A 57,671-nucleotide genomic window follows, 5' to 3' on the forward strand; every position below is an offset into this window, starting at 1 on the left:
AGGACCTATGTCATCTGCAATTATTAATGTGTCTTCTTTTAGTTTAAGAAACTTTCCATTAACTAATGCTATGTATTCGTTTTTTTTTGCCATACGAACTGTTATTTTTCCTTGAATATTCTTTAAATCATAACAATGAATAGGTTGGCCAACCTCTAACATAACATAATTGATAAGATCAACAATAAAGTCTACAGAATCAACACCGCTCATCTGAAGCCGTTCATATATCCACCAAGGTGTTTGTGTATTTACATTAATAGCTTCAATTACTCTACTACATAGTTTTGGACAAAATTTTGGTACTGAATTCGTAATTGAATAATAAAATTTCCTTGTGTGTTTTTTTTTGACTTGACCTGTATTTATTATATGACTCTCAGTTAAGTTATTAATTACACTTAATTCTCTTGCTATACCTCTTATACTAAAACAATCACTACGATTAGGTAAAGTTTCTATATCAATTACATTGTTTAACTTTCCGACATCAAAACCTATTGGAGCATCATTTGGAAAAAAAATAATAGCTTTATCAATATTGTTTTTGTTTGCTACACCTATCAACTTTATTTCTGAATATTTACAAACTATTCCCCAAGATTCTATACCATAAAAATCTTTATTTAAAATCTTTACATTGTTAGGTAATAATGTTCCTATTTTAGCAAAAGCTATTTTTTGATTTACTGAAACATCCTTGTCCTTTGTGCTACATATTGCTTGCCAAAATTGTTTCCCATCTTCAATAATACACAAATTTAACGTATCTGTATAATTAATAATTTTTTTTATACAAGATATAACCACACCATTAACTTCTTTATTAACTATATATGATGATTTTAAACCCAACATAGTTATTTGATCTGCAACAAACTTAGAACTATTTTTTAATGTAACCCATTCCTGTATCCACTTTTCAGAAACTTTCATAATCTTTTAACTTAAATTTGACGTAAAATCCTGATATCATTATTAAACAATGTACGTAAATCTTTTATTCCATAGCGTATCATAGTTAATCTTTCTGCTCCTATACCAAAAGCAAAACCCGTATATTTAGGATTTATTTTTAAACGTTTTAAAATGTTAGGCTTCATCATACCACATCCTACAACTTCCAACCAATCATTCGAAGATTTTATACGAACATCTATCTCTGCCGAAGGCTCTGTAAAAGGAAAATATGAAGGTCTAAATCTTACTTCTATTTTTTGTCCTTCAAAAAACACTTTTATTAAAATCTCAATAGTTCGTTTAAGATCAGAAAAACTAACAACTTCGTCAACTACTAACCCTTCAATTTGATTAAACATAGGGCTATGATTCAAATCTGAATCACAACGATAAACTTTTCCTGCACTTATTACTTTAAAAGGAGGATTGTGTTTTTCAATAGTTCTTATTAACATAGAAGAGGTGTGACTGCGTAACATATACTTATCGTTAAAATAAAAAGTATCATGCATTGCTCTAGCAGGGTGATTTATAGGCATATTTAAGGCTTCAAAATTATGGAACTCATCTTCTATTTCTGGCCCATTCACAATAGTATAACCAATATTACTAAATATTTTTTTTATTTTATATAATGTATGTGTTATAGGATGCAACTTTCCAATATGTTCCCCGAATCGACCTGGTAATGTAACATCAATCTTTTCTTTTGCTATTTTATTTTTTATTGTTTTTTTATTAAATAATGCATTATGTTGTTTTAACTTTTTATATAAAGCTTTTTTAGTTTTATTAATTGCGTCTCCAATTACTGGTTTGTCATATGAATTTAATTGCTTAATATATTTTAATTGTATTGTTAACTTACCTTTCTTACCAAAATATCTTATACGAATTTCCTCTAGTTTTTTTATATTCTTAGCTGCTTTAATTTTTTTTTCTGCTTCTTCTACTAATTTTATGATCGTATAATACATTTTTATTCCATGTTTTCTTTTATTATATTATAAATACATTTGTTGTTTCTTATTGCAAAATCAGCTAGTATTTTTCGATTTATCTTGATCTTATATTTCTTCATTACAAAAATTAACTTACTATACTTCATACCAGAACTTCTAGCCGCCGCATTTATGCGCATAATCCATAAACTTCTAAATTGCCGTTTACGTTGACGCCTATCTCTATAAGCATATTGTTTTGCTTTTATTACTGCTTGTTTAGCAACTCTGTATACTCTAGACCTTGCTCCATAATATCCTTTAGCCTGCTTAATAATTTTTTTATGATGTTTGTTTGCAACAACACCACGCTTTACACGAGCCATTATTTTTTTTCTCCAATCTTTTACTTAAACTGGTAACATACTTTTTATTCTTTTTATATTACACACTTTTACCATGCATATTTTACGTAGTTTTCGTTTCCGTTTTGATGACTTTTTTGTTAATATATGATTACGAAAAGAATGACGATATTTTATTTTGTTATAACATTTACGGAACCGTTTAGAGGCTCCACTATTATTTTTTAATTTATACATATTTAAACCTAATTGTGTTTTTTTGGTGTAATCATCATTGTCATTTGTTTACCTTCCATTTTTTGTTTAGATTCTACCATTATTAAATCTTTTAAATCGATTAAAATACGTTCCATTAATTTTTTTCCTAATTCTTTATGTGCGATTTCTCGTCCTCTAAAACGTATTGTAACTTTACTACGATCTCCTTCCTCTATAAACCGCATTAAACTTTTTATTTTTACTTTATAATCACTTTCAGACGTGACCGGTCTAAATTTTATTTCTTTAACATTATTTTTTTTTTGTGCAGATCTTTGTTTTTTTTTTTCAAATACAAATTTTCCATAATCCATAATTTTACATACTATGTAATCAGAACTCTTATAAATTTGCACTAAATCTAAACCTGATTCTTCTGCTTTGTTTCTAGCTTCATTTATAGATACTATACCTAATTGTTCACCTTCTTTACCAATCAAACGTACTTTAGTAGCACTTATATTTCTATTTATAGGGGCTTCTTTTAATCGATTAGTTTTATTTATTTTACGTCTCCGTAGATTATATTTAATTTTTATATTTAAATTATAACAAAGTTTGTTATAAAAGATATATTAACTTATATTATAAATAGTACAATTTAATTTGTTATGAAAAACATACCTAATTTAGATAAAAACTTTATACATAGAGCTTGGGCATTAATTAAGCCTTATTGGTGTTCTGATGAACGTTGGATTGCTTTGAGCTTACTTTCAATTTTAAGTGTTATTGGCAGTATATGGTTTAATAGTTTGAATAATGATTTAAATCATGCACTTCAAAAATTTGAAAAACAAAGAGTTTTGGCATTTAAACATGCAATTTGTTTTTATTGCTTCATTTATGCTTCTTTTATCTATTTATAGGTATTATTTTACTAACTTATTAACATTAAGATGGAGAATATGGTTAACGAAGCTTAACTTAAATTTATGGATATCATCTAAGACGGTTTATAAGTTAGACCTAAATAATAATACTGATAAACGTATTACTGAAGATATTGATAGATAAACTAGTGCTACTTTAAAATTATTAATTAGTTTACTTACCTCATGAATTACACTTCTTAGTTTTATAAGTATTTTATGTTACGTATCAGGGATAATAAACATTGTAATTAATATACAGGCACGTGCATATTTTGTATGGATTGCAATATTATATTCTGTTATAAGTCAGTTTTTTTTTCAGTTTATTGGACAAAAAATAAGAAAAATTAATATTATACAACCTTTATTAGAAGCAAATATGCGTTATGAAATGACTAGAATAAGAGAAAACAGTTAAAGTATTAATTTATTAAAAAATAATATTAGGGATATGAAACAAAAAAAGATCAAAATTTTTAAATAATTGTTTTTAAATAATTCGTAAACAAAAACGCTTAATATGTTAAAAGTCTGGCTTAAATCAACTTTCAATAATATTTCATATGCTAACTGCTGCTCAAGTTTATTTTAAATATAGTAATAACATTGGAACATTCATTCAAATATCAAATGCTTTTAGTCAAGTACAAGGAGCTTTAATTTTGTTTACTAATAGTTAGTTTGAACTTACGAAATGGAAAACCGTAATTGATAGATTGACTTGATTTATAATTGAAATTAATAATATAAGAAATACTTCAAATATTCACCGTAAACTTATATTATCTGAAAATACAGATGTTTATATAAAAACCGCTAAAATTAAATTACCTAAAGGAAAAAAAAAATATATATTTCTAATTTTGTTATAAGAAAAGGAGAACATACATTAATAACAGCACATTTAGGTGTTGGAACAAGTATTTTTTTTATACTTTATCTGGTGTTGTTGGTTGTTGGTTGTTGGTGTTTTGTGGCAGTGAATTATTAATATGCCAACTTCTACTTTATTTTTAATAGAAAAACCGTATTTAGCTATTGATTCTTTAAGACAAGTTATAGCATATCCAAATAAGGTAAAATATTCTTCTCAAAAAAACATGGAATTAATATTTAAATTATGTAAAATGGATACATTAATCAATGAACTTGATTGTGTTTGTAATTGGGCACAAATATTTTCTGGAAGAGAGCAACAAATAATTTATTTTGCAAGAGCTTTAATTAGTAAACCAAAATTGAAATTTTTTGATAGAGCCAGTTCATTTTTAGATATAGAAATTGAACAATATCTTTATGATGTATTAATCAATTATTTACCTACTACTACTTTAGTTATTTTTTCTCACAAACGTAGTGATTATAAATTTCATGTAAGGATTGTAGATTTAAGAACTTTAAACCAATATGCGCGCTAGTAATTTATTGATTTTAACATCAAAAGAAATACCATCAAAAGCTGAATTTATTAGTCATAAATTAATGCTACGTTCAGGTATGATTAGAAGTTTAGCTTCTGGAATTTATACTTGGTTACCTATTGGCATAAGAGTTTTAAAAAATTTTAAGAAGCTAGTACGCAAGGAAATGGACTTTATTTGTGCTAATGAAGTACTTATGTCGTCTATACAACCTATAGAGTTATGGAAAGAATCTAACAGGTATAAACAATATGGCCCTGAACTATTAAGATTTAAAGATCGTAAGAAACGAGAATTCTGTTTATGTCCAACTAATGAAGAAGTTATTACTGATTTAATACGTCGTGAAATTCTTTCTTATAAGCACTTACCTTTAATATTATATCAAATTACAACTAAATTTCGTGATGAACTTAGACCTCGTTTTGGTTTAATTAGGGCGCGTGAATTCATTATGAAAGATGCTTATTCATTCCATATTAATAATTCATGTTTAGATAATACATATAACATTATGTATGATGCTTATAATCGGATTTTAAACAGTTGTTGTGTTGATTATCGGTCAGTCATTGCAGAAAATGGTACAATAGGTGGTTTTTGTTCTCATGAATTTCATATTTTAGCATCGTCAGGAGAAGATAAATTAGTTCTTTCTAATAACTCTAAATATGCTGCAAATAATGTAATAGCTGAAGCTTTATCAAGAAATAAAAAAAATTATATTACTAAATCATCCTTAACCATAATTGATTTAAAACGGTTTAACAAGTTTTATATAAAAACTAAAGTAAAAATGTTAATTGTAAGTTGTAAAAGAAATAAGTTACTAGCTTTATTACTAGTTAATAATCATAAACTTAATAACATTAAATTTGAGAAACATTTTGAACTATCTAAACCTTTAAAGCTATTAACAAATGAAGACATATTAAATGTAATAGGAGAGCACATAAACTTTTTAGGACCTATTGGTTTAAATTTACCTATTGTTGTTGATAAATGTGTATCTCTTATCTGTGATTTTACTGCAGGTGCTAATCAAAATAATAAAGTATATGTAGGAATAAATTGGAATAATGATTTACCTTTACCAAATATTGTTGACCTTAGACATGTTTTGGCTGGAGAATATTCCCCAGATTGCGTTGGAAAGTTATTAATAAAACGAAGTATCGAAGTTGGCCATATTTTTAAATTAGGTACAAAATATTCTAATGTAATGAATGCAAAATTTATGAGTTCAATAGGTATAAACAAACCGTTCGTTATGGGATGTTATGGAATTGGTTTAACAAGAATAATCGCTGCTACAATTGAAAATAATAATGATAAATATGGTATTGTTTGGCCAGAAAAATTAGCGCCTTTTGAAATCGTTTTAATTCCAATTAATTCACATAAAACTAAAGAAGTAATTGATCTTTCAGAAAAACTTTATACATGTTTAATTAAAGCTCAGTTTGATGTATTATTAGATGATAGAGATATTAGATTAGGCCATAAACTTACAGAATGGGAACTTATTGGAATACCTCATCGTATTTTTATAAGTGAACGTAATAAACCTAAAATAGAATATAATAATCGTAAAAATAAAAAATCGATTTTTATAAATCCAGATGATTTAATACACTTTTTAACTTCAAAAAACATTTTTAATTTCTTTTAACTTTCAACGACTTTTTTTTTTTATGTTTATATTTAAACTCGCTAATTTATACTTTTTTACTTACCTGTTCCTTCTTTTCTGTTCTTTCTTTTTTTTTATACATCTACTAATAACAACCTGACTATATTGCACTTATATAACATATTTCTATGTATAATTTTGTTTTTTATGATTTTAATAACTTATTAAGAAATGTTTTAAATCTATTTTGTTATGCTATATTTCTTATACTATAAAATTAGATGTTGTATTATATTAGATCTTCTTTTATATATTTTGGTGGTTAGTAGTTATTGTTTTATGCCTTATGTTTATGCTTTATATTAAATTATCTGCCTTATGTTAGTTATTGTTTTATGTTCTGTGCGGTTATGTTTAAAACTTTTTTATGCTTTTGGTACTTTTTTGCTGTGTGTTATTTTTATTTGTGTTTTATTTGTAATATTTCTTTTTTTTTACTCTTTTAATTTGTTGTATTTAGTGTCCTGTTTTATTTTGTGTGTTTTAAATGTTTTATGATTTTTGTGCATTTTTTCTAGTTACTTTTATTTTTATTTGTAATTTTTTTGTTAACTTTTTTACTATTAGTTTTTATGTTTTTAACTAAATTCTGTTTTTGTTATGCTTTTTAAACTTAAATTTTGTTATAGTATAGTTGTTTTGGATGATGTTAATGTACTTTATATATATTTATTTTGTTGTGTATTGTTTTGTATTTATTTTCTTTGTGATATCTTTTGTTTTGTAGTTTTAAATTAATATTAAATTTTTAGCTATTGTGATATACTTTTTATCAACTTTTTATGTGAATTATATATGATGTATTTTTCATTTGTTTTTAGTGTTGTATTATACTCAATATTTAGGTTTAACATGGATTATGTGTTATGTGATTATTTGTTGAGTATTGTTATTTGTTAATATAGTAAATAAATTACAGCTGTTTTGTGTTATAAGTATTGTGTAAAATAGATATTATGTTATTGGGTAAATGTAAGCGTAATTTGTGTAAATAGTGTTGTGTGGATATGTGTAATTTGTTTAGTAAAGTGTTAAAGGAGTTGTGATTAGAGTTTGTTGTTAGGGGTAGTATATCTTGTATTATATCTATTGTATGTTGTAGGATAAATGGTTAGAGAAAGTGGTAAATTAGTAGGTTTGTGTAAGCAGTTTGTGTTGGAGCTTAAAAAGAATAAAAATGTTTGTTAATAATGTTTGATATAAAAAAAAAGCAAAAGGCATAAATAAAATTACGATTTAATCAAATAGTTTAATGCAGAAATATAACCATAAACACCCAGGCCAGATATAATTGCATTAGCTCGTTTAGAAATAAAAGAAGTATGACGAAAAACTTCACGATTATAAATGTTAGAAATATGAACTTCTATTATTAAACCATTAAAAAGCGTTAATGCATCTAATATAGGAATACTAGTATGAGAATATGCCCCTGCATTTATAATAATAGAATTACAATTAATATAGTAAGCTCTGTGAACAATGTCGATTATATACCCCTCATGATTAGATTGATAACATTCTAAGTTTACGTTAAATCTTTTTGCTTTTTTTATCATAAATCTTTCTATATCTTGTAATGTATTATATCCGTATATATTAGTTTGTCTTTTTCCTAAATAATTTAAGTTAGGTCCGTTTATTAAAAATATTTTCATAACTTTTTTATACCTTATACTTTTTTATGTTTATAATAACGTAAACCTTTGCTTGTATCATATTGATTTTCCCATTTTGAAACAATCAGAACAGCCAAAGCATTACCAACAACATTTAAAACAGTTCTAGCCATATCTAATATTCGATCTACACCTGCTATAAAAGCTATGCCTTCTATTGGGATGCCTATACTTCCCAATGTAGCTAATAAAACTACAAACGATACCCCTGGTATTCCAGCGATGCCTTTAGATGTTATCATTAATGTTAAAATTAATGTAAGTTGTGTAAATAAAGTTAGCTTAATTCCATAAAGCTGTGCTATAAACAACGCAGCAATACTTTGATACAACGTTGAACCATCCAAGTTAAATGAATATCCAGTAGGAATAACAAAGTTACAAATAGTTTTTGGTGCACCATAATTTTCCATTTTAGCCATTAAATTCAACAATACTGATTCAGAACTTGACGTAGTAAAGGCTAACAATATTTCATCTTTAAGAATGTGTAACAAGATAAGTATATTAAATCCAAAAAACCAAGCAATACTGCCCAAAATTATAAATATAAAAAATATTATTGTAAAATATACTAAAACAACTAACTTTATTAATGGTATTAAAGATAAAACGCCAAAATTTGCAACAGTATTAGATATTAAAGAAAAAACACCAATAGGTGAAAACCGCATAATAATACTTGTAACATTAAACATAGTCTCAGAAATTGTTTTTATTATATTTATAAATAAATTTTTATTTTTAAAAGGAAGACCTGACAAACCTAAACTAAAAATTACAGAAAAAAATATAATAGATAAAATATTTCCAGTTACAAACGATTGAAATATATTTGAGGGTATTAACTCAACTATAATATTCAAAATATTTGTGTGTTCTTTCTTCTGAATGCTATTTGAAAAATCTTTATATTGTGACAGATCAATATTATTACTTAAACTAGACATATTTATTCCATAGCCCGGTTTAAATATATTCGCTGATATTAAGCCAACCAATATTGCTAATGTTGTAACAAGTTCAAAATACAAAATTGTTTTAAGTCCAATTCTACTTAGATTTTTTGTATTATCAATTCCAGAAATACCAATTATTAATGAAGTAAGAATTATTGGAACTACTATCATTTTAATTAACCTAATAAAAATTTCTCCTAATGGTTGTAAAACGTTTATAAGTACCCAAGATTTAATATAGTTGTTTTGATGTAATATTAAACCTGTAATTATTCCAAAACATAAACCTATTATTATTTTTAATGCCAAATTTTTTGATTGAATTATTTTCATTTTTTTCTAATTCTTTTTTTTTTATATTATGCTTTTAAGAGTATTATACACAAAAACAAATCATATTTTAATAATTCCGCTAATAAAGTTTTTTTTGTATTGTCTTTTAAATAATTATACAGATTGTAGTTAGAATTTAAACTAACTAGGGTCTGATTTGTATTTATTCATTAAGTTGTAAAATTTTATTGTATTTATTACTTTTAATTTATAAGTGTTGATCGTTACTGTGTTTTTTACTTCCTTTTTATAGTTTTATTTTTGTTTTGCTCTATGTTTTTTATTGCTGTTATTTTGTTGTTATTTCTGCTTCTTTTGTTTATCTTTTTATTTGTTATATTTATATTGTTATTGTTATTGTATTTGTAGTTGTAGTTGTAGTATCCGTTTGTTAGTATTTGTTTCATGTTATTATCTTGTTGATGTTATTAGTTAGGTTCTTGGCTTTTTATTAGTTGTTGATATTTTAAAAGTTTTTAGTATTTGTTTAGTTCAATTGATTAAAATATTTGTTGTTTTGTTTAATTGATGTTTATAGTATTTTGTTTATAGGTGTTAGTTAAAGTTAAGATTAAAGTTTATATTAGTTTTTTTTGTTTTAAAACCTGTACAGTTATACAGTATTATAAAGAATTTAAAAGTTTTTATTTTTAGCTGGTAGTTTATTTGTTATTAGTTTGTTATAAGAGGTTTTGTTATTAGTTTGTTTTATATTATTTAAAGATTAAAGATGTTTTGTTATTAGTTTAAAAGTTTTTAGATGTTTAATCTATATGTTATATAGTAAAAAAAATGTAGTTATTTTGTTGTTCTGTTATTAAATTTTAGAAGTTAGTAGTAGTAGTTATGTTGTTAGATATATGTAGTTATTTAAAAACTATTGTTGTTAAATATTAATTTGTATTAAGTTTATGTTATTTATTTATTTTTGTTTGTTTTATTATTCTGTTATTTGTTACTTAGTAGATAGTTGTAGTTATTTGTTTATTTGTAGTTAAAGGTTTAATGAACTATTGGTAGTTAGTTGTGTTTTTTTTTTTTTTTTTAAGACTTTGTTAAACAAAAAGACGCTAATATTTGTATTGTATAGACTAATGTATTTTGTTGTTGTTTGCTGTTGGCTGTTGATTATTTATTTAATATGTGATGTGTAGTTTTTTATTGTTAGGTGGTTAAACTTATTTGTGCTAGTTGTTTATCTGTTGAATATTGATATGCATTTTTTTTTGTTTGTTTTGTAAACTGTTTACTGTTATTCTTGATATGTAATTGGTTTTATCTTTTGTAAGGTCTATTATGTATTTTTATATGTTTTTTAAAAAACAAATAATTTATTGTTTGCTGTTGATTTTAATATATTTATTGTAAGGTTTTAGGTGTAGTGATATGCCTTTGTTTTTTTTTTTAGGTGTTGCTTTTTATGTGATGTTGTAAATTGTGTAATAAGTGAGATACTTTATCATATGCAATAATTTTGTATATTGTTATAATTTGTTAAAAAGATTTGTTGGGAGAGTTGAGATGGAAGATGCTTAGTTAAAAGTTGTAAATTTGAATGTTGTAAGATACTGTGTTAAAAGTTTAATAATATTTTATATAAAGTGTAAGTTGTTTTGTTGTGAGCTGTGAGCGTTTAGTTGTTAATTTTTTAGAGTTTAGAGTTTTGTGTTGTTGTGGTTATTTGTTAGAGTTTTAAATCGTTGATTTTATCTGTTAGTTATTGTTTAGAGATTTTGGGTTTTGAGGTTTCTTTTAAGATTTAAGCGGTTGCTTTTTTGAGTTTTTTTTTGTTAGTTATAGGTTATAATTGTTATTTAAATCTGTTAGTTATTGTTTGTTATAGGTTATTTTTTAGTAATTAGAGTTTGCTTTAAAGTTTAAAGATTAAAGATTTTTGTTTTTTATCTGTTAGAGGTTTTTTTTAGATTTTAGATATTATCTGCTTGCGGTTATAGTTTTAATTTTAGATATTTAGTTATTAGAGGTTATCTGTTGATGTTAGAGGTTATGTTTTGTGGTTAGATTATTAGATATTTTTTGTTTGTATGTTTTTTACTATTTACTTTGTAAATATTTTTGTTATATATTTAACAATATGTTGTATTTTTGAGTTTATATGTAGTATAGTAGTGTGTTGTATAAATAAGAAATAGTTTATTAGAGGTTTGTTTGTTAGATATTAGAAGTTAGAGTTTTTGTTTTTTAGAGGTTAGCTTAAAGAGTTTTGAGTTTTGATGTTTGTTGTTTAGATAAAAGATGTGTTTTTAATTAGATGTTAGATGTGATTTGTTTTTTATTAGATGTTTAATTATTAGAACTTTGTTTCTTGATTCTTGATTTTAGAATTTAGAATTTAGAGGTTAGAGTTGTTAGGTTAGAGGTTTGTTTTTTAGATGTTTATTTAAAGATGTTAGTGGTTATGTTTTGTGGTTAGAGTTTTTTATAGTTGCTTGTTTTTTAGATTTTAGATTTTAGAGCTTAGTTATTAGATGTTGCTTAAATTAGATGTTAGATGAGATTGTTAGATGTGATTTTTAGATGTTATATATTTGAATTGTTTTATTGTTTTATTATTTGAGTTTTTAAGTTAATATCTTAAGCACTTAAGAGTTTAAGATAAGAGTTGAATGTAAGGGTTTAATTTTTTAACATTGTAAAATAAAAAGCAGTCGTTAATACATAACAATATACTCCTCTAATATCAACAACCTACAACCTACAACCTACAACCACAAACCACAAACCATCAAATAAACATCTAACCATCTTATTTAATCATATAACATAACATAACATAACATAATATAACTTATACAAAATCTAATTTACTTTCTTTTGTACAACTTATAACAACAAAAAGCCTTAAACATCTAACATAAAATAAAAGAAACATCTAATAACTAAGCTCTAAACAACAAAAAACAAATTTAAATAAGAAACAAACAACATAAAAACTCAAACTCTAAAACATAAAAACTACAAACTACAAACTCTAAACTCTAAACTCTAAAAAATAAACATCTAATAAACAACATAAAATAGTATAGAGCATACAAAAGTATACCTATAAAAAAAGCAACCTCTAATAAATAATAAACAACCAAGAATAAATAATAAAAGCAAACATTTAACTTCTAAAAAACAAAAACTCTAACATCCAATAAATAAACCTCTTAAAATTAAACCTACAACATCTACTTTAAAACACATCTTTTATCTTAATTTAATAACATATAACAATTACATCTAAATAACTAATAAAAGAAACATCTAATAACTAACATCTAAAATCTAAAAAAACACCTCTAATAACTAACAGCTTTAATCTTTAAATCAACCTAAAACCTCTAACAAACAAATAACAGTTTTAAGCAACAAAACTCTAACAACATAAAAAAAACATCTAACAGATAAAAAATTAAAAACACCAAACATTAAACATTAAAACAACAAATAACCACAAAACATTAAACAAAACTCGATCCTCGAAAAAAAATTAAAACTAACAGCAAAAACTCTAAAAGAAAACTAAATTGTAACAAACAATAACTAACAGATTAAAGCAAACACCAAACAAAGCTCTAAACAAAACAACATCCAACAGATAAAAAAAAATAACAACAAAAACACAAAATCAGAAAACATAACAACAGAACAGCTAATACATAAAAATAACAAAAAATACAAGAATAAAAAAAAAACAATAAAAACTAAAAGAATAATAAAAAGAAGAAAAAGATGAAAAAAAATGAAGTAGAAATAAGTTTCGAGATGTTTCCACAAAAAGAGCATTATAAAACAAAAGTTTTTATAAAAAAAATAAAACAGTTATATAAAAAAAAAGATATAAAATTTTGTTCAATTACATATGGAGCTGGAGGATCAAACAAAAAAAATACGCTTGAGATTATAAAAAATATAAAAAAACAAAAAATAGAATGCGTACCACATTTAGCTTGTATTACAACGAAAGAAAAAGACTTAATAAAAACTTTAAAAAGTTATAAAAAAATAGGGATAAAAAAAATATTAGCACTAAGAGGTGACATCAAAACAAACACAAAAACAAAGTTTATAAATTCACTAGATCTATTAACATTAATAAAGAAAAATTTTTATAAAAACTTTGAAGTGATAGTAACAGCTTATCCAGAAATGCACCCCAACACTATAAGTTTTGAAAAAGAAGTTTGCTTTGTTATAAAAAAATTCATGTTTGGAGCCAATAAAGCAATTACACAATATTTTTATGATCCAGATTCATATTTTTATTTTGTAGAGAAAGTTAGAAAATATGGTGTTGAAAAGCATATAATTCCAGGCATAATGCCTATAAGTAATGTAAACAACTTAATAAATTTTTCAAAAAAATGTGGTGCTAATATTCCAAAATGGATATATAAAAAATTAGAATTTTGTAAAACTGACAATGACATAGAACATATCGGTAACGATATTGTTATTAAATTATGTGAAACATTAATAAAAGGTGGTGCCCCAGGTTTACATTTTTATACACTAAATAAATTAGAACCAACATTAAATATTTTAAATTCATTAATAACATAAATTATTTGCCTAAATAACGTAAAGCTTTTCCATTCATTATTTTTTTTTCTATTTGCTCCAATGAAATACCTTTTGTTTCTGGTATTACAAATATAGTAAAAAAGATAAAAGCTATATTAGCTAATGCTAATAAACTAAAAGTAAGTGGTCCACCAATTTAACTTAGTATAGTTAAAAAGAACGTTCCAAGTAACATATTAGCTAACCAATTGTCAATTGGCTATTGGCTATTGGCTATTGTTGAACAACTTATTCCAAATTATCGTCCATACAATTGTTGTATTTCTGCACATAAAATCCAAATTATAGGGCCAGCTGACATAGCAAAACCAGCAACAAAGATTAATAACGAAAATATAGATAAAAATTGTATAAAGTGTAATGTGCGTGTGTATAAAATTAAACTTAATAATGCAATTCCTATAGCCATAATAGTAAAACAAAAATATAAAATGGGTTTTATACCTACTTTATCTACTAATATAATAGCGACTATTGTTGATAAAACGTTAACTAAACCAACAGTTAAAGTACTTAACAATTGCGGTTTAGTTCCTGTAAAACCATAAAATTCAAAAATTTTAGGAGAAAAGTATATCAAAACGTTCATGCCTGTCAATTGCTGTATAAATTGTAAAAAAATGCCTTTAAGTACAGATCTACGAAAGTTAATATTTTTTTTAAAAGAAATTAAATCCAAAGCTTTTATTTTAAAAATTGATGCTGTTAAAATTTTCGTTAAGTTCATTATTAACTTCAAACTTAGATGCTCTTAAATTGTGTAAAAGTTTTATGGCTTCACGGTTTTTATTTGTAGAAGCTAGCCATCTAGGGCTAGCAGGAATTAATAATATGCAAAAAAATAAAAGTATTGAAGGAACAATTAAGAGTTCTAACATACTTCTCCAATTTTGTAAATAACTTTAAATAAGTTTTGATATTAAAGCCAAAAGTGTTCACATCGTAACCATAAATTGATATAAGGATATTGTCATTCCTCTAATACTTTTTTGAGTTATTTCTGCTAAATATAAAGGAGCAGTAAATGATGCCGAGCCCACAGATTAACCAATTATTATACGAGCGATAATTGATATTTTTGTAGAATTTGCAAATACTGTTAGTACCGCACCTACAACATAATATGTTGAACTAAGTAATAATGATCTTTTTATACCAGTTGTTTGTGATACAATACAATACAATACAATACAAGTATATAATGCGCAAATATAAGCTCCCCAAATCATAGAGCCTACTATACAACCCGCAATGTTAGTAGATAAATTTAATACGTTTGTAAAAAAAGGTAAAGAACCTGAAATAACACCTATATCAATTCAAAAAAAATACATAATAAAAAATATACAACAAAAAAGAAAGAACAAAAGGTACGATTTTAGTAAAGTTGTTTGAAAAATTGGTTTAATGAGAAAAAAAAATGTAAATTAGTAGTGGAAAAGAAATGGTTGTATAAAAAAGTGAAAGTAAGGAGAGAAAGGTTAAGTTCATTGCTGTAATAGTAGAAGAAAAGAAGGTTGACAGTTTAGTTTTTAAAAGGTATAAGTTTTGTTACGGTAGTATGGTAGATATTATAGATTTTGTTTTCTATTTTAGTTTTAGCAATTATGTTGATTTTGTTTTTGTTAATGATTAATAGTTTCTGTTGTGGTTTAGTGGATTGCTCATTATGTCTTTTTGTGGACTTTTTGTTTTGTGGTTTATGTGTGAAAAAGTTTAACATAGAACTAATCTCCATAATCTTTATTATTTTAGATAATTATAATATAATAATATTTATTTTTTTTAGGAGATGATGTTTATGAAAATAATTGTAAAGAATATAACAAGTTTAAGTTTAATCATGTTTGGGGCATTAGGAGATTTAGCATTAAGAAAATTATATAATTCACTATTTATATTATATAAAAAGAATATAATAAATAAAAAAATTAATATTTTATGTTTAGCACGAAAAGTTGAAACATTAAACACATTTAGATATACCATTTATAAAAGATTAATCAAAGCTAACTATATTAACAATAAAAGAGATTTAGTAAAACTTATTAACTTTATAAACTGTTTATATTATTTAAACATAGATTTTACTACTCTAACACATTTTAAATTCATAAAGAACCAGAACCAGAACCAGAACCTAAAAAATAACTTATCAAAATTAGTTTACTTTGCAGTATCTAGCAACATATTTAAAATAATATGTAAATATCTGAATTTAAATAAACAGTTAACAAAAACAGCTAAAATCATATTAGAAAAACCCATCGGCTGTAATTTAAAAAGTTCAATAAATATAAATAATTATATTAACAATATTTATTTTGAAAGATCTATTTTTCGTATAGATCATTATTTAGGAAAAAGACAAGTAAAAAATTTATTGTCTTTAAGATTTTTAAATCCTGTTTTTTATATGTTATGGAAGAAAAAATACATTACACATATTGTTATCAATTTAGCAGAACATTTAGGTATTGAAGACAGGTGGGGATATTTTGATAAAACAGGCCAATTACGAGATATGGTACAAAATCATTTAATACAATTATTATCGATGATAACTATTTGCATACCAAAAACAAAACAAATTAGTGTAAAAAATATATATAAAGAAAAAATTAAAATATTAAAAGATTTAAATAATAGTTTTTTAACGGTTGATATAAAGTATGGGCAATACATTTCAAACAAATTTAAAAACAAAATTTTTAATGGATATCTTGAAGAAAAAAATTCAAATAAAAATTCATCAACGGAAACATTTATTTATATAAAAACAAAAATAAATAATTTTCATTGGTATGGTATTCCTTTTTTTTTAATGTCAGGAAAAAGGTTAAAACAAAAATTATCACAAATAAAAATATATTTAAAAAAAAATAGTTTGAATAATGACTTAAATAATAAATTGATTATTAATTTACAACCCAAAGAAGATATAAATTTAAATAAGTTCAAAATAAAGCAAATGTCTTTAAATAAGAATAACTACTTAGATTCATATGATTTTTTAATTTTAGAGGTTATAAAAGGAAAACAAGATTGGTTTGTTAGCAAAGAAGAAATAGATTATTCATGGAGGTGGATAGATAAAGTTATACATATTTGGAAACAAAAAAATATTCCTATATTTTATTATAAATCTTTTACATGGGGTCCTATTGGTTAAAGTTTGTTATTAAACAAAGCATCAGCTGACCCTAATAAACCTATCCATTTAGATTTAACTAACCAAGTTGAAATTTCTTTATTATAAAAACTCATTCTTCCTTTATTGTCAAAAGAATTACGAAAATCACTATTATCTAAGATTTTTATGATTCTAGGTAATATTCCTCCACATAAATACACTCCTCCTTTAGCTCCTAAAGTTAACGCCATATCACCTGTTACATGACCTAATAGTTTACAAAACATCAAAATAGTTTTATATGCTAAAGGATCGTTTTTTTTTAAAGCTGCTTTTGTAATGGCATCAGGCGTTGTTAAAACATTATAAGAGTGGTTAATATAATAATTAACATGTGCATAATATAAATCTACTATTCCTTGTCCACAAAGTATGCGTTCAATAGAAACACGCTTATAATTATTTTGAAACCAATTTAAAATATATACTTCAAAGTTATCAATTGGCGCAAAACTGATATGACCCCCTTCCCCAGAAAATGGGATCCATGAATTTTTAGTATGAATTAAACCGGCAATTCCTAATCCAGTTCCAGGTCCTATTAAAATTTTATTACTATTATTATTAGTTTTTCCGTATCCAAGTTTATACAAATCTTTTGCTTGAATATGAGTCAACCCTAAGGCTATCGCAGTAAAATCGTTGATTATTTTTAACTTTTGTAAGTTCAGTTTATGTTTTAATTCATATTTTGCTATTGTCCAAGAATTATTTGTCATTTTTATAAAATTAGAGTAAACAGGACAAGCAAACGCTAAACAAGCTTGTTTAGGATAATCACAACCAACTAAAGAAATATATTGTTTTATAACTTCATAAACATTTAGATAATTAATACATTTAAATATTTTTATTTTATATAATTTTAATTGATTTGTTGATACTAAAGCTAAAGCTAAACGAACATTCGTTCCGCCTATATCACCTACTAATGCTAAATGATTCATATATGTTATCCTTTTTGTTTGTTTGATAAATTATCTATTAATAACTTACCATTTAAATGATCTATCTCATGTTGTATACATTGTGAAAGTAAACCAGAAGCATTTATAATAAATTTATTACCATTTATATCTATTGCTTTTATAATAATATTAATAGATCTATAAATATATTCAAAATAATTAGGTATAGACAAGCACCCTTCTTTGACTTTTTTATATGTTGTACTTACATAGATATATTTTGGATTAATTATTATTAATGGTTGATTAGAATTTTTACTAATGTCCATAACAAAGATTCTGATATGTTTGTTTATTTGTGTAGCTGCTAATCCAATGCCGTTATGTGCGTACATAGTATTTAGCATTTTAAAGATTAAAGTTCTTATCTTATAATTTATAAGTTTAATTGGTTTGGCTATAAATTTAAGACGTTTATCTGGGTATTTTAAAATATTCATATACTTTGATAGGTTATTAATAAAATGGAAAAAAAAATTAGTTGTGTTTTTGGTAAACCAATAAAACATTCTATGTCTCCTATATTACACAATTCTTTTGGTAAAAAAAACAATATTTGTTTATATTATAAAGCTATAAATATAAGAAATAAAATTTTATTAAAAAAAGAATGGATTAAATTTGTTATCTGTGGTGGTATAGGTGTCAATATTACAATACCATATAAACAATATGCAATTAAACTAGCTAATAAATTGTCTTATAGAGCAAAAATTGCAGGAGCAGTAAATACTTTAATAATAAATAAAAAAAATATATTTGGAGATACAACAGATGGAGTAGGTTTAATAAGAGATTTAAATCGTTTGAACATAAATTTATTAAATAAACGTATTCTTTTATTGGGAGCTGGAGGTGCAGTTAACAGTGTAATACAACAAGTTTTAGATTTAGGTCCAAATAAAATATATTTAGTTAATAGGACATTATTAAAATGTAAAGATATAAGAAATAGATTTAATTTAAAAAATATAATTCAATTTTGTTCGTATGATGAACTAAAAAATAAAAATGCTTTTGATGTTATCATTAATGGTACAAGTCTAAGTATTAAAAAGGATAAAATAAATTTTAATAACAATGCTTTTAAAACTACAATAGCATATGATTTAATGTATTCAAAATATATTACCAAGTTTTTAAAGTTTGCAAAAAATAATAATGCAAAAATATATGATGGTTTAGGTATGTTAATTGAACAAGCTGCTGAAACGTATTTTTTATTAAATAATATACGTCCTAAAATAAAAAACTTACATAAAAAAATAAGAAATTTGTTAAATAATAATGATAAAAAAAAATATTATTGATTATCTTAGTAAAGACAGTAAATTTAGAAGTTTGTTTAAAAAAAACTTTATTACTAGGTTTTCTCCCGAACCCAATGGTTGTTTACATTTGGGTCACGTTAAATCAATATGGGTAAATTGTAGTTTAGCAAAAGTTTTAAATGGAAATTGTTATATTCGCTTTGATGATACGAATCCTATCAAAGAAAATAAAATATATATTACTTCTGTTTTAGAAGATATACATTGGTTAGGATTAAAATTAAAAAATATTAATTATGCTTCTAATTACTTTAATAAATTATTTGAATGGGCGTTATTATTAATTAAACAAGGTAAGGCTTATATTGATGATTTATCTATATCAGAAATAAAACAATATAGAGGTGATTTTAAGTCAGTTGGATATAATAGTCCTTACAGAAAGCGTAATATAAAAGATAATATATTTTTTTTTAAAAAAATGTATAAGGGTTTTGTTAAAGAAGGTAAAAAAGTGTTGCGTGCAAAAATTGATATGAATTCTAAAAATATAAATTTAAGAGACCCTATAATGTATCGGATTATAAACGTTTATCATTATAGAACTGGAAATTATTGGAAAATATATCCATCTTATGACTTTACACATGGTCAATCTGACATGCTAGAAGGCATTACACATTCAATATGTACATTAGAATTTGAAACTAATAGATATTTATATCAATGGTTTCTTAAAAATATTTTTAATGACTATTTTAAATATCCAAAACAAATCGAGTTTTCTAGAATGAATATAAGCTTCTCATTAACTTCTAAAAGAAAAATTAAATTGTTGATAGATAAAAACTTTATTTTTGGATGGGATGATCCTAGATTATCAACTATTTCTGGAATGAGACGTAGAGGCTATACACCGACATCATTAAAGAATTTGTGCAAAATAACTGGAATAACAAGATCAAATAATAACATAGACATTCATTTGCAATATTATGCTATCCGTTCGGATTTAGAAAACAAAGTTATTAGAGTAATGTGTGTAATAAATCCAATAAAATTAATATTAACAAATTTAATTGTAGATTATGAAGAAATAATTACCGTTAAAAATCATCCGTTTATAGAAATGGGTGCTAGAAGTATGTATTTTAATAGAGAAATTTGGATTGATTTAAAAGATTTTAATAATAAACAAAATTTGTTTAGATTATCTAAAGGAAAAAATGTACGTTTGCGGCATTCATATATAATAAAATGTAAAAAATTTGTTTTTTTTAAAAATGAACAGATAAAAGAAATACAGGGTATTGTTTATCTAAATAGTAAACATAAAAACCTTGAAGGAAAAATTTTAAAAGGAGTCATTCATTGGGTAAGTGTTAAACATTCTGTTCCTGTACTAATACGTCTTTATAACACTTTATTACACAAAAATATTGTTAATAACAATTCTTTCTTTTTTACAGATTCTATTGGTGAACCTATTTTTTCTCATATTAAACCTGAAACAAGAGTACAATTCGAACGAATTGGTTTTTTTTGTGCTGATAGATATGATTTTAATAAAACTAATTTTGTTTTTAATGAGATTATAAGTCTTAAAACTTTTATTTAATATTTTTTGTTTTTTTTGCTGTGTTTTCTGCTTTAAAATCTTTTCTTTTTTATTAGAGGTTGCTTTGATTATTTAGAGTTTAGAGGTTTGTTTTTTAGATGTTAGATTAGTAGATAGATGTTTGTTTATTTAGTTTTTAGGTTTTAACTTTATAAAAGTTATGCTAAAGAAATGAAATGATTTAGTAGTTGTTTGTTAGATTTATGCTTTAGTATTTAGTACTTATTTGCTATTTGTTTGATTTGTGGTTTGTCATGGTTATATTAATTGAAAATTTGTTATTTAAAAGCTTTTAAATGTTGTTATATTAATGATTTTGCAGTAAATTCTTTTTTGTTAGAGTTTAGAAAAGTTGTAGTTGTTAGAGATTAGATTTTAAAAATTTTAGTGTTTAGATGTTAGTTTCTTAGAAGTTTGGTATTTAATGATTAATTCTTGCTTAAAAGTTGTTTCTTTTTTATTATTAAGTTGTTGTTTTTTTAAAGTTGTTAGATAATAATAAGTGCTTGTTGTTATTGGTTTACTTATTTTTGGTTATTAGTTTTGTTTATTTTGATTGTTGTTTTTACTAAAACTTTGTTTGTTTAAGTATCGATTGATGTTTAGTTGTTAGCCGTTTAAAACTTGTTGATTTGTAATTTGAGTGTATAATTTTTGATGGTTAGTAGTTGTTTAGTTATTAGAGTTTATATTTTTAGATGTATGTTGTAATATTAAAATGTTGTTAAAGAGGTTTATTGATAGTTGTTTAGTTATTAGAGTTTAGAGTCTTGATATTTGCTGTTAAGTTATTAGTTGTTATTTATTTGAGGTTTGCTGTTAAGTTATTAGTTGTTTTGTTTGTAGATTTTATAAAAATTATTGTTTGGTTGTTATAGATGTTGATGTTTGTTGTAATGTTATTAAAAATGGTTTGTTAGTTGTTAGTTGTTAGAGCATAGATATTTGATTAATGGTTGTTTAGTTGTTGGTTATAAAAAAAAGAAATGTTGTTTATTCGTTGATAGAGGTTTGGTGTAAAATGATGAGTTGTTAATTGATAGAGGATTGTTAGTAGTTGTTATTAGCTGATAGAGTTTTGGGGTTTTGTAGTTTGTAGTTAGAGCTTAGTTATAAGATGGTTGTAAAAGGGGTTATTTAGTTGTTAAATTGTTAGTAGGTTTGTGGTAAGAGGATTATTGTTTTGTTCTTAATAAAATTGTTGTTAAATATAGAAAGAAGAAGAATAGAGTTGTATAGAAGAAATAACCAAGTTAAAAAAAGAAGAAGAAGGATATAAAAAGGTTAGAGGTTGTTTTGTAAGCTTGAAAAAAGAGGTTTGTTGGTTGTTTTGTAAGCTTGAAAAAAGAGGTTTGTTGGTTGTTTTGTAAGCTTGAAAAAAGAGGTTTGTTAGTTGTTTTGTAAGCTTGAAAAAAGAAGTTTGATGGTAGGTGCTATGTGTTTTGTTGTAAAAGGATAAAGGTTAAAGGTTAAAATGGTAATTTGTTAGATGAATTGTGGTTAGTTGGTAAAAGTTTATCTGTTAGTTATTAGAGTTTTGAAAATAGTTGTTAATTGTTTTTTTATCTGTTAGAGGTTTGTTTTATGTTGTTTAAATGGTAGGTGTAAAAAAAGGGTTTGTGTTTTGTTAATAGGAAAATTGTGTATATGTATGTGTTTGGTGTTTTGTTAAAGTTAGTTAAGTAGTTTTATATTGTGGAAAGTTGAAGGAAAGAGTTGATGGTTAAAGGTTTGAAGTTTACAGCTAAAGATAACAGTTGTATAGACGTAAAAAGGGTAAGTTAGGTGTGTGTATTTAAAATAGCATAAGTGAGATTATTAAGTGTTAAAAGAAAAATATGTTGAATTGATAATAATAAGAAAATTGATGAAAGAGTTCTGTTTAAATACAAAGTAATTTATAAAAAAAAATGAACATATAACAGAAAATTGAGTTTGAATTTGTAAGTAGACTTAAAATAGATAGTTAAAAAGAAGGTAAAGGAGGTGTAGACTTGTATATTTATAATACATTAAAGAAAAATAAAGAATTATTAGTACCTATAAACTTAAATAAATTAAAAATATATGTATGTGGCAGTACGGTATATGATTATTGTCATATTGGTCATGGAAGGAATATGTTTATATTTTATTTTTTTTATAAATATTTAAAACATAGAGGCTACATACTAAAGTATATAAGAAATATAACAGATATTGATAAAAAAATTATAAAGAAATCTATTAAAACGAATGAAAATACAAAAAATTTAACACAAAGAATTATTAATTCAATACATAAAGATGAAAAAAAACTAGGGTTATTGGCTCCTGATTGTGAGCCTAAAGTGAGTGATTATAAAAATATAATCATTTATTATATAAATAAATTACTTAAAAATGATTTTGCTTATATAAAAAAAGGTAATGTGTTTTTTAAAATAAAAACACATAAATTATATGGTATGTTAAGTAATCAAACCATAAAAAACTTAAATTTTTTTTTAAGTAAAAAGTTTTCTAGATATAAAAAATATAAATTAGATTTTAGTTTATGGAAAAAATCACAATACAAATTTGGTTGGGCCTCTCCATGGAGTGTTGGTTTTCCAGGATGGCATATTGAATGTTCAGTGCTATCAAAGATATATTTGGGTAATAAGTTTGATATACATGGTGGCGGTTTAGACTTGATTTTTCCCCATCATGAAAATGAAAAAGCTCAAAGTGAATTATTGTTTTGTAAACCCCATGTAAATCTATGGGTACATTCAGGTCATTTAAATGTAAATAACAAAAAAATGTCTAAATCTTTACACAACACTATATTAGTACGTTATATTATAATAAAATATAATAATGAAGTAATTAATTTTTTTTTTCTTATAACTCATTATAGAAAGTCAATAAATTTTACTATTGATCAATTAGATATTGTTTTAAATTTATTAAACCATATTTTATATAAAATAATATGTATAACACCAAAAAGACAAAAATATAATAATGTATTTTACAATCAAATAATTTTAGCGTTAGAAAACGATTTCAATACAGTAAAAGCAATTTCAATACTATTTAACTTATTATATAAAACAAAAAAAGCTTTTAAGTTAGGTAAAATCAAAAAATCTCAAAGTTTGTGTTTTGAATTAATACGTTTAGGTAAAATACTAGGAATTTTAAAGTCATTAAAAAAATTTAAACCACAAATATTATTCAATATTAATAAAGTTGGATCTTTGATTTTAAAACGGAATATTTATAAAAAAGAAACAAACTTCTTACAATCAGATAAGTTACGAATATCTTTAACTGTATTTGATATTTTAATTCAAGATACAATAAAAAGAACTTTTTGGTTAAATCGTTAAAATACGGAGTATAGCGCAGTCTGGTAGCGCACCTGCTTTGGGAGCAGGCTGTCGTGGGTTCAAATCCCTCTACTCCGATACGATACGAGACGAGATATGACTTCTTTTTTTTTTGCTTATGTTTTAGTTTTTTTTTTTATCTGTTAATTTTAGCTTTTTTTTATACTTTATACTTTATGCTTTAGTTTTTAGCATCTTTGCATTTTGTTTTTTGTTATGGTATTTAATTATTTTATTTGGCTTATTCAGTTCTGGTGTTTTATGTGTTTTGCTGTTAATTTTTATGTTTTTTTTGCTTGTGGTTACTAGTTAAAGCTCTGGTATTTTATGTTTTTTTTTATTTGTTATTTGTTTTATGTGTTGCTGTTATTTGTTATGTTAAAAGTAGTTGCTTTATGTCTTTCTGTTATTTTATTTCGGTTTAAATGATTTGCTTTATGTGTTGCTGGTATTTGTTATGTTTTAAGGCTTTGTGTATTGCTGTTAATTCTTATGTTTAAAGTATTTGTGTTATACTAAAAGTAGTTAAACTGTTAATAATGATAATGTTATAAGATTTTTTGTTATGTTTTAAGGCTTTGTGTATTTATAATGTTTTGTGTAAATGTTGTTTGTGTGTTTTTTTCTTTTTGATGCTGTTAATGAGTTATGTTTAAAGGCTTTGTGTGTTGCTGTTTAGTTTATTTCTTTTTGATGTTATATATAATGTTTTTGTATTGCTGTTATGTGCTATATAAATAGAGAATTGTTATATAAAAAGGTAGTATGTGTATGGTGTATAGATGGAAAGGTGTTATGTTAGTTGATGTGGATGGTAATTTGTTATGTAGAAAAAAGTAAGAGTTATATAAAAATGAAAAAGTTAAAGTTGTTTGGTGTGTTGATGGTATGTGGTTTGTAGAAATAGGGGGATTGCAGTTAGGTTATATGTAATGCAGTTAGGTGGTTAGTGCGTTGATGTTGGGTGAAAAAAGTTGTATGTGTGATGATGATAGGTGTAAGGTATTATGCTGTATAAAGTAAGTGTTATATGGATATAAGAGTAGAATTGCTGTTAAGAGTTAGAAGGTAGGAGTAAGGTGTTATGTGGTAGGTTAGATGGTAAGTGTTAAAGGTGTTGTTCGAAAAAGTTAGGTTGGTAAAATGACTATGCTAGTAGAAAAGTTTTATGGTTTTGATGGAATTTATTTATATGTGTATGTATAGTTGTTAAAAGCTCTAATTGGTTTTATAGAAAATGACTATATGCTATATGTTTTGGTGTAAGGTAAATTGGGTTAGTATTTAGTTGATATGGTTTGTGTTTTAGTTTAGTTAACTTTCATGGTTTGAAAAATATTTGTTGTAATTTGTGTAGAATAGGTATTAAAGTACTTGTTATGCAATAAGTAGTTGTGTAAAGTAATTGTTTTATGATTAATTTGTTATGTTATGTTAAAAGATTCGTGGTTAGATGGTTGTTGTTATGTGTTTTGATGAATGGTTAGGTATTGGTTTGGTGTAAAAGGGTAAAGGTGTTATGTAATTGGTTTGGTGTAAAAGGGACCTTATATAAAAAATATTTGGTTGTTCGTTTAAAAGAAAAAAGTTTGTTGTGTGTGGTTTTGCTATGAAAAGTAAAAGAGTTGTATACTAAAAGAAGGAAAGAAATTAGTTTTATGTTTTGTGAATAGCTTGTTTTGTTAAAAAGTTTTTTATATTTTGTTTAACTATTGCTTTTTTTGTATTAGTAAAAAAGATGTAAGATGTTAGATGTTAAGTAAAATAAATGCTTTTATATAAAGACTATGAAACAAAATTTAAATAAACATACAGTATAAACATTAACCACAAAACACTAACCATAAAGCATTTAACATACAATTTCATTTATTATACAGCCTTTAATATTTAAATTTAACCTTACTACTAACTATAAAATCTTTAAAACAAATCTTTTAACACTTACTAATTTAACTTACAAAAACATGTATAATACAGCCTCTTTAATATCAATATATTACACTAAACATTTTACATAACAACATAGAAATATATATATACAACAATAATTTAAGCATAAAAAATAAAAACATACAGCATAAAGTTTCAAAAATGTAAAAAATAAAAAAAAGTAAAGCAGAAAAAAGAAGATAAGAAACAACAAACGGTAAACAAAAAGCATAAACCAGTTTATTAAGGTATATTGGTGTAAGTATACAATAATGTAAGAACTGATTTGTTTCGTATACATAAATTTTGTATATCGTTAACGAATGTAGTATATGTGCAGCACAATTAGTTATATACGTAATATTGTTTGAATAACCGTAACCGTAACCGTTATAGTTATAGTTATAGCGCCCATAGCTCAATAGGAAAGAGCAACGGCCTTCTAAGTCGTAGGTTGCAGGTTCAAGTCCTGCTGGACGCATGGTGGGTGTAGCTCAGTGGTAGAGCACCGGATTGTGGCTCCGGGTGTCGTGGGTTCAAAACCCATCATCCACCATCCACTAACCACTAACCACTAACCACTAAACACCATCCACTAACCACTAATATATTAGTTTTTTTTTACAATTAATAATACAATCTTTAAACAATCTATAAAACTGTTATTACTAATACAACAATTCTTTTTTTGTTAAAATAAATACAAATCAAAACTACACTAACTAACCTTTTAAATAATTTATAATAATACAAACACATTATATTTAGCAAACCACAATAACCTTTCTTAAAATTTAACAACACATAGCGTATAATATAACATAGTTAGCATATCATATATAAACTAAAAGCAAACATATGATAGTAAAACAACATCTTAAATACCCATTTATATTTACTATATATATAATATATTAAAACATAACATATGATTTACAAAAACAAGAAACAAAATTGTTAACAACAACAAACATACCATATACTTTATAAAAACAAATATTAACAACAACAACTTTTAGAACACTTACATCTTAAAAACATCCTCAAATACAATAACAAACTCAACTCTTACATCAACAACATCTAACATCTTTTAAACATCCTCAATAACAACAACAACAACAACAACATCAACAACATCAAACATCAAACATAAAACATCTTACATATTACATATTACAAGAAAACTCAAGAACAACAAGATCTAACATCTAACATCTAACATCTTAAAAACATCCTCAAAAACAATAACATATAAACTCTAAAACAACACATTCTAACAAAGAAATAAAAAACTCTAATAACCCATCACCTATAAACCAATAACATATAAAACAAACAGATAATAAAAGCAACCATTAAATCTCTAAACTCTAAAAAGCAACATCTAGCAGACACTCAAAACTCAAAAAAGAAAACAAAAAACAACACAAACCTCTAAAAACAAATAACTAACAAATCAAAAAAACATCTAAACTCTAAAAACTAATAACAACAAAACATATAACCTAAAAAATAATAATTAACATATAACCGCTTATAAATAAATAAAACAAAAACTAAACTCAAATAAATAAACCTCTAACAAAACAACTAACCTCAAAATAAAAAATCTAGCAAAAAAAGCAAAGGAAGAAAAAAGAACAACTTATAATAAATTAAAACATATAAGCTCTAAAAATAAGTTATATAATGACAGAAAAACATGACAAAAACAAATAGAAACTCTAACAGCATTTAAATAGCAAAAGGATATAAAACAAATATAACAAAAACAGATGTAAAAAAAAGCTTAGAACACAAAACATAAACACAAAATTTAACTAACAAAGAAATAACAAAACACTAAAAAAAAACAACAAACAAAGGAGTAAGGCGTAAAAATGATGAATTATTATAAGTTTATAAAAGACAATTAGGTTCCAATAATTATTGATAATAATATTAGAGGGGATGTGTCGTATGCGGCTTTTAAAAGAACGTATAATTTTTATAGTAGGTAATATTGAAGATAACAAAGCGAATTTAATTGTAGCACAATTATTATCTTTGGAGTATGAGAATCCAAAGAAAGATATTAATTTATATATAAATTCTCCATGTGGTATTGTAACAACAGGGTTGTCGATATATGACACTATGCAATATGTAAAACCTGATGTAGCAACTATTTGTATTTGACAAGCAGCTAGTATGGCGGCAATTATTAAAAGCGGAGGAAATAAAGGAAAACGGTTTTGTTTACAAAATGCAAGAATAATGATACATCAACCAAACGTAAAGAAAAAAGGTCAAGCTAGTGATATAGAAATACATACAAAAGAAATAATATCTATAAAAACAAAACTTAATAAGATTTTATCTCAAAATACAGGTCAAAATATAGAAAAAATAAAGATTGACACAGATCGTAATAACTTTATGGATGCTAAAATGGCTTTAAATTATGGAATAATTGATTATCTAATAACAAATAGATAAAACAGCTTAATTTATTAATTGGTAAAAACATAGTTACAACAAGGTTTAAAATTTATGAAGGTAAAGTATTATGAAATATAAGGATGAAAAAAAATATATTGTTCTTTTTGTGAAAAACCACAAGCAGAAGTTAAGAAATTTATAGCAGGGAAGTCAATATATATTTGTAATGAATGTATAGATTTATGTAATGAAGTTTTTAAGGAAGAAACAAGAAATGTAGAATTTGAATTTGTTTTACCAAAACCGAAAATATTTTATAACTGTTTAGATAAATATATAATAGGTCAAAAAAGAGCAAAATTAGTCTTATCAGTAGCCGTTTAAATTCATCGCTTAAAATATAAGAAACTTAACAAAAAAAAAAGCAATATTTTATTAATAGGACAAACTGGTACAGTAAAAACATTGTTTGCAGAAACGTTAGCTTTATTACTTCTGGTTCATTTCACAATTGCTGATGCAACATCTTTAACAGAAGCATGTTATGTAGGAGACGATGTAGAGATAATAATTCAAAATTTATTGCAAAAATGTGATTATAATATAGATAAAGCCCAAAATTGTATTGTATATATTGATGAAAAAATCATAAAATATGTCTATTACAAGAGATGTAACACAAATAACTGTACAACAAGTTAGACTTAAATAAATAGAAGGAACAATAGCACCCCCTAAGGGATTAACAAAACACCCTCAACAAGCATGTATAAAAGTAAATACAAAAAATATTTTATTTATTGTTGGGGGAGCTTTTTTAGGAATAGAAAAAATCATAAAGAATAAAGAAAATAAAAGAATTGGTTAAAATTCAAAATTTAAAACAAATAAAAATATAGGTGATATTCTTAAATATGTTAATAATGAAGATTTTATAACATTAGGTTTAATTCATGAAAAATTTGGTAAATTACAAAATCTAGTTACTTTAAAGGAATTAAATAAAGTTGATTTATTAATAATTTTAACGAATTCTAAATTTTCATTATTACAGCAATATTCATGCTTGTTTGATCTTGATTGTGTTTATTTGCATTTAAATAATAAAGCACTTAAAGCTATCGTAAACAAAGCTATATTGATAGAAAATGGTGCAAGAGGATTACGTTATATAATATAAACTAGAAACCATGTTAAAACTGCCCTCAAACAACAATGTAATTAAAGTCATTATAAATGAAAAGGTAATATTAGGGAAACAACAACATTTATTATTTTATAAAAAAACTTAACCATAATTTATATGAAATATATAAAAACTTTTTTGAATATAATATTATTTTGTTTTTTACTAAGTTCGATAATAATAGCTTTATTTATGAGTAGAACGCCGCAAAGTGCTATTGCTTGGTTAATATCGTTAATAACTGTTCCGTATTTTTCTATTCCTATGTTTTGGCTATTATCTTGTCCTAATTTTTGTGGATACTTAATAAAAAAAAATAGTTTACATATTAAAAAGTTCAAAAACACTTTCACTATAAATTGTAATGTACAAGTAGTAGAAAAGTTATCAAGTATGCCTTTGACACAATCAAACTTTGTCAAATTATTAATAAATGGGTATATTACATTTAAAAGTATGTTTGATGGTATAAAAAGAGCAAAAAAATATATTTTAATTCAATTTTTTATAATAAAAAATGATAAAATAGGTCAAGAATTAAAAAACAGTTTAATATATAGTGCAAAAAAGGGTGTTAATATTTTTGTTATTTATGATCAAATAGGTAGTCACAATTTATCAAAAAGCTTTATAAAAGAATTTAAAAAAGCAGGAATTAACTTGTTTAAGTTTGGTTTTTGTAAAGGATGGAAAAATCTTTTAAAAATAAATTTTTGTAATCATAGAAAGTTAATTTTAATAGATGGTAAAGAGGCCTGGATAGGTGGATTAAATATTGGTAATGAATATTTAGGTATAAATAAACAAATAGGATATTGGCGAGATACACATCTACATATAATTGGGCCTAGTGTATTATGCTTACAAGAAATTTTTTTAGAAGACTGGTTTTGGAGTACAGATACTAAAATACATAATTTAAATTGGAAACCAATCTTATCAAACATAAAAAAAAAACATATAATTGTTGTACCTAGTGGTCCTATTAATAATAGAAATAATGCCAGCCTATTAATTCAAAATTCAATAAATATAGCAAAACAACGATTTTGGATAACTAGTCCTTATTTTATTCCAGATCAAAGTGTAATAGATTCATTAAAATTAGCAGCACTAAGAGGTGTAGATGTTAAAATAATTATACCGGAACGTACAGATCATTTATTTGTTTATTTATCTACTTTTAGTTATTTTTCTGAATTAATAAGAGTTGGAGTTAAATTTTATAAATATATAAAAGGTTTTTTACATCAAAAAGTTATGTTAATAGATAATCATACAGCTTCAGTAGGAACTATAAACTTAGATAATAGATCTTTTAGATTAAATTTTGAAATAACAGCATATATAATTGATGGTGATTTTGCTAAAGATGTTAAGTACATGTTACAACAAGATTTATTATATTGTAATTTAATACATTTAAATGAAATAAATTGTCGCTCTTTAATAAACAAATTACTCTCAAAATCAGCTTTTTTAGCTTCACCAATACAATAATGCTATAAATACAGTAACTAACTACCAGACTTTTATTTTACATTAAGTATTATTGTCGCTATAGAAAAAAAAATTAAAACGCCTAGTGAATCACATAAAGTAGCAACAAAAGGAGCACTAGCAGCAGCTGGATCAAATCCTAGTCGATTTAAACAAAAAGGTAATGACATGCCGAGTAAACTACCTATTATTACAATAATTATCATACTAATCGCTACAGAATATGCAACTTCTATTCCTCCTCGAATATACCCAATTGGAAATATCACTATGGCCATTGTGATACCTAATATTCCTGAAACTAATAATTCTTTACTCATTAATTTAGCCCAATCTTTTATGTTTATTTCTCCTGTGCCTAAACCTCTTATCATAAGAGTAGATGCTTGTGATCCAGCATTACCCCCACTGCCAATCAATAATGGTAAGAAAAAAACCAAAGATATTTTAGAAGAAATAGTATCTTCATATTTTGCAATTCCAGCTCCAGAAAATAAATTACCAAAAATTAATAAAACTAACCAAAAAATACGCTTACTATATAATGTCAATAAGTTAGTACGAACAATGTTATATTCTAAAGTACCTACACTGCCTGATTTATGAAAATCATCTGTTGTTTCTCTTTCAACAACATCCATAGCATCATCATATGTTATTATACCTACTAATTTATGTTCAGAATTAATTACAGGAATTGCTAAAAAATCATAATGTGAAATCATTTTTGTTACATATTCTTGTTTTGAATTTGTATGAACATATATTACATCTTTTATCATTAAATCTTTTATTAAAGCAATAGGATTAGCTAAAATAATCTGCCGTAATGATAAAGTTCCAGTTAATTTTTGATCCTGATCTAACACATAAATTTGATATATGGTTTCAGCATCAGGTGCTGTTTGTTTAATTTGGTTTAATGCTTGTAAAACAGTTATATTTTCAGGAATTACAACATAATTGGATGTCATAATAGCACCAGCAGTTCCATCTTCATAACTTGACAGCTTTATAAGGTTTTCTCTAACTTTATTTGCCATACTACGTAAAATATTTTCTCTACGTATTGGTTCAAACATGTTAAATACATCAGCACTATCATCAGAATTCATTTTAACAAAAATCTTTATTATCTCTTCATTATTTAGTTCTTTAGTAATTTCAAATTGTTTATCTTTTGGTAAATAAGAAAAAATATCAGCTTTTCTTTTTGAGCTTTGGCTATTTAATATCTGTATTATTAACTTATTTGATGTACGTGAGATCATTTCAGCTATATCAGCTGAACGAAAATATTTTAATAAACTCTTTATTTCTTTATAATTTTTGTTTGATAAAGCTTTCCATAAGTTAGGAATAATATTATTTTTTTTCATTAATATCTCTTGTTTATATTTTTTTTTTTATATATTTTATATATATGTCCATACACTCATTCTATTATATAACATAATATATATTTATGGAAACAAAAAAATGCGTATTAATTATTGTGGTAAAGTCAATCAAACAATTTTAAATTCATATGTCAAGTTATACGGTTGGGTAAATAAAATACGAGATCATGGTGGCATTTTGTTTTTAGATTTACGTGATATGTATGGTAGAACTCAATTAGTGATTGATTCTAAAAAGCTTGATTTTACAAATTTTGTGTTAGCAAAAAAACTCAAATCGGAATATATTATAAAAGTAATAGGTTTAATAAAATTACGACCTGTAAAAGATGGTTTTACAAATAAGATAGATATATTTGTAATAGAATTAAACTTATTAAGTAAATCCATAAAGTTACCTTTTAAGTTATATGCTAAAAAAAAAATTAAAGAAGAAATAAGATTTAAATTTCGTTATATAGATTTGCGGCAAAAGAAATATATAAAAAAAATACTTATTCGCTCTCAAATAATTCATAAAATTAGAAGTTTTTTAGATATTAATAAATTTATTGAAATCGAAACGCCTATATTAAGTAATATTACTGTTGAAGGAGCACGTACTTTTATTATACAAAGCCATAAACAAACTTTTGCTTTGCCTCAATCACCTCAAATATACAAACAAATTTTAATGTGTTCAGGTTTAGATAGATATTATCAAATTGCTAAATGTTTTAGAGATGAAGATTTACGGTCTGATAGACAACCAGAATTTACACAAATTGATATAGAAACTTCGTTTATGAATAAACAAGCAATAATTAATGTAGTTGAAAAAATGATTAAATCATTATTTAAAGAACTTTTACATTTTACGTTCTCATCAGCTTTTAAAATAATCAAGTATACAGATGCTATCAACAAATATGGAACAGATAAACCTGATTTAAGAGTTCCTATTAAAATAACCGATATAGAAGATGTTATTCCTCAAAGTTTAACTTGTATTTTTCTTAATAAATTACAAAAACTAACAAGTCAATGCAATAGAATAGCTGCTATTAAACTCAAAGGTGGTGTTTGTTTATCTCTTAAACAGATTATTAAGTATATTTCTTTTGTTAAATTATATGGTGCAAAAGGGTTAATATGGATTAAGGTTTACAATATTAATTTAGGCTTAAATGGTTTACAATCTCCTATATTAAAACATATAACAGATGAAGTAATACACAACCTAAAAAAAAGATTGCATTTAAAAAATGGAGATCTAGTTTTTTGTTGTGCTGATACAATAAACATTGTAAATACTTCTTTATCCGTGTTAATAACACAGATAGCAAACGATTTAAAACTTTATATCAAAGCTTGGGCTCCTATATGGGTTGTTAATTTTCCTTTGTTTAAACGTGATATTGTAGGAACGTTAACATCTTACCATCATCCATTTACTGCACCTACTTCTACGTTAGACGATATAATATATAATCCAGAAAAAGCTTTTGCTAATTCTTTTGATTTAATAATAAATGGAATTGAATTAGGTGGTGGATCTATTCGTATAAATGATTATAAACTTCAAAAAATAATATTCAAACTATTAGGTTTAACACAGAGAACCCTTAATAATAATTTTGGTTTCTTTTTAAAAGCTTTTAAATTTGGTGTACCTCCGCATGGTGGATTAGCTTTAGGTTTAGATCGTATAGTAATGTTACTTACAAAATCTGATAATATTAGAGATGTTATTGCTTTTCCTAAAACTAATAAGTTTATTTGTCCTTTATCTGTTTAACCTTTTGTTTTTTTTTACAATAATAGGCTTAATCTCACTTTTGCTCAAAATATAACTTGTACCTTTTTTGTTTTCTTTTTTATGCTTATGTGTTAATTGTTCTTTTTATTTTAGCTACTATATGTTTTTTGTTTTTTTTTAATTTGTGTTAGTTGTTTCTAGTTAGTTTAATTTTATGTTTTTCTTTTGTTTTTTCCATTCATTGTTATATTATTTAACTTATTTATTGTATTTGTTTGCTGTTATGTGTTATATGTACTTGCTTATATTTTTATTAGCTGGCATTTTGTTAGTTAAATATTTTTTGTATATAGAATATATATTAGTAGTTTAAAACTGTTTTTGCTGTGTGTTATGTTCTTTTAATTAAAATGGTAAAATGTTTTAGATACTTTTTTGTTTTATGTTTCTTAATTTGGTGTATGTTTTGTTATATAATGTTGAAATAAATTAAAAAGTGTTATAAATGTGTGTGTTGTTTGGATAATAATATGTTGATTGGTTATTATTGTGTGTTTGTAAAAAATACATGAGTTAGGTTTTAGATAGGTTGATTTGGTGTTTGTAAAAGTTGTGTAGTAGGTGGAATGTTATTAAAAAGGTAAAGAGAAGTTGTACTGAAAAAAAATAGTAGTTGTGTATTATATAAAGAAAAATAAAAAAATAGTAGTTGTGTATTATATAAAGAAAAATAAAAAAATAGTATGGAAAAAAAGGTAGTGTGTAATAGAAAAAAAATAGTTGTGTATTATGGAAAAGAAGTTAATGTTATGTAGAATGAGGAGTATAAAAAAGGTTTGCCGTAAATTGTTAATAATAGGTGTAATGAGAAGGAAGTTATATAAAATAAAAATCAGATATGTGTAAGCTGTAGGTCTTATATTGAGTGTTGTGAAGTAAAAAGGATAGAGTGTTTGTTTTGTGTGCTGTGAAGTAAAACGATCTTACCATTAAAATGTATAAAAATTAGATTTAAATAAAGATGTGTGTTGTTAAACTAAAAGACGGTTGAGTTATGTTGTGTTAAAAAAAAGCGAGTATTGTAAGCAGTTGTATATATATGTAGTTAAACGATAGACAATATTTAAAAAGGTTGTTTTGTAATATAAAAGGTAATAGTGCTTGTTGAAAACAACAACTTTGAAATAGCATATACACAGTTGTGTAAAAGAACAAGTAGCCATAGATTAGTAATAAGTCAGTATTTACGATTAAATATCTAAAAATACAATATAAAAACAGTAAAACGAAAATATTGGTACGTTTGTTATTAAAATTAAAATATATAAAATAGATTGTTAAAGAGGTAATATAAAGTACGATTATAGGTTATAAAAACATAAAATATGATAAAAAAATATATGCTTAAAAGGCTAATACTAGCAATTTCTTTATTACTGGTTTTAAAAAATAATAATGTTATTTTAAACGAAATAAAATTAAACAAATTCTTTATTTTTAACAAAGCACCTTTTATTAAAACTATTTATTTTAATTATGATTTGTACTATTTTAGTAATAAGATAAATAATATTTTAAAGCAATATGTTATATATATACGTAACAATCCAAGTAAACAATTACTATTAAAAATCAATACCAATGTTTTAGGAAATATAAAATATAATTTTATTTTAAATAAGTCTAGAATGAGTTTTATTGTAAACAATTTAGTTTTAAACGGAATACATAAAAACAACATTAAATATATTATCTGTGTAAAAAATAAAAAAGTTTATAATGAACTTAATACTCTTAACAACAATAAACTTATTGTTAATATATTGTAATTATACGCTTTTAGTGTTGGAGGGATGGCAGAGAGGTTTATTGCATCGGTTTTGAAAGCCGACAAAAGTTTCTTACTTTTCCAGGGTTCAAATCCCTGTCCCTCCGTTATCTATACACATATTTTTAATAAACACTATATGTAGCCTTGGAAGGCTGGCAGAGGGGTTTATTGCACTTGTTTCGAAAACAAGTAATTTAATACACAAAATTCGTGGGTTCGAACCCCACGCCTTCCAACTTTAATACAAACACGTTTTTCTTTTTATAACTGTGTGTATATTTATTCTTCTTTATGTGGTTTATTATTATATAGTTTCTGATATTTGTGCTTTTTATGTTTTGATTTTATTTTATGATCTTTATCTCTTTTGTATTCTGTTTCTCCTCTCTTTGTATTATTTTATACAACATATACTATTTTTTAACTTATTTATGTGTTATAGTTTATTCTTTTTGTGGTTTTTTGTTATCTGATATGTATTTAGTTACTTAATGTTGTACTAGTTGTTAAAAGATCATAGGTAAGTGTTACTTAAGTTACAAGATAAAAGATCATAGGTAATATTAAAATATATAAAAAAGAACATAATAGGTGTTGTGGTAAATATTTAAATGATTTATGTTGAATGGTTAATAGTTTGATGTTGGTGTTAAATATTAAAAAGTTTGTTTGTAAGGTTGATTTTTTTTGATGGTAGGTTTTTATATAAAAGAAGTTAAGAAGAGATAGTTTGTGTTAAATGGTTCTATTATAGATTGTGATATGTTATGTGTTTCAGTTTGTTTGTATTTACTGTATGTTATTAGTTGATAAATTCGTGTTACCTGTTTAGTATATATATTATGTATTAGCTGTTTAGTAGTTATGTCTTGTGTGTTATGTGTTACTTTATAAGTTCTGTGTTATTTATGCTTTAAGATTTTGCTGTTATGCTTTGTTTAATTTAAATCTTTTTGTATTTTTATGATTAATGTTTGTTTTATGCTTTAAAAGTTGTGTGTTTGTTTTTTAGTGTTTATTTTGTAAATGTATTGTTTTTAAAAATATTTGTATTAGTCTTATGTTATGTTATGTTGTGTGTAGTGGTTGTAGTTAAGTAATTATGTTTTGTAGTTCTGTTTCATGTGTGTTTAGTAGTTTTTTATTGTTAATGTTGTGTATTACTTATATTAGTTGTAATTTATAAAATTTATTGTGATATGTTTTGAGTAAATTGCTCTTAGGTTATGTGGTTTTGTAATACTAGTTATGGGTTGTAGTTTTGAGTTTATGTCTTGTTGTTTGTTAAAAAAAAAAGGGTGTATAACGATAAGTAAATTTTGTATTAAAATTAAAAGTAAGTGTTTAGCTTATGCTATTATATGATTTTGAAATTGTAGTTATGTTTAATAATTAGTGTAAATTAGTTTTTGTTTGTTTTATAGAAAGTAGCTCTAATGCAAAATTTAAGTGTTTGTGGCTTAATTGTTATGCTGTATGAGAAAGTATAGCATTTACATAAATTAGTTGTGTTATAAAAGTAGGATGTATGTTATTAACGATAATGGGTTTATTTTTTAGAGGTTTATAATTTAATTATTTATATTTATTAAAGTTTGTTAAATTGTTGTATGTAGTAGAAAAGTAGCTAAAGTTTGTATGGAATTGGTAAAAAATTTACAGTTCAGTTCAGTTCAGTTAAAAAATAATAAGTTATAGAACACCACCATATATAAGCGTTAGGTTTTAAATTGTAAAAGTTTGTATTTACATATTAAGCTAATACGCCATATTTACAAAGGTTGTTGAAGGTATAGATCATTTATATTTAATAACGACAAATACAAAACTCTATACTAAATAACCGTTATTTTAATTAAAGTGTATTCTACACAAAACTACATTTTATCAACAACAATATAATTTACACCTGATTCTTTGACCAGACAGACAATTAAGATCAACACTACAATCTCAGATAGCAATAAACCTCAAAAATACAATCTCAGCCAGCAAAAAACCTCAAACTTAAAACTCAATACATATATCTTTTTATTTTATCTCACATCAACATATAAGAAAATTTTTATCTCAAATAGTATATTTAATGGATATGTACAACAAATTTTTAAATTATACAGTTAATTTTATATTCATATATAAAAAACTATTTCTTTATAATCATAAAAAGATATAAGTAAAACACAAACCTTTAACAGTTAATATCACATTTTACTACATCACACTTAACCTAAACTCATTCTTTACAACATTTTAACACATAACTCCTAATTATTTATTTTTTTAAAAAAACACACAATTAAAACATAAAAACTAATTTTTTATCACTCTATCATACACCTTCCACCTTTCCTCTTTCACAACTCACAACAAAACATCTAACCAGTCATATATTACACCTTTCTTCTTTTGTCTTATAACCTTTTACATCTCCTTTCTCTTATCTACCTTTTACAACTCACCTAATATCCAATAACTACTAACAAGTAACAAGTAACAAAAACAAATCTCTAAAACCTGCTACCCCCATTACTATCAACTACCTACAACTCACCTATTATCTTTAATACAACTCATCTAGTTTCTAAAATCAATTACTAACAAGTAACAACAACAAACCTCTTCTAACATCTATTCTCTAAAATCAATTACTAACCTCATCTAACAACAATTAACTCATCTATTCTCTAAATAACAACACATCCTTTTTTATAACTATTTTAAATTTTACAAAACTTATCTAACAACTTTTAAATCCTCTATAAATAATAACACATTTTCTTTATTTTCTTTTTCTATAACACATCTTTTAAGCAAACCTCTAATAAATAATTAATAACAAACAATCAACGCAACCATTAACAACTTATCCTCTAACCATTTACACAACTATCCTCTAATTAATAACAACTAATAAAAGCAACCATTATCATCTTTTATATAACACTATTTTATCTAATTTAAGCTACTTCTAAACATTAACAACTTAACCTCTAACAAACTAACCTCTAATAACTAACAGATAACCATTTTATTTATTACACCATCTAACATCTAACATCTAACCTAACACCTAACACCTCTAACAACTAACAAACAACAAACAACAAACTAACCTCTTTAACATCTTTAAAGCAACCTCTAATAACTAAACCTCTTACCATCATCACATAACCTCTTAAAATACAAACTACAACCTTTATCTTCTACCAACATTCCTCTTTTTAACAAACATCCTACAAACTCCAACATCTAATCTCTTAAACCACCAACTATTCCCTTTTCTTCTTTTTTTTTACAACACTAATTATAATTATGTACAACTTCTTTGTTATTAGTAAAATTTAACAACAATACAATTAAGAAACCATTATACAAAAAACAGTATTAATAGACAGAATACAACATCTAAAAAAAAAAATAATACAAATATGTAAAAAAAAAATATCTAACAGATAAAAAAAAAGAACAACAAATATACAACCTCTAACAAAGCAACCTCAAATCAAAGAAATAAAGATCTAAAAAATATAAAAAAATACAACATATAATAAAAATATTTAAAACAAAAAATAAAGAGAATAACAATAATATAACAATTGAATAAAAAAAATAACAACATAACAGATAATGTTAAAACACAAAAAGCAATAACGAAGAAAGCAAAACATAAAAAGAAAAAGTTTTAAAATAAAAAAAAAAAACAACAAGTATCTAAAAACAACATAAAGAAACATTAAACAATAACGATTGTAGTTTAAGTAAAATAATAAAGAAAGAATATTATTCAAACAAAAAGTATTAACAAAACCAATAAATCAAAACGAAACAAGAAATATAAATAAACACATTTTTAATAACTTGTACAACACATTTTAATAAATTACAAATATACATATCAGCAAACAGCTATAAAAAAAAAACATATAAAACATAAAACACAATTTTAAAAAGCATAAAAAATATAAATAAAAAAACAAAGACAAAAATAACAAGAGGTGATTTCCAGTATGAGACATAAACCTAGTTGGATAAAAATACGTGTTCCTCTATATAATGAAATTAATAATATAAAAAACAAAATAAGAAAAACATACTTACATACAGTTTGTGAAGAATCATCTTGCCCTAACATACTAAATTGTTTTAATGAAAAAATTGCAACCATTATGATCTTAGGAAATAAATGTACTAGAAAATGTCCTTTTTGTGATGTGTTGTATGGAAAGACAATTAAGATAAACTATTATGAACCTTTTGATATAATTAAAATACTTATTAAGTTAAAAATAAACTATATAGTTATAACTTCAGTAAATCGCGATGATTTAGAAGATGGAGGTGCTAACCACTTTTCAAAATGTATTGGTGCAATAAACCGTTTATATAAACATATAAAAATAGAAATTTTAATACCTGATTTTAGAGGTAAAAGTGATATTGCAATTAATATTTTAATTAAAAACAAACCTACTGTATTAAATCATAATATAGAGACTATACACAATTTATATTTGCAAGTAAAACCAGGTGCAACTTATGATATTTCACTTAATTTATTAAAACAAATAAAAAAATATTGTCCAAAAATAAAAACTAAATCAGGTTTAATGGTAGGAATTGGAGAAAACGATAAACAACTAATAAATGTTATTAAAGATATAAAAACAAATCAAGTAGATATTATAACTATAGGGCAATATATTGCACCATCGAATTTTCACTTGCCAATTAAAAGATGGGTTCATCCAACAAGTTTTTATTTTTATGCAAAACTATGTTATATTTTAGGTTTTAATTATATTGCTTCAGGTCCGTTGATAAGATCTAGTTATAAAGCAAAAAATCAAAATTATGGAAAAAACATATAAACTTCAAATACTTTCAAAATAACTATAAACTATATATTTGTCATAACTTTATTTATAACAACAAAACCTATAATTTATTTTTACAAGTTTAAAAACTAACAATATATATAAAAACTTTTACAAGTTCCTTTTTTTTTTATAAAATTTAACAAAACAAGTGTATTTTATTATTTGTTATTTGTTCTGATTTAGTAATTTTGGTTATCTTGTTCTGTTCTTTTTTTTTGATGTAGGTTTTTATTGAATTGTTGTTATTAAAAATATATGTTTTTAGCATTATGTTTTTATTGAATTGTTGTTATTTTTAACACTAATGTGTTTTTTTTATTTGAAAACCTAACCTTGCTTACTATATGTTGTGTTCTTTCTTATCTCTCTATTTAACTCTTATTTATTTTTATTTGTTTTATATATAATATAACATCTTCTTTATTTTTATTTTTTTTTGATCTTTTATTTTACTCTTTTTTGTACTTAGAGGATACGTTATTAATACTTGTGTTATGTTTTCTAACTATTTTATGTTTTATCTTTATCTTTATGTTGTATAATTAAAGTTATATAAAATTGTTAAGTTGTTTGATAGTATTCATTAGAGTTTATGCTTTTTTAGTATTTTGTTATCCGAAGTTGATGGCAATCGGCCTTATTATTTGCTTAATTGTTGTTTATTGTGGTTTTAATAACTGGTGTATATTCAGATTTTGTATTTAAGAACAGTATAAAATTGTTTAGATGTATGGTATATGATTAATTTAAAATTGTTATTTCTTTCTGTATTATTTTGGTTAAAAAAATGTTTGCTTCGTTAAAGTTTTGTTGCTGCTTTAGATCTTGATATTTGCTTTATGGTGGATTGTTTTGTGGTTTATGTTTTTAAAAGATGTAGATGCTTAGTTATTGTTATTTGTGTTTTTTGTTTACTGTATATATTGTTAGAATTTGTATCAGTGTTGTTTGTATTAGTGATTTGTTGTTGTTATAACGAAAACAGTTATATAAGATAAAAAAATAGTTGTATTGGTGTATAATTGTTGTAAAGTTAATTACCGTCATATTATATAAGATAAAAAAATGTTGTATTGGTGTGTAATTGTTGTAAAGTTATATCAAAAAGAGTAAAGAATTAGATTAATGGTTTGTTGTTTGTTGTTTGTTAAGGAAGTAAAAGAAATAGATTTGTGGTTTGTGGTTTGTGGTTTGTGGTTTGTTGTTTGTTGTTTGTTAGTTGTTAGTTGTTAGTTGTTAGTTGTTAAGGAAGTAAAAATGGAATTTGTGGTTTGTGGTTTGTGGTTTGTTCTTTGTTGTTTGTTGTTTGTTAGTTGTTAGTTGTTAGTTGTTAAGGAAGTAAAAGGATAAAAAAAAAGAAAGGTGTGTAATGTTGTGAGAAAGGTTATTTGATAAAGTATAAAGGTTATGACAAAGGCTGTTGTGAGAGGTTTGTTAAAAAAAGAAAAGTTAGGTTATAAGGACGGACGGATATAGAATATGAGAAAAATTGTTTTGTTAAGCAAATAGGTTATAAGGTATTATACATGTTGTGAGATACTGGTTGTTAACAAAAAAAAAAAAGTACGTCATATGTTGAATTAGGGTGTTAAGTAAGAATTTGTTATTAATTTATTAATTAAACGTGTTGTAAGAAATATTAAATAAAGTTGTGATTTGTGTTGTAAGATTTTGATTTTATCTTTATCTTTATTGTTATTGTTATTGTTAAGCGGATTTTATGAAATGTTGTTAAGCTATTAAGCTGAATTGTTGTAAATTATTATGTGGTATGATATTGTTAAAGTTTTTATTTTTAGCTGTTAGTTTCTTTGTGGGTAAGTATTTTGTTGTTAACTATTAGTTTTGTTTGTGTTTAATTTAGTTGTTAAATAGTAGTTTTTTTGTGCATTTGAAGTTTGTTGGTAAGTTGTGTGTATTGTTTGAAGTTAAATGTAAATGGAGAGAGAGGGATTCGAACCCACGATAGTATAACTATACTCCTTTAGCAAAGGAGCGCCTTAAACCACTCGGCCACCTCTCCTTATATAAAATCTATTGAACAATGTTATTTAGATTAAAAGTAGTATGCAAGACATGAAGTGCTAAATCCATATAGTCGTCAAAAACAAATATAGATAGTTTAAGCTCTGATGTAGATAAAAAAAGAATAATTATGCCGTGTTTTTCTAAGGTATACACAACGTTATGCAAAATACATTTATGAGAGTAGATCCCAACTCCAACAATAGAAATTATAACAGATTTATTATCGGCTAGAATGTGTCCACAAAAGTAAATACAAATATATTTTTGTATTGTGTGAAATAATAAATTATAATCAGATTTAGATATAGTAAAAGTTATAATAAATTGAGTGGTTAAGTTTTTTATATTTTGAATACAAATATCTATTTTGTGATCTGAAAAACAAATCAAAATGTTATAGCAAACATAAGGAAATACTTCACAAGAAACAATTACAGTAATGTTTTCAATATTACAATTATATGTAACTCCTGAAATTAACGGGTTTTCCATTTTCTTTTCTAAAAATGACCTCTTTTGAATTAGTAATGTACCTGGATTATTATCAAAAATTGATAAAAGTCTAACAGGCATATTAGATTTAACTGCAAACTCAACAGAGCGTATTTGTAATACTTTCGATCCTAAACTAGACAATTCTAACATATCTTCTACAGTAATATATGAAATTAAACTTGAGTTATTACATAGTCTAGGGTCTGTACTGTACACACCAGATACATCTGTATAAATTTGACATTCATCTGCGTTAATAGCAGTAGATATAGCCACAGCGGTAGTATCTGAACCGCCTCTTCCTAATGTTGTTATATTACCATACTTATCTATTCCTTGAAATCCTGCAACTACCACAACAATATTATTATTTATATCCTTATTTATTACTGAAGTATCTATATGTTGTATACGAGCTTTTGTATACACACTATCGGTAAAGATCGATAATTGTGCTCCTGTATAAGATTTTGATTTTACCCCAACAAGATTTAAAGCAATTGATAATAACGACATAGTTACTTGTTCACCTGTTGATAGCAAAACATCTAACTCTCGATGATTATATATATCGTTTATTGTTTTTTTTTTATACATTAGTTTTGCTAAACATAACAATCTATTTGTTTCTCCGCTCATTGCTGAGACTACAACAATAATTTTCTGTTGTTTTTTATAAAAGAAACTTATTTGTTTTGCAATGTTTTTTATATTTTTAATTGATCCCACTGAAGTACCTCCAAACTTTTGTACAATAATTCCCATTATAAACCTCTTTTAAATAAAAAAGTTTTTATATTTGTTTTTAATGTTTTAGTATATAACATATTAAAATTGTTTATACTAGTCTTAAGATATGAAACATTTGTAGTTGCATTATAAAAAATTGTTTTATTTGTTTGTAAAACTTGTTTAAAAAAAACACTATATGGTCTAAATTTTAAACAGTCATTCGTTATTTTAATAAATACGTTTATATTATGTTTATTTAAAACATAAACAATTATTATACTTTTATTTACTAATTTGTTTACGATGCTATGCAGTATTACAAACAAATCTTTTTTGTACTTACTTTTTATTTTGTATATTAAAAATTTATAACCAAAAAAATAAAACATTTTACTAAGTAATTTGTTTATTTGTTTTTGTATAGTTATTTGTTTAAACAAGTTAAACTCATCAAGAAGCACTTTGTTTTTATTTTTAAGATGTTTAATATTTTTTTTAACATTATTTAAACATAGATTGCTAGCAAACGATAAATCTTTTAGAGTTAATTTGTTTTTTAAAATATAACGAACAGCATTTTTATTAGTTACTGCCTCAATACGACGTATACCTTTAGATACACATTGTTCTGACATAATACAAAAACAACCAATATTTTTTGTGGTTTTGATGTGAGTTCCATTACATACGTCTATGGAATAACCTCCCTCTTTTCCAATAACAACTACATTTTTATGTTTTATATTTTTTTTTTGTTTAGATAAAAGTTTAATTAAAATTATATGTTGTTTGGCTATTGCACGATTTATTAACAGTTCAATTATAAATAAAATTTTGTTTGTCAACGGTTTATAAGATTTATATTCAAATATTATTTTATTTTGATTAATAAAAAATCCTTTTTTTATTAGTTTTTTTTTAGCCACTCTTTGTATTGTTACATTTAATAAATGTATAGCTGAATGAGCAACACTTATATTATAACGAATAATTTTGTCTATATAACAATTAACGTGTGTTGTATTTGAAAAATAACCTTTCAATAAAGTTCCTACATGAAAAAACAAAGAATTATGTTTAATCACGTTATATACTTTAAATTTTCCTAATTTATTATAAATATATCCTACGTCACTAATGACTTGCCCACCTTTTTCAAAAATAAAAGATGATATTTTTAAAATAATTGTTCCTTGTGTATTTTCGCTTATAAAGTTTATGTTTTTACCTTCTTTATTTAAGATTTTTTGTATTTTTGTTTTATAAAAATATATATTACTAAAAAAAAAGTTTTGAGTTATTATACTGTCCTTTATTGTATATAAATAAAACGATTAAGTTGTAATAATTCTTTTATCTCTTGCATATTATAAAACAATGTTTACTTTTAAAACACTTAATTTATACTTTCTTTTAACTTTTCGATGTTTATTATTTACTATCAAAATACAACTTTATTTTTTTTTATAACAAACCTTTTTTGCAACTTAAATTGTGTAGATCTTTTTTTTTAAAGCAATACAAAAAATTTTTTTTATTTCTATTAATAATAGCTAGTATATACTAACTTTACCGTTTTCACCCTGTTATATACTAACGTTCTTCTTCAAACTGCTTTACTACTATATAATAAACTATATATTTCAGCTAAGAGCTAAACTTTTTTATCTTTTAGCATATAACAAGTTTTATTTTGTTTGAATAATATATTAACTTTCTTCATTTTTTCTATAACAACTTTTTTATTTTGTTTGAATAATACATTAACTATCTTTATATTTTCTATAACAACTTTTCTAAAACCTGATTAACTATTTTAATCTTTTTATACAACGTATTTTTTTTAACAACTAATTAATGTATTTATTATTACATTAAACAATTTACATTTTTCCTTTAACGCTAATTGAAAACATTTAACAACAACTAGCTTTTAATTTAACCATAAACTTTTTTAAACCACCTAAGACTAAGAACCTAACTGTTTTTTATCTACAACGCATAACCTAAACAACCACAATACACCTACTGATTACAACTTTACACCTCTTATAATACAACATTGAAATATAGTAACTAAATACATAAAAAAATTACTGAATTATATTAAATTAATATAACAAAAAATTGATTTTACGCTAATAATAACACCAAAACAATACATAAAACACAAAAGTAAAGTATTGCTAACATCAAACAACTATTAACAAACACACCTTTTGCTTTTATTTTTATATATGTTTCTTACTATATACTAAATTGATTACAACAAACACACATATTTAGGTTGTTGTTTTATACAACTTTCATAATTTTTACTAAACTGTTAACAACAACTAACAACTAACAACTAACCACTAAACACTAACCACTAACCACTAACCACTAACCAACAACCAACAACCAACAACCAACAACCAACACAAAACTGATAACAACAAACGTATAAAAAATAACAAAACAAAAGTTTGTAAAAAAATAAACATACAGCTAATAAAAACAAAAAAGATATATTCTAAAACATACTACTTTTGTAGTAAACATAAAAAATTAAGTTTAAATTGTGTTATAAGCTAACAACTATATTTATTACTTTTGCATGTACGAAAATAAGTGTATGGATTTCTTTACAGTTCAGATAACCTTTTATAGATATAGAAGATAAAATAGTACTTGCAAACGTTTTTGTATGATAATTTAAAGGCAATTTAATTTCTTTACGTATTTTTCCATTAATCTGTGCTAACACAGTAAACAACTGACCTAACATGCAATGTTTATTATAACTAGGCCATTTTGCATCTATTACAGCATATGAGAACCCCAAAACTTTCCATAAAACATGGGTTATGTGAGGAACAATAGGGGCTAAAATTAGAATTATTGATTTCAAAGCTTCCCTTGTTACTGCCAAGCCGATAATACTACTGTCTATATCTATAAAGTGTAATACTAAGTTAGTTAATTTCATAACAGTTGATATTACAGTATTAAAGACATGTCTTCCAATCATATCTGAAGTAGCTTTTTTTATAGTTTTCTGAAGTTGTCTATATAAATTAAATTGGTCTGGCCTTAATGATGAGAGTTTTATTATGGTATGCTCTGAGCCTGAGATATATATATATGTATGAACTATATTCCATAACCGCTTAATAAACCTGCTGGAACCAATGATGCCAGATTCAGACCATATAAGTACTTGTTCCGTTGGTGCAGAAAACATAACAAACAAACGTAGAGTATCAGCACCAAATCTATTAATTAGAACATTAGGATCAATGCCGTTGTTTTTAGATTTAGACATTTTTTCAATACCGTTTCTTATAACAATTCCACCATCTCTTTTAACCGTTGGTATTATATTTCCGTTTTTTTTATCTTTTAACAAACAAACATCTAAAGGATTAAACCACTCTTTTATGCCAAAACTTTCTCTATAATATGTATAAGTTAAAACCATACCTTGAGTAATTAATTTTTTGAAAGGTTCATCACAATCAACCAATCCAAAGTCGCGCATTAATTTATGAAAAAAACGAGCATACATTAAATGCAAAATTGCATGTTCTATACCGCCTATATACATATCTACTGGTAACCAATAATTTACCCTTGCATCAAGAATTGAGTTGTTATTATCAGTACAACAAAACCGTGCGTAATACCAAGATGATTCTATAAAAGTATCAAAAGTTTCTGTGTCCCGCACCCATCCATTTCCTAACACGTAAAAAGACGGTATTTTTTTTAAATTAAATTTACTGTTCAAACAGCCATGTTTTGGTAAATATACAGGTATTTCTTCATCAGTAAGGGGCGTTTGTTTACCTGTTATACCGTATTTTACTGGTATAGGAGTACCCCAATATCTTTGCCTAGAAATGCCCCAATCACGTAACTTTAGTTTTTGTTTTACAACACCACTCTTATATTGTTTTATAAAATAAAAGATGTAATCAAAAGCTTCAAAACAAGTTATGTTGTTAAAAATACCTGAATTGATAATAAATCCAAAATCAGTATATGCATTTTTTGAAATATCAGGTACTTTACCATTTATATCAGAAACAACAGTCTTAAATGGCAATCCATAAGTGTTTGCAAAATCCCAATCTCTGTGACTGTGAGCCGGAACACCCATACTTGCCGTAGCACCATATTCAAAATATCTAAAACTAGAAACATATAAAGGCAAAATTTCATTTGTTATTGGATGTAAAACATTGTATCCAACATATAATCCAAGTTCTTTATTCTTTAATGTTGCCAATGAACATTTACCACAAAAAGTAAAAGTATTACAAAGTTTCTTTATTTGATAATTATATTGCGCAGCTAATTCAACTAAATGATGATCAGGTGCTAAAAGTATATAAGTAACGCCAAATAAAGTGTCTGGTCGTTGTGTAAATACTTTTAAGTAAGAGTAACAATTAGGTACAGAACCAATAACTTTAAATGACACTTCTATTCCTTTATATTTACCAATCCAATTAACTTGCATTTTTTTTACAGACTCTGGCCAATCAATATTTGCTAAACATCTCAAAAGTTCATAAGCGTAATCTGTAATTTTTAAAAACCAACTAGGAATTTTTCTGTGTTCTATTTTTGCACCAGACCGCCAACCAATACCGTTAATTACTTGCTCATTAGCTAAAATCGTCTTTTCTAGAGGATCCCAATTAATAATTGCGTTATTTTTATAAATAACGCCGTGCTCGATCAATTTAATAAAAAACCATTGTTCCCAGCGATAAAAATCTATTTTACAAGTTGTTATTTTCCTATCCCAATTATAAGAAAATCCTAAGCTTTTAAGTTGATTATACATATAGTAAATGTTTGAATTAGTCCAGTCAGTAGGAGAAACAATATTTTTTTTTGCAGCGTTTTCTGCAGGCATACCAAAGGCGTCCCACCCTATAGGGTTTAATACATTTTTACCTAGCATACGTTGTGAACGAGAAATAACATCACCTATTGTGTAGTTACGAACGTGTCCTATATGTAGATTGCCGCTAGGATATGGAAACATACATAAACAATAAAACTTTTCCTTATTAGGTATTTCTACTATTTCAAAACAATTGTGATTGTACCAAAAATTTTGAGCTTCTAGTTCAATTTTTTTATAAGAAAAAGGATACATCATAAATGTATATTTGTTTTGTTTAAATTTGAATATTCAATATTTTCCATGTTATCAGCATCAGTTACATTCTTATGATTATACCCGATTAAGTGTAATAAACCATGAACTATTATATGAGCACAATGAGCAATAAATGCTTTATTCTTTTTAAATGATTCATATAAAAGTAAAGTGGGAGTTATGACTAACTCACCTAATAATTGTATGTTAATTCTTTGCGAAAGAGCTTCATATGAAAAAGAAATTATATTTGTTAAAGAATTAAAACCACGATAATAACTATTTAAGCCAATAATTTCCTTATATTCAACAAAACGAATATTAAAAACAATATCTTTATAATGTTTATATTTTGGCTTTAAAAACGAACAAAACCAAGAACTTAGTAATGACTCATTTGGCACGATTTTTTTAATTGTATTATTTTTTATAAACTGCATATGTACGTATACACATTTTATTTTCTTTTTCATTTTTTTACTTTTTGCTGTTAGTTTATTTGTGTTTGAGCTTATATTTGTTTTTTTTGTTCTTATTTCTTTTTTTTTTACTTTATTATTATTTTTATGTGTTTTTTATCTGTTATATTTTGTGTTTATTTTTATGTAGTTTAAAACAATTTATTTATCTTTTTTATGAATTATGTTTTCTGTGCAATCTATATATGTTTTGTTGTGTGCTTTATGTTTTTTTTCTATATTTCTTACTCTTATGCTTTTGTTGTTATTTTCTTTATTCCTTAGAGTTTTATTTCTTATCTGTTAGATGCTTTTTTTATGTTGTTAGAGTTTTGTTGCTTAAAACTGTTATTTTTTTGTTATTTTGAGGTTAGTTATTTGATATTAGATGTTTATTTCTTTGTTATTTAGATTTTGTTATATTTTGTTAAGAGTTATATAGTTTTAGATTATATAGTGTATGTTATATGTTATTATTCAAAGTTTGTTATATGATAGCTGTTAGAATCTGATATTTGTTATTTAAATTAGCGGTTTGTTTAAAAGGAAATTCTCTTTAAGTTGTATTCTTTTATTATATTTGAATTAAGATTTTAGATGTTTATTCCTTCTATTTTTTTGTCTCTTTTAGTTTTTTATAGTTTTTGTTGTATTAATTTATGTTTTTAAGTATATTTAGAGTTTGTAGGTTTATTTATTAGAGGTTAGAAGTTAGATTTTTGTTTGTTAGAGGTTGTTTATTTGTTAGAGTTTAGTTTATTTTAGCGGTTATTTAGTAGAGGTTAGAGTTTTGGGTTTTAGAAGTTGTAGGTTAGCTTAAGTTGTTTGTTTATTAAAAGTGTTGTTGTTTTTGAATATAGTTCTTTCTTTAAATTTATAGAGGGTTAAATGTTTACTTTATAGAGGGTTAAATTGTTAGTTATTATTTGTTACTTGTTATTTGTCTCTTAAAATCATTTCTTTGCTTTATTTATTTGTAGGTTTAAAAGGCAAAGTAAAGTGTAATTCTGTTTAGACTACTTGATAATGTATTAAAACTTAAAAAGTTGTGTCTAATTATGTTGTTATGTAGATGGTTCAGCTGTTACGTTGTTAAATTTTAGATGTTTTGTCTAAATGCTATTATGTAAACTCTGATTGTGTTGTTATGTAGTTGTTCAGAAGTTGTTATAAAAAGGTGTATGTAGTTATGTATTGTATAATACAAAATATTATTATATTTACTTACTATTAATTTAAAATTGTTTGCTGTTGTGAACTTAGTGTCGTATATTATTATTTAATTGAATTAGAATTAGTTATATAAAAATGAGTAATTAAGTAGGAATAGTGAGCTGTATTGTTAATTATATATTATGAATAAATGTTTTGTTGTTACAAGAAAACGAAATGTTAAAATTAGATGTATGTTTAATTGAAGTTATGTAGTTGTGAAATAAAAAAGTAGTGTAAATATGTTAAGCTATTATGATGTTTAGATTGTATGAAGTTAAAACGTGTAGTAATAGGTTATGTGCTTATGAATTAAAGTTGTTATGTATTGTGTATATAGGTAAGTTGTAGTTAGTAGGAGTTGCAATGGATGCATGGTGTAAGTGAATTAATTTATATGATTTTTGTATAAAGTTTGTTGCTGTATAAAATAAAAAGTAAACAATAGGGGTATAATAATGTAATATGCTTAATGTAGTAATATCGGTGTTTGTTAATATGCTTGTTTATTGTTTTGGTTAAGTTTATATTAATTGATGGTTGTTTAATATGTTGAATAAAATAGTTATTGTTAATATATAGTATTAATGTTTGATAAAAAAAGTTATTAGAAAAATGTGTTTATTTGTTAGTGTATTAAGTTTATTTATGTTATTGGTTAAAAGTATAAAAAGGTATTAAAATCATTTAAATTAGCTGTGTTGTTCGGTTTCTTTTATAGTTTGTTTTCTTTAAAATTAGAGGTTTGTTATTCTTTTTCTATTAATTGTGTATTAAAAACTTATACGTTATTAGTTAATGCAAATTTGTACTTTCTTTTTTTTTTTTTATATTAATTTAGCTTTCTAGTCTTTAAATGTTTTTAAGAAAGTTTGTTAACTGTTGTATTCTTTAAAAAGATAGTTTATATGTTGTTTTATTATTACATTATTTATCAGTTTTGTATTAGTTATATGTAAAATATGTGCTTTATGTTTGTTTAAAGGATTGAAAATTTTTTTTGTTTATACATTTGTTATTTGTTGATGTTATCTTTTTTTATTTTGCTTTAGGTACTTTTCTGTTATGTGTTAAGTTTTTATTTTTAAACTTTTATGTGTATTTTTGATTAGTTTGTATGAGCTGTGTTATATGAACTTAATATAAGCTGTAAATTTATAAAGTTGTACTTTAAAGGATGGTTTGTATGTTGGTAAAACAAGAAAACGAAATATATAACAGAAGAGAGAAGATTGTATAAAAGAAAAATGTAATCTGTATATTTGTGTTCAGTTGTTAATGGTATGTGATAGGTAAGTATGAAATAATATGATATATCAAAGAGAGTTAAAGGAAAAAAGTAATATGTGGTAGTGGTTTTTATAAGGTTTATGGTCGTTGTTTGTTAAATGTGTTTATGTTCAATAAAAAGCTATATTAGCTTTAGTAAAAGTGCTGTGTATTAAAGTTAGAAAAAACTAAGGATGTCATACTAAGTAAAACAAAGACTAACAATATGTTAATGTTAGGAATTAGATGAAATTATGTTAGCTATTATTGTTTGTTAGAGATTTGTAGGTAAATTTTGTTTTGGTATATTGCTATTAAGTTCATTTTTGTATCATTCTTTTTAATGTTTGTTATTCATTTTTTATGATATTTGAAAACTGTTATATGAACAAAACAAGTACTTAAAATGTTATTGTGTTATAAAAAAAAGACTAAGAATCGGATGGTAAAAGGAAGAAGGTGTTATGTATGTTTAATGGTAAACTGTTTAAACTAGTAAATTTTAGAAAAAAATAATAAAATAAGTAATTTAAATAAGGTAAAAAAAACAAGAAGGAAGAATCATGAATATTATACCGAATCATAAAGGTTTATTTGGTAATTTCGGTGGACGTTTTGTGTCAGAAACATTAATACCGTTAATAATAGAGCTTGAAAAAACATACAAAACAGCTAAAAAAGATGAATCTTTCAGAAAGGAATTAGCATATTATCAGAAAACGTATATAGGCAGATCTAGTCCACTATATTTAGCAGATAGACTAACTCAAGCATTAGGTGGCGCTAAAATATATTTTAAAAGAGAAGATTTAAACCACACAGGTGCTCACAAGATTAATAATTGCATAGGTCAAATTTTATTGGCAAAACGTTTAGGTAAAAACCGTATAATTGCAGAAACAGGTGCAGGTATGCATGGAGTGGCTACTGCAACAGTAGCTGCAAGATTGGGTATGAAATGTGTAATTTATATGGGTAGTACTGATGTAAAAAGACAAAAAGAAAACGTTTATCGAATGAATTTGTTAGGTGCTAAGGTAGTACCTGTAAACTCAGGTAAAGGGACATTAAAGGATGCTATGAATGAAGCATTAAGAGATTGGGTAAATAATATAGAAACTACATTTTATATTATAGGTACAGTTGCAGGACCTCATCCATATCCGTTAATAGTACGCGACTTTCAATCGGTAATTGGTAAGGAAGTACGAGAGCAAATTATAAAAATTGAAGGAAAACTGCCTGATATTTTAGTAGCGTGTATAGGTGGCGGGTCTAACGCAATGGGATTGTTTTTTCCAATGATAAAAGATAATACTGTACGGATGATAGGAGTAGAAGCAGGAGGGCATGGTATAGAAACAGGGAAACATGCAGCTAGCTTAAATGGAGGTGTGCCTGGAGTTATTCATGGAAATAGGACTTATATTTTACAAAATAAAGATGGACAGATAAAAGATGCGCATTCAATTTCTGCAGGTATGGACTATCCAGGCATAGGACCAGAGCATTCTTATTATTATAAATGCAAACGTATAGATTATGTTTCAGTTACAGATAAAGAAGCTATAGAAGCGTTTAAAAAATGTTGCTATTTAGAAGGTATAATACCCGCTCTAGAATCAGCTCATGCATTAGCATACGTAACTAAAATAGCTCATAGCTTGTCAAACAAAACAACTATAGTAATAAATATGAGTGGAAGAGGCGATAAAGATATATCTATAATACGGGAGCATAGTTAAAAAAAATGAAGCTTAATAAGCGTATAATAAATTGTTTTGAACAAAAAAAAAGAGCGGCTTTTGTAACGTTTATAACAGCAGGAGATCAAGATTACGAAAAATCTTTAACATTAATAAATAGTTTACCTAAAGCAGGAGCAGATATTATCGAATTGGGTATGCCATTTACAGATCCTATCGCTGACGGTGAAATTATTCAGAAATCAACTCAAAGGTCATTAAAAACTGGTCAAAATCAAAAAAAAACACTTGAATTGGTAAAAGCTTTTCGTTTGTTTAATAAAAAAACACCAATAATATTGATGGGGTATTACAATCCAATTTATAGATATGGAATAAAAAAGTTTATTAAAGATGCTAAGAATGCTCAAATTGATGGATTAATAATTGTGGACTTACCACCAGAACACGCTCAAGAAGTTAGTGTTCCAGCAAACAAACAGGGAATTGATTTTATAAATATAATAACTCCTAACACTAACATTAAAAGAATACCTTTTATTGTAAAAAATTCATCAGGATACATTTATTATATATCAATAAATGGAGTTACGGGAGGAAGTGTTCCAATATTTTATGAAGTAGAAAAAGCGGTTAAATTAATACGTAAATACACAAATTTGCCAATTGCAGTTGGATTTGGTGTAAAAAACAGAAACTCAGTAAAAAAACTCGCAAACATAAGTGATGCGGTTGTAGTAGGATCTGCTTTATTAAAACAAATCGAAATACATTGTTATGACCAAAAAACAGCAATTAGTAATGTATTAAACTTAACAAGTAGATTATCTAGAGGATTAGTTAAAATTTAAGGTTGCACTATACATGCAACTGGACAAACTTGTTGACATTGTGGATGAGGAAAAACACCTATGCATTCATTGCATAAATCATGATTAATTACATAAACTTCTTCACCTGGAAAAATGGCATTGTTTGGACAAACAAGTTCACACATATCACAGTTTATACAATCAGTTGTTATAAGCAACGACATATCTAAAATTTCCCAACAAAATCTATGTTTTGTTTAAAGGTTTTTGATCCGTCTGTCCAGTTAGCTGGACAAACTTCATTTGGGTGGTTAGTTATATATTGTGCAGCTTGAATTTTTCTTATTAATTCTTTTGAATTTCTACCAATGCCTATAGCATTATATTCAGCTAGTTTTATTTTACATTCAGTATCAATCACAAAAGTACTCCGTTCAGCTAAACCGGTTTCGGCAACAAACACGTTAAAACTACGTGATATATTTCCTGAAGGATCTCCAATCATTGGAAATTTAATTTTAGAAACCGTAAATGAACTATCATGCCATGCTTTATGTGTAAAGTGTGTATCTGTTGAAACACTATATATTTCAACACCTAAAGTTTTAAATGTTGAATAATTTTCAGATAAATCTAAAAGTTCAGTAGGGCATACAAAACTAAAATCAGCAGGATAAAAAAATATAACAGACCACTTACCTTGCAAATCTTCATTTGAAATATTTATGAATTTTCCATTTAAATAAGCCGTAGCAGTAAAGGGACGTATTTTTTTATTTATGATAGCCATTAAAATCCTTTTTATTAAAGTTTTTTATATCTGGTTTAATGTAAACAATATTGTTATGTATTTACTAAAGTTTATTAATGTACTTTGTGGCTTTATGTAACTTTTATTTTTTGTTATTGATTTTTTATTAAAGTTCTTTGATAACAAATTTTAAGGCTTTATGTATGTTTTCATTTCTTTTATATGTTTATTTTTTGTATTTATGTTTAATTTTTGCAAATTACTTTATTTTTCTATAATTTTAAGTTGTATTATTAAGTGATTTGTTTTGCAGAATTTATAAAATAAGGTTTGCAGTACAAACAAATGTTTTATGTATTTCGGTAAAAGATAGTTTTATCTATTTTTAGTTACTAATTTTATTTTTTGTATTCTATAAGAAATGTTAATAAGTATCAATTATTATTAGTTGTATTGAAAAAATAGTATATGTTTGTTATGAGAAATATATATGTATAAAATGAGAGAAAAAAGTAAGTAAATGTAGTTGTTAAGTGTTGTTGTTAAAAAATATTAAGATTAGTTGTTACTTATTTTGGTTTATATTATTTAGCATTAACTTGAAAATTGTTTTGTTAAAAAGATTTCTATATTCTTTTTATTATTTACAGAAAGTTGTTTTTGTAATCATCATTTAATTAAACGAAATAAAATAATGTATGATTTATTAAAGCTTTATTTGTGTTATATATAAATGCTAAATATATTTTGTTATTTCAAAAAAAATTGTCTGGTGCTTTTTATATATTATTTTTTGTTAGTTGTTATTGCAGTAAAAGAAGTTTTAGTATTAAGTTTTAAATTTATTTTTAAACAGCTTAGCTTAAGTAATTGTTTTTTTTTTTGCAATTCTTCGACAAGATAATTTCTTTGACAAAAGCTAAGTAAAGGTATATGTAAAATAAAGAATTGTTGATTTTTTTTTGAAACACAATTAATACAGGGTTCACTATATTTTATTATATTAATATTAGCCAAATTGCATATATAAATTTTATATTTGTTTATTAAAGATTTATAAAACAGTTTAACTTTTGAACAAAACACTGTTAGTTTTATTGATTTATTTAAGTATATTAAGGAACGTATACAACGTAGTTTGGTAATAAATATATTTATAAAATTAACATCATAAATAGCATTGTCATCGAGTTTGTTTATGTCTATTTTTGGCAAATCTTGATTTAAAATAGTTGTGGTTATATGTTTATTTTTATATTGTACTTGCATTATATTAATCCATATTTCATCAGTAATATAAGGAATAAAAGGATGTAATAATAATAAAATTTCTTTAAATACATATAATAATGTATTAATTGTGCTAATTTTTACACCAATATAATTACTATTGAAAACAATCTTAGTAATTTCTAAATACAAATCGCAAAAATCATACCAAAAAAACTCATAAATAGTTTGAGATGCCAGATCTAACCGATATTCGTCAAAATAAAGTAAAATTTTTCTTTTTGTGTTTTGTAAGCTTGAAATAATAAATTTATTGATTGATGTTACATTTTCCCAACAACAAAATTGATTGTATTCATTGTTATAAAACAACTCTATCTTAGATAGAACAAATCTTGTTGCGTTCCATATTTTGTTACAAAAATTCATATAACCTTTAAATCTTCTTA

At 24.7% G+C, this 57,671-nt stretch carries 31 protein-coding genes, 6 tRNA genes and 5 pseudogenes (2 of these 42 running past the window's edge); 22 read left to right on the top strand and 20 right to left on the bottom strand.

The window, feature by feature from the left end; genetic code table 11:
* The 5 genes in view from pheT to infC are tightly spaced (at most 24 nt apart) and all read right to left on the bottom strand, a layout consistent with a single transcriptional unit that may run on beyond the window.
* Positions 1–936, bottom strand: partial view of a phenylalanine--tRNA ligase subunit beta gene (pheT, locus tag C530_RS00980; protein ID WP_014895096.1) — the 5' end (the start) only. 1,476 nt of this gene lie to the left of the window's left edge; only the first 936 of its 2,412 coding nucleotides appear in the window; it begins with the start codon at positions 934–936; its stop codon lies off the left edge, out of view.
* A gap of 11 nt (positions 937–947) precedes the next feature.
* Positions 948–1,937, bottom strand: coding sequence for a phenylalanine--tRNA ligase subunit alpha (pheS, locus tag C530_RS00985; protein ID WP_014895097.1), 990 nt, complete (start codon positions 1,935–1,937; stop codon positions 948–950).
* A 2-nt stretch (positions 1,938–1,939) separates the two neighbouring features.
* Complete coding sequence (gene rplT, locus C530_RS00990) at positions 1,940–2,287, bottom strand: 50S ribosomal protein L20 (protein ID WP_014895098.1); 348 nt, start codon at positions 2,285–2,287, stop codon at positions 1,940–1,942.
* A gap of 24 nt (positions 2,288–2,311) precedes the next feature.
* Positions 2,312–2,503: a 50S ribosomal protein L35 gene (rpmI, locus tag C530_RS00995; protein WP_014895099.1), complete on the bottom strand. Its 192-nt coding sequence runs from the start codon at positions 2,501–2,503 to the stop codon at positions 2,312–2,314.
* An 8-nt stretch (positions 2,504–2,511) separates the two neighbouring features.
* Positions 2,512–3,030 carry a translation initiation factor IF-3 gene (gene infC / locus C530_RS01000; RefSeq protein ID WP_236858731.1) on the bottom strand — a complete coding sequence of 173 codons (519 nt, stop codon included), beginning with the start codon at positions 3,028–3,030 and terminating at the stop codon, positions 2,512–2,514.
* A 105-nt stretch (positions 3,031–3,135) separates the two neighbouring features.
* Here infC and C530_RS01005 point away from each other — a divergent pair, with 105 nt between their 5' ends.
* From C530_RS01005 to C530_RS01015, 4 genes are all read left to right on the top strand, one after another.
* Positions 3,136–3,393 carry a hypothetical protein gene (locus C530_RS01005; protein ID WP_014895101.1) on the top strand — a complete coding sequence of 86 codons (258 nt, stop codon included), beginning with the start codon at positions 3,136–3,138 and terminating at the stop codon, positions 3,391–3,393.
* Positions 3,371–3,541 (top strand): ABC transporter permease, encoded by a 171-nt coding sequence (locus C530_RS01615; protein ID WP_323749060.1) that lies wholly within the window; start codon positions 3,371–3,373, stop codon positions 3,539–3,541. Before C530_RS01005 ends, C530_RS01615 begins: the two co-directional genes overlap by 23 nt.
* A gap of 850 nt (positions 3,542–4,391) precedes the next feature.
* Positions 4,392–4,817 (top strand): ABC transporter family protein, encoded by a 426-nt coding sequence (locus tag C530_RS01010; protein ID WP_014895103.1) that lies wholly within the window; start codon positions 4,392–4,394, stop codon positions 4,815–4,817.
* On the top strand, positions 4,807–6,492 hold the full coding sequence (locus C530_RS01015) for a proline--tRNA ligase (RefSeq protein ID WP_014895104.1): 1,686 nt from the start codon (positions 4,807–4,809) through the stop codon (positions 6,490–6,492). Before C530_RS01010 ends, C530_RS01015 begins: the two co-directional genes overlap by 11 nt.
* Positions 6,493–7,742: 1,250 nt before the next feature.
* Here C530_RS01015 and C530_RS01020 read toward each other — a convergent pair.
* Together C530_RS01020 and C530_RS01025 are read right to left on the bottom strand one after the other, a co-directional pair.
* Entirely contained in the window at positions 7,743–8,171 is a 429-nt protein-coding gene (locus C530_RS01020; RefSeq protein WP_014895105.1) for a type II 3-dehydroquinate dehydratase, read from the bottom strand.
* Positions 8,172–8,185: 14 nt separating this feature from the next.
* Complete coding sequence (locus C530_RS01025; protein WP_014895106.1) at positions 8,186–9,484, bottom strand: cation:dicarboxylate symporter family transporter; 1,299 nt, start codon at positions 9,482–9,484, stop codon at positions 8,186–8,188.
* Between the two features lie 3,738 nt (positions 9,485–13,222).
* On the opposite strand from C530_RS01025, the gene C530_RS01030 reads away from it, so the two are divergent.
* Positions 13,223–14,053 carry a methylenetetrahydrofolate reductase gene (locus tag C530_RS01030; protein WP_014895107.1) on the top strand — a complete coding sequence of 277 codons (831 nt, stop codon included), beginning with the start codon at positions 13,223–13,225 and terminating at the stop codon, positions 14,051–14,053.
* A 1-nt stretch (position 14,054) separates the two neighbouring features.
* Here the strand turns inward: C530_RS01030 and C530_RS01035 are convergent.
* Positions 14,055–14,801 (bottom strand): annotated as a pseudogene (locus C530_RS01035) (MFS transporter).
* Positions 14,764–15,114: pseudogene (locus C530_RS01620) on the bottom strand (MFS transporter). The pseudogenes C530_RS01035 and C530_RS01620 overlap by 38 nt, the downstream one beginning before the upstream one ends.
* A 761-nt stretch (positions 15,115–15,875) precedes the next feature.
* Here C530_RS01620 and C530_RS01050 point away from each other — a divergent pair.
* Positions 15,876–17,246, top strand: a complete 1,371-nt coding sequence (locus C530_RS01050; protein WP_014895108.1) for a glucose-6-phosphate dehydrogenase — start codon at positions 15,876–15,878, stop codon at positions 17,244–17,246.
* Here the strand turns inward: C530_RS01050 and glk are convergent.
* Positions 17,243–18,214, bottom strand: coding sequence for a glucokinase (glk, locus tag C530_RS01055; RefSeq protein WP_014895109.1), 972 nt, complete (start codon positions 18,212–18,214; stop codon positions 17,243–17,245). The two genes, C530_RS01050 and glk, sit on opposite strands and share 4 nt — an antisense overlap.
* A gap of 5 nt (positions 18,215–18,219) precedes the next feature.
* A complete protein-coding gene (gene def / locus C530_RS01060; protein WP_014895110.1) occupies positions 18,220–18,675 on the bottom strand; it encodes a peptide deformylase in 456 nt (151 codons plus the stop codon).
* Between the two features lie 24 nt (positions 18,676–18,699).
* Here def and aroE point away from each other — a divergent pair, with 24 nt between their 5' ends.
* The 9 genes and pseudogenes from aroE (at position 18,700) to cls (ending at position 31,522) form a co-directional block, all read left to right on the top strand.
* On the top strand, positions 18,700–19,545 hold the full coding sequence (aroE, locus tag C530_RS01065; protein ID WP_014895111.1) for a shikimate dehydrogenase: 846 nt from the start codon (positions 18,700–18,702) through the stop codon (positions 19,543–19,545).
* Positions 19,523–21,124, top strand: coding sequence for a glutamine--tRNA ligase (gene glnS / locus C530_RS01070; RefSeq protein WP_014895112.1), 1,602 nt, complete (start codon positions 19,523–19,525; stop codon positions 21,122–21,124). The genes aroE and glnS overlap by 23 nt, the downstream gene beginning before the upstream one ends.
* Before the next feature lie 1,994 nt (positions 21,125–23,118).
* The gene (gene cysS, locus C530_RS01075) at positions 23,119–24,480 is read left to right on the top strand and encodes a cysteine--tRNA ligase (protein WP_014895113.1); all 1,362 of its coding nucleotides are present in this window, start codon (positions 23,119–23,121) and stop codon (positions 24,478–24,480) included.
* 4 nt (positions 24,481–24,484) lie between these two features.
* A tRNA-Pro gene (locus C530_RS01080) sits at positions 24,485–24,558 on the top strand.
* A 2,261-nt stretch (positions 24,559–26,819) separates the two neighbouring features.
* Positions 26,820–26,893, top strand: a tRNA-Arg gene (locus C530_RS01085).
* A 1-nt stretch (position 26,894) separates the two neighbouring features.
* Positions 26,895–26,968: transfer RNA gene (locus C530_RS01090), tRNA-His, on the top strand.
* Positions 26,969–28,337: 1,369 nt separating this feature from the next.
* Positions 28,338–28,893: pseudogene (locus tag C530_RS01585) on the top strand (ATP-dependent Clp protease proteolytic subunit).
* 93 nt (positions 28,894–28,986) lie between these two features.
* Positions 28,987–30,128 (top strand): annotated as a pseudogene (gene clpX / locus C530_RS01590) (ATP-dependent Clp protease ATP-binding subunit ClpX).
* An 11-nt stretch (positions 30,129–30,139) separates the two neighbouring features.
* Positions 30,140–31,522: a cardiolipin synthase gene (gene cls, locus C530_RS01110; protein WP_014895115.1), complete on the top strand. Its 1,383-nt coding sequence runs from the start codon at positions 30,140–30,142 to the stop codon at positions 31,520–31,522.
* A 32-nt stretch (positions 31,523–31,554) separates the two neighbouring features.
* On the opposite strand, the gene mgtE is transcribed toward cls, so the two are convergent.
* Positions 31,555–32,901 (bottom strand): magnesium transporter, encoded by a 1,347-nt coding sequence (gene mgtE, locus C530_RS01115; protein WP_014895116.1) that lies wholly within the window; start codon positions 32,899–32,901, stop codon positions 31,555–31,557.
* Positions 32,902–33,001: 100 nt separating this feature from the next.
* On the opposite strand from mgtE, the gene aspS reads away from it, so the two are divergent.
* The 5 genes from aspS to lipA all read left to right on the top strand — a co-directional run bounded on the left by aspS (position 33,002) and on the right by lipA (position 41,362).
* On the top strand, positions 33,002–34,699 hold the full coding sequence (gene aspS / locus C530_RS01120; RefSeq protein WP_014895117.1) for an aspartate--tRNA ligase: 1,698 nt from the start codon (positions 33,002–33,004) through the stop codon (positions 34,697–34,699).
* Positions 34,700–36,045: 1,346 nt separating this feature from the next.
* The gene (locus C530_RS01125; protein ID WP_014895118.1) at positions 36,046–36,489 is read left to right on the top strand and encodes an OmpA family protein; all 444 of its coding nucleotides are present in this window, start codon (positions 36,046–36,048) and stop codon (positions 36,487–36,489) included.
* Positions 36,490–36,507: 18 nt separating this feature from the next.
* Positions 36,508–36,595 (top strand) — tRNA-Ser (locus C530_RS01130).
* A 42-nt stretch (positions 36,596–36,637) separates the two neighbouring features.
* A tRNA-Ser gene (locus C530_RS01575) sits at positions 36,638–36,726 on the top strand.
* A 3,775-nt stretch (positions 36,727–40,501) separates the two neighbouring features.
* The gene (lipA, locus tag C530_RS01135; protein ID WP_014895120.1) at positions 40,502–41,362 is read left to right on the top strand and encodes a lipoyl synthase; all 861 of its coding nucleotides are present in this window, start codon (positions 40,502–40,504) and stop codon (positions 41,360–41,362) included.
* 1,948 nt (positions 41,363–43,310) lie between these two features.
* On the opposite strand, the gene C530_RS01140 is transcribed toward lipA, so the two are convergent.
* The 5 genes from C530_RS01140 to ybeY form a co-directional block, all read right to left on the bottom strand.
* Positions 43,311–43,394, bottom strand: a tRNA-Ser gene (locus tag C530_RS01140).
* An 11-nt stretch (positions 43,395–43,405) separates the two neighbouring features.
* Positions 43,406–44,659 carry an aspartate kinase gene (locus C530_RS01145; RefSeq protein ID WP_014895121.1) on the bottom strand — a complete coding sequence of 418 codons (1,254 nt, stop codon included), beginning with the start codon at positions 44,657–44,659 and terminating at the stop codon, positions 43,406–43,408.
* Positions 44,659–45,942 carry an alanine--tRNA ligase-related protein gene (locus C530_RS01150; protein ID WP_320408503.1) on the bottom strand — a complete coding sequence of 428 codons (1,284 nt, stop codon included), beginning with the start codon at positions 45,940–45,942 and terminating at the stop codon, positions 44,659–44,661. The genes C530_RS01145 and C530_RS01150 overlap by 1 nt, the downstream gene beginning before the upstream one ends.
* A 1,250-nt stretch (positions 45,943–47,192) precedes the next feature.
* Positions 47,193–49,784, bottom strand: coding sequence for a leucine--tRNA ligase (gene leuS, locus C530_RS01155; protein ID WP_014895123.1), 2,592 nt, complete (start codon positions 49,782–49,784; stop codon positions 47,193–47,195).
* Complete coding sequence (gene ybeY, locus C530_RS01160; protein ID WP_014943274.1) at positions 49,781–50,257, bottom strand: rRNA maturation RNase YbeY; 477 nt, start codon at positions 50,255–50,257, stop codon at positions 49,781–49,783. Before ybeY ends, leuS begins: the two co-directional genes overlap by 4 nt.
* A 3,029-nt stretch (positions 50,258–53,286) precedes the next feature.
* Between ybeY and trpB the strand changes: the two genes are divergently transcribed.
* Positions 53,287–54,468 (top strand): tryptophan synthase subunit beta, encoded by a 1,182-nt coding sequence (gene trpB / locus C530_RS01165; RefSeq protein WP_014895125.1) that lies wholly within the window; start codon positions 53,287–53,289, stop codon positions 54,466–54,468.
* Positions 54,469–54,473: 5 nt separating this feature from the next.
* Entirely contained in the window at positions 54,474–55,280 is an 807-nt protein-coding gene (gene trpA, locus C530_RS01170) for a tryptophan synthase subunit alpha (protein ID WP_014895126.1), read from the top strand.
* Between the two features lie 8 nt (positions 55,281–55,288).
* On the opposite strand, the pseudogene C530_RS01175 reads toward trpA, so the two are convergent.
* From C530_RS01175 to C530_RS01185, 3 genes and pseudogenes are all read right to left on the bottom strand, one after another.
* Positions 55,289–55,465: pseudogene (locus C530_RS01175) on the bottom strand (YfhL family 4Fe-4S dicluster ferredoxin); the annotation flags it as partial.
* A 2-nt stretch (positions 55,466–55,467) separates the two neighbouring features.
* Positions 55,468–56,031 (bottom strand): alkyl hydroperoxide reductase subunit C, encoded by a 564-nt coding sequence (gene ahpC, locus C530_RS01180; RefSeq protein WP_014895128.1) that lies wholly within the window; start codon positions 56,029–56,031, stop codon positions 55,468–55,470.
* Positions 56,032–56,778: 747 nt separating this feature from the next.
* A protein-coding gene (locus tag C530_RS01185; protein ID WP_014895129.1) for a valine--tRNA ligase crosses the window boundary here: on the bottom strand, positions 56,779–57,671 show its end. It continues 1,756 nt past the right edge of the window; 893 of the gene's 2,649 nt are visible here — the last part of the coding sequence; its start codon lies off the right edge, out of view — the gene reads right to left on this strand; its stop codon occupies positions 56,779–56,781.

Source organism: Candidatus Portiera aleyrodidarum BT-B-HRs, from assembly GCF_000300075.1.
Taxonomy (GTDB): domain Bacteria; phylum Pseudomonadota; class Gammaproteobacteria; order Johnevansiales; family Johnevansiaceae; genus Portiera; species Portiera aleyrodidarum.

Coding starts and splice junctions, on each gene's coding strand:
- pheS (WP_014895097.1), bottom strand. CDS start 1,937: ATGTATTATACGATCATAAAATTAGTAGAAGAAGCAGAAAAAAAAATT.
- rplT (WP_014895098.1), bottom strand. CDS start 2,287: ATGGCTCGTGTAAAGCGTGGTGTTGTTGCAAACAAACATCATAAAAAA.
- rpmI (WP_014895099.1), bottom strand. CDS start 2,503: ATGTATAAATTAAAAAATAATAGTGGAGCCTCTAAACGGTTCCGTAAA.
- C530_RS01005 (WP_014895101.1), top strand. CDS start 3,136: ATGAAAAACATACCTAATTTAGATAAAAACTTTATACATAGAGCTTGG.
- C530_RS01615 (WP_323749060.1), top strand. CDS start 3,371: ATGCTTCTTTTATCTATTTATAGGTATTATTTTACTAACTTATTAACA.
- C530_RS01010 (WP_014895103.1), top strand. CDS start 4,392: ATGCCAACTTCTACTTTATTTTTAATAGAAAAACCGTATTTAGCTATT.
- C530_RS01015 (WP_014895104.1), top strand. CDS start 4,807: ATGCGCGCTAGTAATTTATTGATTTTAACATCAAAAGAAATACCATCA.
- C530_RS01020 (WP_014895105.1), bottom strand. CDS start 8,171: ATGAAAATATTTTTAATAAACGGACCTAACTTAAATTATTTAGGAAAA.
- C530_RS01025 (WP_014895106.1), bottom strand. CDS start 9,484: ATGAAAATAATTCAATCAAAAAATTTGGCATTAAAAATAATAATAGGT.
- C530_RS01030 (WP_014895107.1), top strand. CDS start 13,223: ATGAAAAAAAATGAAGTAGAAATAAGTTTCGAGATGTTTCCACAAAAA.
- C530_RS01050 (WP_014895108.1), top strand. CDS start 15,876: ATGAAAATAATTGTAAAGAATATAACAAGTTTAAGTTTAATCATGTTT.
- glk (WP_014895109.1), bottom strand. CDS start 18,214: ATGAATCATTTAGCATTAGTAGGTGATATAGGCGGAACGAATGTTCGT.
- def (WP_014895110.1), bottom strand. CDS start 18,675: ATGAATATTTTAAAATACCCAGATAAACGTCTTAAATTTATAGCCAAA.
- aroE (WP_014895111.1), top strand. CDS start 18,700: ATGGAAAAAAAAATTAGTTGTGTTTTTGGTAAACCAATAAAACATTCT.
- glnS (WP_014895112.1), top strand. CDS start 19,523: ATGATAAAAAAAAATATTATTGATTATCTTAGTAAAGACAGTAAATTT.
- cls (WP_014895115.1), top strand. CDS start 30,140: ATGAAATATATAAAAACTTTTTTGAATATAATATTATTTTGTTTTTTA.
- mgtE (WP_014895116.1), bottom strand. CDS start 32,901: ATGAAAAAAAATAATATTATTCCTAACTTATGGAAAGCTTTATCAAAC.
- aspS (WP_014895117.1), top strand. CDS start 33,002: ATGCGTATTAATTATTGTGGTAAAGTCAATCAAACAATTTTAAATTCA.
- C530_RS01125 (WP_014895118.1), top strand. CDS start 36,046: ATGATAAAAAAATATATGCTTAAAAGGCTAATACTAGCAATTTCTTTA.
- lipA (WP_014895120.1), top strand. CDS start 40,502: ATGAGACATAAACCTAGTTGGATAAAAATACGTGTTCCTCTATATAAT.
- C530_RS01145 (WP_014895121.1), bottom strand. CDS start 44,659: ATGGGAATTATTGTACAAAAGTTTGGAGGTACTTCAGTGGGATCAATT.
- leuS (WP_014895123.1), bottom strand. CDS start 49,784: ATGATGTATCCTTTTTCTTATAAAAAAATTGAACTAGAAGCTCAAAAT.
- ybeY (WP_014943274.1), bottom strand. CDS start 50,257: ATGAAAAAGAAAATAAAATGTGTATACGTACATATGCAGTTTATAAAA.
- trpB (WP_014895125.1), top strand. CDS start 53,287: ATGAATATTATACCGAATCATAAAGGTTTATTTGGTAATTTCGGTGGA.
- trpA (WP_014895126.1), top strand. CDS start 54,474: ATGAAGCTTAATAAGCGTATAATAAATTGTTTTGAACAAAAAAAAAGA.
- ahpC (WP_014895128.1), bottom strand. CDS start 56,031: ATGGCTATCATAAATAAAAAAATACGTCCCTTTACTGCTACGGCTTAT.